The sequence below is a fragment of the Protofrankia sp. Cas3 genome (assembly GCF_963555955.1).
Taxonomy (GTDB): Bacteria; Actinomycetota; Actinomycetes; order Frankiales; family Frankiaceae; genus Protofrankia.
On record NZ_CAUVXP010000020.1, the window covers coordinates 1 to 53,388 of the forward strand.

Sequence of the window (53,388 nt, forward strand, 5' to 3'; positions counted from 1 at the left end):
GTTCAGTAGACGGAGGTAGTCGGCCGATAGACCGATGTTGCGTGCCGGGTCCGGTCGGAGTCGGGTGACGGCCAGTTCGGTGAGGGTGGTGGCGGCGGTGGCGAGGTCGACCGAGCGGTCCGGGAACGCGTCGATGACGGCAGTGAGATCGTCGATGGTCAGGGCAGTGGCAGCGACGCTGACATGGGGGTGGGTGGTGAGGAGGCCGGCGAGCAGCGCCGGCAGGTGGGGTTGGTGGATCGCGGCTCGGGCCAGCACGGTGAGGCCCTGGCGGAGCTGGCTGGCTGTCGCGTCTGCGAGCAGGGCGGCGGCGAGACGTGGCTGGCCGGCGGGCGGGGGACGTAGCGCCTGCCCGACGAGGTGTTCGGCGATCCGGTCCGGGGCGAGGGTCCCCCAGTAGCCGCCGGTCGGGGCGGGGTAGAGGTCACGCAGCCATTCCGCAACCGCCAGCTTCCGTGTCTCGTCGGTGTCGGTCAGGCGGGGTATCCGGCCGACGGTGACGACCGCCTGGTCTTCGTCGTCCGCTCCGCACAGCACCGCGGTCACGACGGCCCGGCGTAGCAGCGACCCCGGCATCTGGAGAGGTACGGCGGCGGCGGTGTCAGTCCAGTAGTGCTGCTCGTGGTCGAGCAGGACATCGGAGATGTCCCGGTCTGGGCCGGTGCCGGCGACGGGCCGGGGACCGGCCTGCAACAGGTCGGTCAGCGCCCGGGTGTGCAACGTCAACGCCAGCCCGTACCGGCGGTCGTGTAGATCGGGGGGCGGGGCCAGGACCGCCGCGAGCGCCGGCCAGTCGGTCTGTGGGTCGACCTGCGCCCAGCCGGCCGCGAGATCGGCCACCACCCGGTGGAAGGTGGCGGCCCGGTCGGCGTCGTCGGGTTCCAGGGCGGGCAGCGGTTCGGGGGTGACTCCGGCGCACAGGTCGGGGAACTCGACGCGCAGGGTTGACCACCAGCCGGCGTCGTCCGGCGCGGATCGGGCCAGCAGCAACAGCCGTACCGGCGCCGCGACCGGCCGCCGCAGCACCCGGCACACCGCCCGGAGGTGACCGAGCCGGGTTTCCGCGTAGTCGACGACCAGCAGCACCGGGGTCGCGGTCGCCGCCACCCGCTCGATCGACTCTGCCGGAGCGGCCGGGTCGAGGACCCCTGCGACCCAGCCGACCTGACGGCGGTCCGCGCACAGCCGTAGCGCCAGCCGGGTCTTGCCCTGCCCACCCGGACCGACGACCAGCCGCACCGGACCGGCGGCCGGCTGTGCACACCAGCTGTTCAACGCCTCCCGCTGTACCCGCCGGCCGTAGAACCCGACCACGGCCCGCGCGGGCCGCAGCAGCGACGCCGGCGACGGCCGTCCCCGCTCAACCCGCGGCGGCTCGAACAGCCCCCCCAACTCGACCGACGACAGAACCACCCGCTCGCCACCGCCGACCAGCCCGGTGAACCCCGGATCGTCGGCCACCGCCGTGATCGGGGTGACCGCCAGCCGCCCCCCGGCGAAATCCAGCAGGTCACTTTTCACCACCCCGACCAGCAGCCCGCCGGCGAACACCGCCGCCCCCGACAACCCCGCCCACGCCGACGACACCCCCCGATACCCATCCGGCCGCGTGTCGCCCAGGTGCACATCTATCCGCTCCGGCCCGCCGGCCAGCGGGTTCACATGCCCCGTCAGATGATCCGGCCGACGGACCCGGCTCTCCTCATCACGCAGCACCCGAGGGAAACCCACCAGCTCACACGGCACGCTGCCCGCGACACCGGTGAACCGCCCCCACCCCACCGGCACCAGCGGCGCGACGGCCACCGGACCCGACAGCCGCAGCAGCGCTAGATCGGGCATCTCCGGACGCGCGGCCTCCCGCCGTGCCGTGCCCTCCGGCCCACCTACCCCGTCGGGGTCGTCATCTGCTCCGGTCGGGGAGTCCGTGCCGTCCTCGCCCGCCCCCGCGGACATGGGTGACCACACCGCCGGCCACACCACCACCCCCGACGGTGACCAGCCCTCACCGGCGAGTCCCTGGACCTGCACCGCCGGCCACGGTGACCCATCCGGACGGAACACCACGTGCGCCGCCGTCACCACCAGACCGGGCGCCACCAGATAGCCCGAGCCGCGCCGCTTCCACCCGTCCCCCGCGCGAACCGCCACGATCCCGGCCGGGGAATACCCGCCCGTCACCCGCCGTGCCGCCGTTCCCCGCGCCGCCGACCGATCAGTCCTCGTCCTCGTCCTCGTCGGCCACGTCCAGCTCCCGGCGCACCGTGCCCCCCACGCCATCCGAGGCGATTTCCTTCGGGGTCATCGTCAGCTTCAGTCGATGCGTCGCCGTCGTCCCCACCGAACCCGACGCGCCCACCGACACCACCCAGAACTTCGCGCCCAGCTCGCCCTTCCCCTCCTTGCGCAGCTCCAGCCCGAACTCCATCTCCACCGGCCCCATCTCAAACCGGATCGACTCGCCCGCACCCGCCAGTCGCGTCGCGGCCAACTCCCGCCGCAACGACCCGATCGCGTCCGACACCCGCACCCACTCGTCCACCGAGACCCCCCGACGCACATCGACTTAGATCGCCGCACAACGTTACTACCCGACCCCCCACCCCCACGACTGACACCGCAGGAACCGAAGACGTGGAGGGCACGTGACGCACCCTGCGGGGCGTCTCCCCCCGGGGTTCGCGTCGAAGTCCCGACCCTCCCGGACGTCTGAGGCTGACAGCCAACGTGACAGCCAAGCCGGCGGACGTCGGTGGACGCTGGCGGACGTCCGTGGACGAGCGGCCCCAGGTCGCCAGGCTCGGCGCACGCGAGCGGACGTCCACGGAAGATCGCGAGCAAACTACGGATCAAGAGGTTGGGGGTTCGAGTCCCTCCGAGCGCACGCTGGTTGAGGCAGGTCAGAGCCCCGCAGCCGATCACACGGCGCGGGGCTCTGGGCTTTTGAAGATCTCCAGTACTGCAGTTTGTACTGCAATTGGAAACGATCAGCCCGCGGACGTCCCGCCGCCACCCGCATCATCGTCACGTTCCATAGCATCCGGCCGGGTCGGTGGAGCCAGCCGGCCGAGGATGCCATCCATGCTCGCCGCCGTGCCGCGCCGGACGTCTTCCAGGACATCGATGTAGATGTCAGCCGTGGTCGCGATCCGGGTGTGCCGGAGCAACGCCCGGATCTCGTTGAGATCCACCCCCGCACGGAACAACAGCGTGGCCGACGCGTGCCTCAGATCGTGAACACGGGTCCGGTGGTACGTGCCGGCCGGCATGCCCCTGCCGCACGCGGCCATCGTGTCAGGCGTAGCGCTGACGTGGATCGCTGCACACCACGGCTCCTGGCTGAGCGCACATCCACGCTGCCGGAGCGCAGGAATGAGCCGAGAATGCGCCGACCCGGCTGTCGAAGCCGCCTACGCCACCGGCTTGACCTGCATCCTCACGCCGTACGGTGCAGGCGCGAATGCGCCAGAATGGGCCGGGACCTCAGCCGCCGGGTCGGGAGAACCCCCGCGTCGCCAGGCTCCGGCCTCTACTGGTGGATGTCCAGCGTGCGCCGCGACCTCGCCCATGCAGCATGATCAAATCAGCATCTCGCAGACGTTGTAGCAGGTCTCGGACGTCCCGTTCAGACAAGCCAGCGCCTGGTTGCAGAGCAGCCACGATGTCGCGCAGGGCGACCGACTCACGTCGCGTGAAGATCATGACCAGTACGTCGAAGGCGGAGCGAGGCAGACCCAGATCGAAGATCCACTGTGGAGTTGCTCCCGGTCGCCAGAACTCGACCCGGACGCTCGTTCCCGTGTCCTCGATGCGCGGCGTGAGTTGCCCCGCTCCTTCAACAAGGCGAATCATGCGCTGGACACCGCTGCCCAGGCTGTCGACGACGCCGCGGCGGTACAGCGTGCCGGCGATCAGCGGGTTCCACGGTTGAGACTCGTGTGGCACATAAAGGTCCGCGACGGACAGTCCGAAATGCAGGGGACCGATGCTGGTCACCTCGATCCGGTCATCGTAGATGAACACGCTGATTGATCCGGCGGCATTGCTGCAATCACGGTGCGAGACCGCGTTGGCCAGCGCTTCGCGGAGCGCAAGCAACGGGATCTCGGGTTCGTCGAGGCGCACCATGCTGTCCGGGTCAAGTTGGGCCGCGATCGGCAGGTGCTGGCGGCAGAACTCCTCGGCACGACGCAGCAACGCAAAGGCGTTGCCGTGTTCCTGCCGCTCGTCGACCATCCGCTCGCCACGGACAACGCCACGGAACCTCGCCAGCTTGATCAGACACTGAGGATAGTCCGGCAGCAGCCGATCCGATCTTCCGAACAACGCGACCGCAGCGTTGATGATCCTCCCGTTCTTGACCAGACCGAACCCGCGCAGCACTTCGACCGGGTCACGGCTGAACGGATCGCCGATCCGGCCACGGGCTATGGCGTCTTCCAAGGTTCGGACGATCTCGCCAAAGTCGAGATCGTCAAGAGTGAGTTTCGCCGGCTCGATCTCCCACCGATCGCTGGCATGCACCTGTTCGAGGAACAGCCGCTGGTACTCCTCGCGGCCCATCTCAGTGGTGACAGCGCCGACTCGCTTGTACGCGGTTCCCCGGTAACGGTACGGCCGGTAACGACCTTGCCTGACAGTCACCACGATGACATGGCGACCCGGTTCGATCTCGACAGTCTCGATCGTCGGGGTGACCTCCGGATCGAATGCCCGTAGCGCCTCATACAGCTTCTCCAGCGTGCTCTCACGCACTTCCTGACCAGCCACGCGGCCATCGGGTGTGACGCCGAACAGCAGCCGACCGCCGTGCAGGTTGACCATCCCACACAGCGTCTTGGCGGCCTCCGTCCGCTGCCCGGTGGACTCCTTGAACTCCTGCCGATCGGACTCACCCTCGCCTGCCCAGCGGGCGATCTGGCTAACCTCAACGGGAACATACGTAGGGGTCACACCGCGACGGTAGCCCGCCACCATTGCACCGCCTTCAGCGGCAGCGGCTTCGCAACGCCCTGACCGTCTCTCGCTCATGGGATCGCCGCAGTGCACAATGCGAACCGTGCAGACCTGGACGATCACGAAATTCCCCACTCTGGTCATAATCTACCGATAGACCGCACGGTAATCCTTGTGGAGAACCCAAACCGCACTGACACGCGCCGCTGGGATTCCTGCTCTCATGTGAGGGCATCAGGCCGGCCTGCTACCGGCTCTACGACGGTCTCGAAACCGGCGAATGCCACGTCCTCGACCACGCGCGCCGGCCGGGTGGAGGTCTTCTACACGGTGAAACCGGCCTTTTCCAGCGCCTTGACCACCTCGGTGCCACGCAGCGCGGGGACCGGCGGCATCAGGCCACGCCGACCGTCACCGCCAGCTCGCCCGGCGCGCCGAACTCGGCAAACCAACCTTCCAACGCTGCACGCAGGTCTTCGATCACCTCGCCCCGAGTCCGGCCCTCCCCATTGGCCCCGCCGCCCGGGAGAGCAGCATGTGCGCAAAACCAGCCGGTCTCGTCCTGCTCGACGGTGTAAGGCACGTGAACCACCCGACTCATACGATCTACAGTACGCCGAATGCCCCCCGGATCAGCAACACAGCCCGTCGCCAGGCCGGGTTACCACCTACCTGCTGGACGCTCACCGCCCTGTCGGCTGTAGCAGACATGATTGGCATGCGCACGACGGCGAGCGCCACGCGCCACGCCGCCTCGATGGCGGATCGGACACTTCCTCACATTCCGTCGCTGCGGGCGAAAACGACGGTGTACTGCAGTTGTACTGCAACGGGGATGGACGTCCGTAGACGTCGGTGGACGACCCCGAGCCCGCGACCTACACCGGTGAACATCAATGGACATATCGTCGAGGACTACGGATCAAGAGGTTGGGGATTCGAGTCCCTCCGAGCGCACGCTGGTTGAGGCAGGCCAGAGCCCCGCAGCCGATCACACGGCGCGGGGCTCTGGGCTTGGTGCAGCAACGACTGCAGCAGCAACCTTCAGCTTGGGCAGTCATTGAGCGTGCTCCGCTGCACCATTTTCGGACTCCGACGCCGTCAGTCAGTCTGGCGGCGGATCCGGAGAAGGCCGCGCTGCGCCACTGTCACCGCGCCGACGAGGTCAGCGAGGTCATGATGCGTGACCAGATCATCGACGGCCGCCATCACGGCACGCGCCGACTGATCGTCAAGACGGAAGACCACGATCCCGCAGTGCGACCCGGGCGGGTAGGCACGGATGTTCCCGAAACCACGATCAAGAGTGAACACGATCCGGCTCTCGGCGACCGCGGCGGCAAGCACCTCCGGATCGGAACTGCCTGACAGGTGCTCGGCAAACACGGTGTCGGCATCGACGCCGTGCTTGCCGAGCCGCTCCGCCAGCGAGACGGGCAGACCCTCGTCCAGTTTGACCTTCACGGCGCCGTACGAAGGGGCACGAGATCCTCCCGGGCCAGACGCGCTCCATAAGCAGCGGCCGCACGGATTCCTGACACGGTCAGCGACGGGTACTCCGCGACGATCTCCTTGTCCGACATGCCGTCGGCGAGACAATCAAGCACGACGCTCACCGGCACCCGGGTCCCCCGAATGCATGCCTGCCCGTGCCCAACTGCCGGGTCGGCCACGACCAGGGCCAGAAGATCTTCCGCCATGTCTCCCAGTATGCGCCCGGATCTCAGCATCAGCCGACCGTCCCGTGTCCGCGACGTGGCATGACTGACAGCCAGAGTGACAGCCAAGCCGACCGACGAGCCTGGACATCCGCGGACGACGATGGACGGAAAGCACGAGGTCAGCGGACGGAGTGGACGTCCACAGACGCTAGCGGAAGGGCCAGAGCAAACTACGGATCAAGAGGTTGGGGGTTCGAGTCCCTCCGAGCGCACGCTGGTTGAGGCAGGTCAGAGCCCCGCAGCCGATCACACGGCGCGGGGCTCTGGGCTATCTGTAGCAACAGGCGCAGCTACAGCCCAGTACGCGATCAGATACGTTGCGGCGGCCAAGCAGCTCAGGCGATCGCGGCAATGTCCCCGTCATCGAAATAGATCGCCTGGTGCAGCCGGCCACCGAGAGCAGCGGCGTACCTGGCGACCACCTCCTGACCGGAGAGCGAACCCTGCTCGATCTGCGAGACCCGGCCCTTGGTCACCCCCATCCGCTCCGCCACCTGCTGCTGGGTAAGACCGCGCGCCCGACGCACCTCGGCGAGCCGGTGGCCCACCGCGACCGCAAGAAGCTCCTGCTTGCCGGCAGCGACCGCATCCTCCCCACCGGCCCGAGCGACCTGCTCGACACGGACATCAGCCCACCGCGTGTAACCACTCATCGCCGACCGCCCTCTTCCTGACCGCGTTCCACCAGGTAGGTCTTGTAGCGTTGCTCCGCCAACGGGATCGCTTCGGCGTACCAGGCGTTCCACTGCCCGGCTTTGTCCCCGGCGACGAGCAGGATGCTCGACCGCCGCGGGTCGAAACAGAACAAGATCCGCACCATGCCCGGTTCGAGTCCCTCCGAGCGCACGCTGGTTGAGGCAGGTCAGAACCGGATCGACGATCTTGGAAAGGCGCCTGACCACCTGGCGGTTACCGGCCGCCGACGACATCAAAAGATGTCGTGAGTGCCGACTTCCAGCCAGATGATGTGCGGCTCATCCGCCCTTTTGGACGGTCCGTAGGCGAACGTGGCGCGACCGTCGGGTGCCCATGTCATCTCATACACCCCCGGTCGGGTCCGCACACCCTTGACCCGCAGCCCCTTGCGGAATCCACCCCTGCACGGAGATCAGCGAGGAACATGTCCCGTGCACGCAGGAACCGCTCACGCTGGGCAGGGGTCAACCGGCGGTACATGTCCAGGAACCGTATGGTCCGCTCGAACGTGGGCACAACCGGCACAGTACCCGCCTGCTCACGGAGCGGAAGTAACGGTCAGGCCGTGCGAGGATACTCGATCAGGTCGCCAACGACGGCAGCCCGCAAGTCGGCGTCGAAGTCCTCGACGCTGTCGTACAACTCGGTATGACCGGCGTCGGCTTCCGCCAATGCATCGTCGAGTGCTGCCTGCGAAGCAGGCGAAAGATCGACAAGATCAACGCCAACCAGGGCGGCCGGCACCTCGTAGTTCATCCTGGCCTCCCCCTGCGTCCCGTCCCCCGGGCACGGGGGAGGATCTTCCGGCAACTTCCGGCGAGATGCACTATTGTCAACCACCTCGACAGGCGTGAAGAAGACCCCTCAGCCCACCGTAGCACGCAGCACAGCGTCTGGATCATCATGTGGCCTGGAGACGACGAGATCCCCGTCGACTGCGAAGGGCGTCACGATTACGGCCTACGGGATGTCATGCGGGCCACCCGGATGCCGGCCGGGACGATCCTTACCTTCCGTCGCTGGCACCCGGAGCGGTGCCGTACTGCAGTTGTACTGCAACGGGGACGGACGTCCACGGACATTGATGGACAATCCGCTCTTTCCTCTTAATCTGCGGGTTCGGGGTTCAAGTCCCTGGCGGCGCACCCACACTCCACATGCTTGCTGAGCAGCGGGCAGCTTCGTTGCGGTTTGTTACGGGCTGCCGCTTTGTTCGGTGACGGCTGTCGATGTCAGGCGACGATGTAGCTCGAGTCGTCGAACTCGGCCGTGACCTTCAACCGTCCGCCAAGTGCCTCGACGTAGGCGCGCAGGACTGACACCGACACCACGTCCAGCTTTCCGCGTTCCACGTCGGAGATGCGGGGGCCGGATACACCCATGGTTTCGGCGACCTCACGTTGAGTCAGAGCACGGCTGCGTCGGACCTCGGCCAGCCGGTAGGCGTGGATCTCGTCGTCGAGGCGGCGCTGCCCGGCCTCGCGGTCGGCATTGGTCCGTACCGGATAGCCGGCGGCGACACGTGTCTGCTCGGCCTGGCGTTTGACGTCGTCCCATCGCATCGTTGTCATCGGTAGTCCCTCCTCTCGATCTCGATCTCGGCAAGGTGAAGGTCATAGCGTTCATCCGCTCCTCTCGACCCGCCTCTCCCAACGCTCCCGGCTGCTCCGCAGCCAACCAGACACGGACGGACGGACGGGCGGGCGGTGACCTGTGCCGGCAGCGCCTCAGGCGATCTGGCGAAGGTCGTTACCGTAGTCGAAAATGATCCGCATGCGGGCACCCAGCGCCCGGGCGTACCGGCTCAGCGTCGCGACCTCGTTGACGTCGAGGTCACCGTTCTCGATCTGGCTTACCCGCCCCGGTGAGACGCCCATCAGCTCGGCTACCTGACGCTGGGTCAGCCCCAGCCGCTTGCGCTCCTCGCCAAGGTGGAAGGCGCTGATCCAGGACTCCGTGCGCGCCCGCTCGGCGACGAGCGCCTCATCGTCGCCGTCGTGCAGCTCGGCACGAATGTCATCCCAGTCATGGAACTCGGTCACGAGCCCTCCCGCCGCTTTCTCTCAAAGGCCAGCCACCTGTCGTATGCGACCTCTGCTATGGGGATCGCAGTCGTGTACCACCGTGACCAGTCACCGGCCTTGTTGCCGGCGACCAGCAACACCGCCTGTGACCAGGGATCGAAAACGAAGATCACCCGGATCGCGATGTCGCGGCCCGACCTCGGCCGCAGCTCCTTGAGATTCTTGATCGTCGATCCTTGCAGCGTGTCGACGAGCGGACGCCCGAGCCCAGGCCCGATCTCGGCGAGCATGTCGATCGCCGCATTGACCGACCGATAGGTGTCCAGGTCTGTCTGGCGCAGCGAGCGCAGCCACTCCCGCAGTTCGGGTGTGGCCTTGATTGTCCACCGATGAGGTGGCTCCACCGACACAGGTCGACTATAGCTCGACCTAAACATGCGGCGTCGTGCTCCCGGCAGGTTCCGCCGATGGTGGCATGACTGACAGCCACACGGACAGGCGAGCCCGCGGACAGCCACGGACTCCAGCGAACATGCACGGACATCCGAGCCCAGGTCACCGGACCCGGCGAACCCCGCGGACGTCCACGGATGATCCAGAGCAAACTACGGATCAAGAGGTTGGGGGTTCGAGTCCCTCCGAGCGCACGCTGGTTGAGGCACCTCAGAGCCCCACAGTCGATCACAGGACGCGGGGCTCTGGGCTTTTGAAGATCTCCAGTACTGCAATGAGTACTGCAATGAGTACTGCGGCCCGATACTTGTCACGAACTTGAGCATCTGCGTAACGGAGCGTCGCCAATCAGCTGTAGACGGTCCGGCAACCCGCCCGACTGCACGATCAGAACCTGATCCGCTCATGACAGACGGTTGAGTAGGTCGACACCAGCCATCGTTTTGGTCATACTTATGACCATGACGACGCTCCCGCTGGGAGAGGTCAAGGCCCATCTGTCCGAGCTTGTAGGTCGAGTTAATGATCACCATGAGCGGGTGACCGTCACCGTACACGGTCGCGCGTCCGCCGTGCTGCTCGCGGTGGAGGACCTGGAGCAGCTGGAGGAGACGCTCGCCATCCTCAGCGATCCGGCGACGATGCGCAGACTCGCGGACTCCGACGCCGAACTCGCCCGCGGGGATGTCGTCTCCGAGGAAGGGCTGGCCGAGACTATGCGGCGCCGACGTCGCACGGCGTGAGCGAAGAAGCACACCGGGTATCGCAACCCCACACATTACGCACCACTCCGACGGTGCGCCGTGCGCCTACCGAACGTCTCCCCGAGGTAGTCGCCGCAGCCGCGTACGAATTCATCACCGGCCCGCTACTTCAGGCACCCTATCGGGTGGGAAAGCGGCTGATGCCGCCGCTGGATGACCGATTCAGCGCCCGTCGCGGCACCTATCTGATCATCTACCGCATCGACGACATATCGCGAACCGTGACCGTCGTCGACATAGGCCACCGCCGCGACATCTACCACCGGTGAGCCATCCGGCCAGCGGAGAACAATGAAGCTGGTGCCAAAGCCCTTGATGCCGCTGTCCCCTGACGCTTCCGCAGACCAGGGCAACGCCGATAAGCCGAGTCGGCACACTCCCGTTCCAGCACATAGAAGACCTCGGCTATGACCGGGGCCGGAACCAGCGACGGCCGCCGTGACCGTGCTGCGTCGGTCATCAGTTCGACACAACGGCCGTGGTCCTTGTCGTCATAGTTCGCAACCGCGACGAGCGGGCCGGTATTGAACCGGCTTATGGTTCATACCTGCGAGAACACTCGGGTTCGCCCGGCCCGCGGGCCGACATCCTGCGCAGGCGCTTGCCGAGGAGGGGGTGCGGTCGATGTCGACGCGCTGATCGCTACCGACGACGATGAAGCGGGATCACTCCACGAGTACCTTGCCTGCCGTGGTATGATCAGCACCCTCAGTCGGCGGCCGAGGGTGCTGATGTCGAGACACGGTTGTGAGCACACGCCACGAACACCCGCTGGCGGGAGCGCGAAGCCACGGCCGTGGCCATGGCGCTACAGCGTCTCGGTGATGCCAACCTGCGGGTCCGACGTGCGCACGTTAGACCAGGCGCCCGGCTGCTGCTGGAACGTCGCGGTCGGCGATGTAAGCGCTCGGTCGCTGCGGCCATACCCGCAGTCGCGCAGCAACTCTCAATTCCCACGCAGCGGAGGCTCCCAGCGTGCGTCGTATCTCGAAATTACTCGTCACGATCGGGATGCTTCTCCTCGTGATCGCAGGCGCCTGGCGGTTTGTCGCCCCCGGCCAGCTTGTGAAGTACCCCGATGACCTGGACAAGACCGTGTACGCGACCGGCACGCTCACGCTCTACGCCGATCCGGCAACAGCGGCGCCGCAACCTAGCCCGACGCCATTCCCGCTCGACATCAAGCGTCGAGTCCATGTCGTCGAGTCGTCGACATCGAAGGTCGTGGTTCAGGAGGACGACGTCGAAAAAATCGGACCTCTGCCGGAGCAGAACTTCCTGCAGCGCTATGTCATCGACCGCAGCTCGCTGAAAAATCTGGCGGATGAGCGCGCCTACGCCTACACGGCACAGAACAAGATCGACCGCTCTCCGAACTACTCGATCAATCTGCCGTTCGATGCCGGCGATGGGCCGTACTCGATCTGGAAGAACGAAGTGGGGGCACCTTACCCGTTCCGGCAGGACGGGCCGAGCGTGGAGCGGGCCGGGTTGACGTTACGGCCGATGCACGGACGCCTGGAGAAAGCGCCGGTACAGGGCTACTACATCGATCAACTGAAGTCGCAGGGCATTCCCAGGCAACTCACGCTTCAGCAGCTCAGCCCCCAACTCAAGGCGCAGGGCCTGGACCCGCAGCAATTCGCGACGCAGGTACTCCCTCAACTGTCCGCAGCCGACCAGGCCGAGATCGTTTCGGTCATCAGCCAGCCGATCGCGCTGAACTACCTGCTCGACGTGGACACTCGGCTCCTTGTCGAACCACGGACCGGCGCGATCGTCTCGCTCGACCGCATCAACCAGACGATCTACGCGCAGCCCGACCTTGCCGGCATCGGCCGGATCCAGACCATCCTCGCGAAGCCTGAATATGCCAGCAATACGACCGTCACCGGGGCAGAGGCAACGCTCGCCCGCCTGGTCCGCACTCCACCGACGACGCGAATCTTCAACATCGACTACTCGCAGACCCCACCATCGGTCGCCGATCTCGCAAGCTACGCGACGGACCTGGGTAACCAGATCAACCTGGTCAAAAAAGTCGTTCCATTGTTTTTAATCATCTTTGGAGGGGGTCTCACCGCCATCGGGGTCGCACTCAGCGTGCTCCGACGGTCAGATGGTCGGGGCCGGAACACCACGACGAGCGAAGGCGTGGGGGGAGCTGGCGCCACGGTGCCGACCAGGACCGACTGAAGGATGTCGTCCATGCTCCGTGCCGTCCCTGTCGCGGCTCGTCAGTCCGCTGGCTTGTGCCAGTAGTCCTGCCAGGTGGGCCACGCCTGCGGAATGTCGCCGCGACCGGTGGCGCTCGCCGGCCAGCTCGCGGGTTCCTGCAGGAGCGGCCGCTCGTCGAGGTGCAGACCGTAGAAGAGCCGGTGGTCACGACGCGTGAAGTACCATTCGCCGTCCCGCCGCTCGTAGTCGTCCTCGTAGGCGATGGCCTGGCGTAGCCAGCTCCGTTCGTCCCCCAGTTCGGCGATGCAGTAGACCGTTCCCGCGGCGCGCTCCGGCTCAAGCAGGTTGATGACGTGCTGGCCGACCGTGAGGATGGCGACGGGCGCGGCCCTCAGATGCAGGTCGAAGGATGCCCGCAGCGCGTCCCGGCCCCGGACGCTCCTTCCTACCTTGACGTCCGGGACGAACAGCTCGACCAGCGCCTCGGTGTCGCAGGAGCCGACCGCGAGGGCGTAGCGGGCGGCAAGCTGCCCGATCTCCTGGTACGCCAGTAAGCGCTCGACGTCGGTCATGCCCGCTGGCGGCGGGATACGTCGCGGTCCGTGACGACGGGCGTCGGTCATACCCGGCCCTCCTGTGGGGTGTCTCATCCGGTGCAGTCCGGATTGTCGGACTGCCGTCGATGTCAGCGTGCCACCGACAGGGCTGTCTGTCGGTGGCGGCGGGCGGCGAGCAGGGGCGTTTCGAGCTCAGGTGATCGTCTGGCCGCCGTCAACCACGATGTGCTGACCAGTCACGAAACGGGAGGCGTCGGAGAGCAGGAACTGCACTGTTCCGAGCGCGTCCGCCGCACCTGCCGACCCCTTGATCGCCTGGCGGACGGTGAGCCAGTCCGGCGGCATCCCGTCGGCGTCCGTCATCAGTTCCGTCATCTCGGTGGCGAAGAAGCCGGGGGCGAAGGCGTTCACCCGGACGAGGTAGCGGCCCCACTGCACGGCCAGCTCGCGGGTCAGATGCGCGAGCCCGGCCTTGGCGGCGCAGTAGGCAGCCTGGGGGATACCCGTTCCGGTGGTCGTGACCGCCGCGGTGGACGTGACGTTGACAATCGAGCCACCGCCTCGCTCCCGCATCGACACCAGGCACCGTTTGGCCAGGTCGAACGGCGCGACGAGGTCGACCTCCAGCACCTCCCGAAACTCCTCGGTGCTCTGCCGGGTGGCAGGCAAGCCGCTCCCGCTGATGCCGGCGTTGTTGACCAGCCCGTCGATCCCACCGAATTCCCGGACGGCCTGGTCCACCAGCCGGGCGCGGCCGGCATCGTCGGAGATGTCGCAGGCGACCGGGACGGCTCTCCCGTCCTCGCCGATCTCCTTGGCAATCTCGGCGACGAGGTCGCGCAGCCGGTTCTCGCGGCGCGCGGCGAGCACCACCTTCGCGCCCACCGCCGTCAGGCCGTGCGCAAGCATCCGACCGATGCCGCTGCTGGCGCCGGTCACGACCACCACACGGTCACGGATGTCGAACAACGAGTCGAACGCCGGAGTCGTCATCGGGTACCTCCGCTGGATGGGTCACTGCTGAGAAGGTCACGAGGCGGACCGATCCGTGGAGGCGGTCCGATCCGTGGAGGCGGTCCGTCCGGTGGCGGGACGCCTGCTGAGCGCAGCTCAGCTCCCGCCCCGGTGCTCAGCCGCTGGTGGCTGTGCACAACACACGGGCCTGGTCGAGGATCGCCTGCTTGCATGCCGCCAGATCGAGGGTGATGTCGGTGAACCATTCCCACGTAATGCCTCGGATCATGGCCATCACCGCGATGCTCACCGATGCCGGGTCAAGGCCCGCCCGGATCGTTTCGAGCTCGATGCCCTCGCTGAGTGCGGACTCGATACGCCCCCGGAACGCGATGTTCTGCTGGTGGATCACCGGCAGGAGTTCCCGCAGGGAGGTGGCCGCCTCGTGGGCGATGACGATGTAGGCGCGGGCCGCCGACGGGTTGGCGGTCAGGCCGTCGAACAGCCCGATGATCTCAGCCTCGATGCGCTCGGCCCCGCGGACGTTGTCATCCAGCGCCGCTGGCGGACTCTCCCTGAGCACGTGGTCGATGATCGCCGCAAGCAGCTTCGGCTTGGAGCCGAAGTAGTGCGTGGCCAGACTCCGGCTGTAGCCGGCGCGCTCACCTAGATCGGCAAGCGTCATGTTCCCGTAGCCGCCGTCGGCGAGCAGGTGGATCGCGGTCTCGAGGATGGCGATGCGGGCGGCGTCGCGACGTTGTGCCTGCGTGCGTCGCGACCGTTGGGTGGTTGACGTCACCATGCCTCCATGTTACTTGTTAGACGTACAACTAGTCATCACGGACTGGGGGCATCGTGGGCGAAACGAGTGTCGCCGTCGTCACCGGCGCGGCGAGCGGTCTCGGGCTCGGACTGGCCGCCGGCCTCGTGGCCCGAGGGATGAGCGTCGTGATCGCCGACATCAACGGGGACGCGCTCGCGCAGGCGCAGCAGCGCCTGCAGGTCGACGGCGCGGAGGTGCTCGCCGTTCGCACCGACGTCACCAAGGACGACGAGGTCGCCGCCCTCGCCAGCCGGACCCTCGACCGGTTCGGCCGCGTCGACATCGTGTGCCTGAACGCCGGAGTAAATCTGCGGGGCCGTGCCTGGGAGCTCTCGGTCGACGACTGGCGCTGGATCTACGACGTCAACGTGTTCGGTGTCGTCCACGGAATCCGCAGCTTCGTACCGATTCTGCTGAAAGAAGGCGCGGGCCATGTCCTCATCACCGCGTCGAACAGCGCCGTCGCGACGCTTCCGGCATTAGCGCCCTACGTGTCCAGCAAGCACGCCGTGCTCGCGCTCGCCGAGACGGTGCAGCATGACCTCCTCGAAGTCGGCTCCGACGTACGCGTGTCGGTTGTGCTGCCGGGCGCCATCCGTTCGGGCATGGCGGACGCGGTCCGCAACCGCCCAGCCGACTACGGCAGCGCCCAGGTCTCCGCGGAGGTTCTGCACGCGAGCCGCGCCTTCCTCGAGCGTTACGGGTCGGACCCGCGGACGATGGCGGACGACATCCTGCGGCAAGCCCTCGACAAACATTGTTTTTGCGTCTTCACCGACCCGGCGGACACCGCGACGCTCCTCACCCACGCGCAAGCGCTTGGCGAAGGCCGGCTGCCGACCGTTACCGCGCCCGTCTTTCAGGAGAACCGATGAACGATGGACCTGTGACGTTAGCCGACGCCGACGCCGGCGCCGACGCCGAGGCGCGGGCCCGCGACGCCGGCGTGCCCGTCACGAACTTCGACCCGGAATGCGATCCGGCGTTCAAGGAGGACCCGCTCGGCACGATCCTGGCGGCGCAGCAACTCGGCGACGTCTTCTACAGCACCGCGGCGCGCGGCTTCTGGGTCATCACGCGCTACGACCTGTACAAGGAGATCAGCCAGGATCCGCAGCGCTACTCCAACTGCGAGACGTTCACCTTCTACCGGGACCCGCCTCCGGTGTTCCACATGCCGGCGAACCTGGATCCACCCGAGCACACCAAGGTCCGGAAGCTGATCACGCCGCTGCTGTCGCCCGCGGCCGTGAAAAGGCTCGAGCCACGAGCCCGGGCATCGGTCGCGACGATCGCGGACGAGGTCGCCGCACGAGGCGGCTGCGACTTCATGGCCGACGTCGCGTTGCGCATCCCGGCCGAGGTCTTCCTCGAGCACATGGGACTTCCGCTCGCGGGCGCCGACGAAATCGTTGCCACCCGGCTGCTGCCGGCGAAGCTCAACGCCAGCAACGACCCCGGTGGCGTGCAGCTCGCCGCGGCGGTCGCGAAGGTGCGTGGCATGTTCGAAGAGGTGCTCGCCGACCGGCGGCGCCGGCCCGCCGACGACGTCCCCACCTACCTGTTGTCCCAGCAGCTCGACGGCCGACCCCTCACCGACGAGGAAATCGTTCAGCTCTGTTACACCCTGCTCGGCACGTCCCTCGGTACGACCGCGTCCACCATGGCGTTTCTGTTCAAACTGCTCGCCGAGAACCAGGCCCTGCGCCGGCGCGTCAACGACACCCCGCAGGTGGTCGGCGGACTGGTCGAGGAGGCCCTGCGGTGCTTCCCGGCGATCCCGCTGGTCTCCCGGACCGTTCAAGGCGACGTCGATTTCCACGGGATCACGTGGAAGGACGGCGACCGACTCCTCCTGTTGTTGTCGGCGGCAAGCGCAGACCCCGACCTGTTCCCGTCTCCGGAGAAGATGGATCCGGATCGGCTGCCGAACCGTCACCTCGCCTTCGGCCTGGGACCGCACCGGTGCGCTGGTGCACACCTGGCCCGGATGGAACTGCGCGTGCTCGTCGAGGAATGGCACCGCCGCATCCCCGACTACCACCTCGGCGACCTGTGCGGCCTCACCCACGAGGTGTCGGTCGCAGTCCGCATGACGACCCTGCCCCTGGTAGTCGGCCAGGCCGCCGCGCCCTAGGCCGCCGCGCCCTCCGCCGCCTCGCGATCTACGCACCCCAGCGCCGCTCCGTGATCCACGCCCCTATTGCCGGGCGCTCTTACAAGGAGAAGACCAGCCGTGCCCCGTTTACGCCTGTCGTTCGACCTTCGGCGCCCGGATTTCGCCACCGCCAGTCCGGCCGATCTCGCCGCAACCATGCTCGACATCTGCGAGTGGGCCGACCGACTCGGCTTCGATCTGGTGTACTTCGGCGAGCACCACGGCGCCGAGGACGGCTACCTGCCGTCACCGCTGATCGCCTCGGCCGCCGCCGCCGGCCGCACCGCACGGATGCGGTTCCGCCCCATCCTGCTCGCTCCGCTCTACCACCCGCTCCGCCTCGCCGAAGACCTCGCGGTCGTCGACCTGCTCAGCAGCGGCCGGATGAGCCCGGTGTTCGCCGCGGGCTACCGAACGCCGGAGTTCGACATGTTCGACGTCGGTCTCCACGAACGGCGCAGCCGGGTCATCGAAGCCATCGAGGTCTGCAAACTGGCGTGGACGGGTCAGCCGTTCGAATTCCGCGGACGCACGGTGACGGTGACACCAACCCCCGCCCAGCGGCCGCATCCGCCGATCATCATGGGTGGGGGAGCCGAAGCGCCCGCACGGCGAGCCGCCCACCTCGCAGACGGCTTCGATCCCGCCGAACCCCGCGCCTGGGACTTCTACCGGGACGAATGCCTGAAGCTGGGACGCGACCCCGGCCCGTGGATTCCGCGCGGCCCGACGTTCCTCTACGTGTGCCCGGATCCCGACGCCGGCTGGGCCGACGTCGGCCCGAATCTCCTGCACGCCGCAAACAGCTACGCCCGGTGGATCGCCGAATCAGCAATGGGATCCAGCGAGTGGTATCCGCCGATCGGATCCGTAGACGAGCTACGCGCAGGCGGCGCCTACCAGATCGTCACGCCCGAACGCTGCATCGCCATCGCCCGAGAGCTCGGCCTGGATGGTCACCTGATCCTCCGTCCTCTCTTCGGCGGCACCGATCCGAAGAAGGCGTGGGCCAGTCTGCAGCTCTTCGAGACGGAGGTCCTGCCTTACCTCGACCTCGCCGAGCCAGTTGCATGATGAGACGCCCATCAGCTCGGCTACCTGACGCCGGATCAGCCCTAGGGCGTGTCTGATGGATCTTCGATCACGCGGATCGATGTTGACTGCCTACGAGCCGTCGATCAACCCGCGACGATCTCCAGACGTCCACCGAAGGCTTTAACCCACCCAGCGGCAACCACCCGGCGGCTCGACGAGGTACGAGCGCTACGGCTGCGCCGTCGCGACGCGACGGACCTCGCGCTGATGCGGGTGGACCAGCTGGAACAGGACTCCACCGTGGTCGACTTCGCCATCCGCATGCTCGCCGGCCTGGTCCGCACGGGGAACACCGCCGTCCTACGGCAGGCGTTGCCCGACGCCCTGCCCTGGACGACGTTCCTGCCAGCGGAGGACCTCGACGCCTTCTTCACCGAGTTGATCGAAACAGCCCGCGGCGCGATGACGCTGAACACACTGGCTCCCATCGCCGTCCTGCTCGCCCAGTGGCGACACAGCGCCGAGATCCACGCCGACCCCGCCCTGTACACGATGCTGACTCGGGAACCGGACGGCGATCTCGGGCCTGTCCCCCGGCCGGCCGCCGTCGAAGCGGAATGAGCCCGAAGCGAGGAGACCGCGCCGCTGTGCCGCCCACCGGCGGCGGACGCATCTGGTATCTGATCGACGAGTCGAACCGGACCGTGTAGGTGATCTACGCCGGTACCGGCCATCCCAAGGCCACCGACTGAGAGCCAGGGTGGCGGACGAACGTGGCCACCCACGGACGCCGGTGGATGAACCGCAGCATTTCGGTAGCGCCCCGGCGTCGCCCTCGCCGACACCGCCGCGACACCGCCACCGCGGGAAAGGTCTTCCATGCCGCCTACCAACGCCTACTCACCCCAACCGAGCGTGCCCACCTCTGGCCGGCTGGCCGCCCTGGCGACGGACCCGGCGCCCCTGTTCGTCTACGGAAGCCTGCTCTTCGATGACGTCGTCCGCATCCTCATCGACCGCGACCCCCACCGCACACCGGCCACCGTGCACGGATGGCGTGCCGCTGCCCTACCCGGACGCGTTTACCCCGCGCTCATCGCCGAACCCGAAGCGACCGCTTCCGGGCATCTACTCGACGACCTCACCGCCGAGGAATGGCAAACCGTCGACACCTTCGAAGCCGACTTCTACATCCTCGCCCGGATCACCTTTGCCAACGGCAAGAATGCGTGGACCTACGCCGCTGAGGACCCCGCCACGGTCGAGCCCGTCACATGGGACCCGGAGATCTTCGCCCGGCAGCAGCTATCCGCCTACCTCACCAACTGCACCGCCTGGCGTCAGCACTACGACGCCAGGCGATAAGTCGACGGAGGAGGATCTTCCGGTAACCACCGGCGAGATGAAACCACCTCGACAGGCGCCAAGAAGACCCGCCCGCTACCGTACCATCCAGTACAGCATCTAGATCATCACGATACAGAAAGTCCATACCCCCGCGGTACCGGCCGTGCCGTTCTCTCCCCCGGCGACGACCTACGGGGAATCACGCACAGAGACAGCACATCGATGGGAACGTCGCTGTATCGACCGGTGCGCGGCAGTGGAAACGGCCTCAGCCGGCAGCTGACCCGCCGCCTTGCCGACTGCTGTTCCGGATCTTATCGGTGAGATCTTCCACCTGATCTGCCGGTGGAGGAGTTATGTCACCGAGCGGCACCCCGTAGTCGAAGAATCCGACGGTGTTGCCCACCGTCATGGACGAGCCGGCGACGTTTCCGGTCATGTTTTTTATCGTTATCGAGTATGCCATTTGGATTATCCGACCCTCGGAGTCGATCCAGACGTCCGCCGGGAATGTTTTGGTGGCGATCGAAGCGGACAGCATCTTGGCCGCTGCGGACGGCCGCTCAGCGGCGGCTTTTTCCGGATCGACGACCAGTGCGTACCGGGTGGCGCGGACTCCGCGAATGTCTTCTTCACCTACTACACGGGGTTCCCCAACGACACCGTGGAGGAAGGAAAGGCCCTGGCGCGGGTCGCTCCCGGACGGTCCGGTGAAATCATTGACCCCCATGCCGAGCAGGGCGCTCAGGTCGAAACGAATCCAGGTCTTGCCGGGAGGGAGGGAGAGTTTTTCCTGATCCGCGTACCGAATGTACTCGATCCCGTCGAGAACCATGCCCTCATAGTCGCCGGCTTGGGTGACGTTTCCCTTAAGGCGCATCGTACGGCCGTCGAGGGTCGTCACCCCTTCGCCGGTCGCCTCGATGGTCTCGGTCCTGCCCTCGACGGGCACCGTCAGCCGCTGGCTGATCGAAAAGCGCATCGTCGTCGCTTCCAGGGTCTTGTCGTAGGCGGCCGCCACCACGGTGACCGGGTCCTTCGACGATCGCCCGTCCTCGGCGCCAACGGTTGACGATGCGCAGCCCGTGAAGGCCAGGACAGCCAGGATGATGCCGAGGGGTGCGCGAGGATATCGCCGCATGGACCTTCTCCGGGAGAGGGGGTGCCTCATCGTTCACCCAATCTTTGGATCAAAAGATCAATAAGAACATTAATATGTACTTATGGTAGCATTTTTCTCCAGCACCTCGGACGACTTCTCCCGAAACGCTGCGGTTGGGTCTGGCTGCCGAGGTTCTCCAGCCTGCCGGTAGTCGCGAATGATCCCGTCGAGACGATCACGATTGTTGATCGTTGATCGGCGTGCCGGGTTCGGACAGCAGGCCAGTGCTGGTGCTGGGCGGCACCTGCTGCTGCAGTGATCGGTGGGGCCGGCGGCTGTTGTAGTGATCGATTACCACATTTGGTGGCCGTCGCAGTCCGAAACAGGACAGTTGCTTCCAGGCAGGACCTTCCTCTATCGTCAGCCATGCGATGCACAACGTGGCACCGAGCCGACGACTTGGGGGGTCTGAGTGCCTGTTTTGAATCTTCTGTCGACCCTGCTGACTACTTACACAGCTACGACTTGATTGAATTGGCCTTAGAGCGACCGGCGACAGGGGGCGCGGCGTCGCGGGACTATTGCCGGGCGCTCTTTGGGAACGATGTAAATCTGGTGTTGTGGCAGGAGCATCAGATTCACATCGTTAAGAGCCTGGTTTGAATCCTCTGTCCGGGCGAGCCCAAGATTCAAAACAGACTCTTAACCGTGCTGACCGCAGGTGGAACGGCGGGTACAGAAACCTCGGGAACACCGGCGCCGCTGCCGCAAGCCGCAAGCCGCAAGCCGTAATCAGAACCGAGCTGGTACGCGTCCTCATTTCCCCGAACAGCACTCCTCGCGAGATCCCCGTAGATTGAACTGGCGCCTTTGATTGGGTTTCCCCAGCCGTCAGTAAAATGCCGGTCGATCAACTACTCGGCGTCGGCGTCGGCGTCGGCGTCGGCGTCGAAAGTGGCGACATAGCCTGTGTGGTCGAGCCGGCGATCGAGCATTTCGAGCAGGCCGAGAGCAGTTTCGCCTTTAAGGTATTCGTTCCGTTCTTCACCGTCCATGTTCGAAGGAACCGATCCTATGGCTGACGTGACAGAATCCATTGCGATCATTGGCATGGGTTGCCGCTTCGCGGGCGGCGCCGACACACCCCAGAAATTCTGGCGGCTGCTCGCACGGGGCGAGGATGCGATCTCCGAGGTCCCGCCACAGCGGTGGGCGTCCTACGCCGAAGCCAGCCAGGAGAACGCCGCGGCGCTGCGTAAGACCACGCGCTTCGGTGGCTTCCTCGACGACATCGAGGGATTCGACGCCGAATTTTTCGGAATCATGCCGCGCGAAGCCGAGCTGATGGACCCTCAGCAGCGCATCCTGCTGGAGGTCACCTGGGAGGCGCTCGAGCACGCGGGTATCCCGCCGGCGAGCCTCGCCGGTGGCGACGCCGGGGTGTTCGTCGGCGTCGGCTCGGACGACTACGGTCGCCGCCTGCTCGAGGACCTGCCCCGCATCGAGGCCTGGACCGGCATCGGGGCCTCCATGTGCGCCGTCGCCAACCGTATCTCCCACGCTCTCGATCTGCGCGGTCCCAGCCTCGCCGTGGACACGGCCTGCTCGGCGTCGCTGGTCGCCATCCACCTCGCCTGTCAGTCGCTGGCCCTCGGTGAGACTCCGGTCGCGCTGGTCGGCGGCGTGCACATCATGGCCGGTCCCGGCCTGACCATGGTCCTCGACGCGGCAGGCGCGATCTCGCCGGACGGCCGCTGCAAGTCCTTCGACGCCGCAGCGAACGGCTACGGCCGCGGGGAGGGCGCCGCGGTGATCGTCCTGAAACGGCTCGCCGACGCCCAACGTGACGGAGACCAGGTGCTCGCGGTGATCCGCGGCAGCGCGGTCAACCAGGACGGCCACACCAACGGCATCATGGCCCCCAGCGGGGAGGCACAGATCCATCTGCTGCGCCGTGCCTACCGCATGGCCGGCGTGGAGCCGGCGACGGTCGACTACGTGGAGGCGCATGGCACGGGTACCCGCGCCGGTGACCCGATCGAGGCCGCCGCGATGGCCGCCGTGCTCGGGCGAGGCCGGCCCGCCCGGCAGCCATGCCTCATCGGCTCGGTGAAATCGAACATCGGTCACCTGGAGGCCGGCTCCGGTGTCGCCGGAGTCATCAAGGCCGTGTTGGCGCTGGGGCATGCCGAAATACCGGCGAGCCTCAACATCAGCGAGCCCAACCCGGCCATCCCCTGGGACACCGCCGGGCTCGAGGTGGTCACGACGACCCGGCCGTGGCCCGTCACCGAGCACCCACGCCGTGCCGGGGTCTCCGGCTACGGCTACGGCGGCACGATCGCGCACGTGGTGCTTGAACAAGCGCCCCCGAACGTGACCGAACCCCTGGTGGACACCGCGCAGCCGTCCCTGTTCCTCGTGTCCGGCGCCACCGAAGCCGGCCTGACCGCGGCCGCCGGGAATCTCGCAGACTGGCTCGAGACCGACGGCGCGGGCACCCCACTGGCCGCGGTCGCCCACACCCTGCGGGAACGGCGCAGCCACCTCACCCACCGTGCCGGAGTCGTCGCGGCCGACCGCGCCGAGCTGGTCGCCGCTCTGCGTGCGGCGGCGGCCGGTAACGAGGCGGCGGGCGTCCGGCTGGGGACGGCGAAACGGCGGGCGATGGGCCCGGTGTGGGTTTTCTCCGGACACGGGTCGCAGTGGGTGGGCATGGGGCGCGATCTGCTGGCCACGGAACCGGCGTTCGGGCGGACGATCGACAGGGTCGGCGAGATATTCGCGGCGGAGATCGGGTTCACTCCGCGTGCAGTGCTCGTCGGCGACGAACTCTCCGCGGTCGACGTCATCCAACCGATGATCTTCGCGATGCAGGTAGCGCTCGCCGACGTGTGGCGTGAGCACGGCTTCGAACCCGCCGCAGTGATCGGCCACTCGGTCGGTGAGATCGCCGCAGCCGTGGTCGCCGGTGCGCTGACCCTCAGCGACGGCTCGCGGCTGATCTGCCGTAGGTCGATTCTGCTCCGTGAGGTGGCCGGCAAGGGCGCGATGGCCATGGTCAACCTGCCCTTCGACGAGGTGCGCGCACGGCTCGGTGAACGCAACGACGTCGTCGCCGCGATCGCGGCTTCGCCGTCGTCGACCGTGATCGCAGGCGACGTCGATCCCGTCGAGGCAACAGCCCGCGCCTGGGAAGCCGAGAAGCTGGTCGTCCGCCGGGTTGCCGCCGATGTCGCCTTCCACTCGCGGCACATGGATCCCCTGTTGGACAGGCTGGTCGCGGCGGCGAACGGGCTCTGCCCGGACATCGCCTCGATCCCGGTCTACACCACCGCGCTGGCCGACCCGCGCGCGGAACCGCTGCGTGACGGCGCCTACTGGGCGGCCAACCTGCGCAACCCCGTCCGGTTCGCGGCGGCTGTACAGGCGGCGGCCGAAGACGGCTACACCGCCTTTGTCGAGATCTCCGCGCACCCCATCGTCGCGCATTCGGTAGCCGAGACCCTGGACGCGCTGGGAATCGCGGACGGCTACGTCGGCGGCTCGCTCCGGCGCGGCACCCCCGACCAGCGCACGCTGCTCGCCAACGTTGCTGCACTGCACTGCGCGGGCGTCGAAGCACGCCGCGCGTCCGGCGGGCAGCCGCTGGCCGAGTTGCCCACGACGCCGTGGCGACACCGGCGCTACTGGCGCGACTCCGCCGTGAGCCGGCCCGTGCGCTCTCACGACGTCGAGCGCCACACCCTGCTCGGCGGCCACACCGTCGTGGTCGGTTCGGGTCGGCTTGAGCTCTGGCAGACCTACCTCGACCTGACCTGCCGGCCCTACCCCGGCGACCATCCGGTACACACCGTAGAGATCATTCCTGCGGCCGTGTTGCTGCACACCTTCGCCACCGCCGCCTCGAACGGCGGCTCGTTGGCCGCGCTCGCCGACATCGTGCTGCGCACTCCGGTCGTGGTCAGCGCACCGCGCGAGATCCAGATCTCCTGCCAGGATTCGACGCTGCGGCTGAGCTCCCGGCGCGTCGGCGGCACGGGCGACGGCGGCACGGGCGTCGGCGGCACCGGCGAGGGCGGCACGGGCGAGGGCGACGGTGTCTGGCTCACCCACACCACGGCCGCCGTTGATCCGCTTGGTGCGGTCGCCGAGCGGACGCTTGAGCTCGCCGCGTTGCGTGCGAGCTGCCCGGACGTCCTACCGAACGACTTCGTCGTCGACCGTCTCGCCGGCATCGGCGTCGCGGCGATGGGCTTCCCCTGGCACATAACCGAGCTGCGCGTGCTCGACGGCCAACGGCTGTTCGCCGCGGTGGACTCCGGCTACGGGGCCGCCCCGACGTGGGCGTCGGTGTTGGACGCTGCGCTGTCCATCGCATCGGTGGTCTTCGGCGGGCCGCCGACTCTCCGGATGCCCGCCGGGATCAGGCAGGTGGCGTTCAGCGGTGACTCACCGTCACAGGCCCTCATATACATCCGCACCAGCGTGGAGCGCCCCACAGACACGGCGGACGTCGACATCGCCACTGTCGACGGCCGTGTGGTCGCGACCCTGACCGGCTTGCGCTACGCGGTGCTCGACGGCGACCCGGGCGCCGCTGCCAGTCCGAGCAGGCTCGTCCACGAGATCGTCTGGCGGCCCCTGACGGTGGCAGAGGACACCTGCGCCCTCGACGCGGTCGTCATCGTCGGCACGCCACTCGAGGCGATCGCGGACGCGGCGCGGGACGCGGGGATTGCGATCTGGCAGATTGCGGACGCCGACGCCCTGGACGGGTTGCGTGACCGAGCAGGCGCGAACACAGCGGTGCTGGTCGGCCCGACACCGCAGGGCGACAACGAGGCTGACAGCGCGCAGCGCTCCGCATGGCTGCTCGCCTGCGTCGCCCAGCGTGTGTCGGGCTGGATGGGCGGGCGACCGAGAATCTGGGCGGTGACCAGCGGTGTGCCCGACGGCTCGCTCACCGGCGCCTCCATGTGGGGCGTCGGCCGCGTCATCGCCGGGGAACAGCCCGAGCTGTGGGGCGGGATCGTCGACAGCGACCACCTGGCCGCATCGGCCGAGCGGCTGCTCGCGGTCCTGCGCGCGCGACCCGACGAGGACGCGGTGCGGATCATCGAGGGTCGGACGACAACGTCGCGCCTCATGCCTGTGCCCGGCCACATCGTTCGCCCCGCGCCCACGTTCCGCCCGGACGGCACATATCTGGTCACCGGTGGGATGGGAGCGCTCGGCCTCGAGGTAGCGCGCTTCCTGGCCGGACGCGGCGCACATCGGCTCGTCCTCGCAAGCCGGCGCCCCTTCCCGGAAAGGGCGGAGTGGGACCGTTGTTCGGACGAGCGGATCCTCGCCCAGATCGAGGCGGTGCGGGCGCTGGAATCCCTCGGCGTCACGGTCAAGGTCCTCTCCCTCGACATCACCGACGCCGAGGCGATTCGGACGGCGCTCGACCCGGCGGCGCTCGGCCTGCCGCCCATCGTCGGGATCGTGCACGCCGCCGGGATATCGGACGACCGGATGCTCGGCGAGCTGGACGAGGACTCGCTGGCCGCGGTGATGGCGCCCACAGCGCACGGCGCGCTCGTCCTGCACGAACTCTTCCCGCCAGGCAGCGTGGACTTCTTCGCGATGTTCTCCTTCTGCGGGTACCTGCTGGGCCTGCCGGGTCAGGCGAGCTCCGGCGCGGCGAACGCCTTTCTGGACGCACTGGCCGCCCACCGGGGTGACGATACGATCAGCTTCGGCTGGACCTCGTGGCGAGGGCTGGGCATGTCGACATCCTCGACCATGATCGACCTTGAACTCAACGCCCGTGGCACTGCGGACATCTCGCCCCTCGAGGCATTGCGCGCCTGGGATTTCGCCGAGCGGCGTGTCGGCACGCACTGCGCGGTCCTACCCATGATCACAGTGGATTCCGGCATGCCGAGACCACCGCTGCTGCGGGAGATCACCGTCGAGGAGACGGTCGCGGGCAGATCCGGCCCCGCCGACGACTGGTCGGCACTCGAACCCGCCGAACTGCTTGACCAGCTCATGGACATGGTCCGCACACAGGTCGCCGAGGAGATCAAACTGGCTCCCCAGGAGCTGGACACCGGCAAACCGCTGCTGGAGATGGGCCTGGACTCAGTGATGACCCTGGTTATCCGGCGACGCCTGGAGAAGCTGTTCCGCGTCCCGCTGCCGGCGACGCTGCTGTGGAACCGGCCAACCGTGGCGGCGCTGGCCGAGTACCTCGCCGAGGTGCTGAGCGGCGGGGAAAGGTCGGCCGCACCTGACGAGGGCGAAGTTATCCCGGCGGGCGCCGTATGAGCGCCGACGTGGCGCCCTGGGTCGATCGGTGCGTGTGCGGCGGACTGTCCCGCTCCACTTTCCGCGATCTCGAAGGCCATCCACCTGTCGTATGCGATCTCTGTTGTGGGGATCGCGGCGGGCGGGAAGGCCGACGTGGACCCCGCTAGGATAGGCAATGATATAATCGCTTACGCGATCCAAGGGGGGGCCATTCGGGCACCGTGGATCCCATCGCATTGTTGGAGACCGCCAAGCACTCCCGTGCCGCTCGACCATGACCCCGCCCACTCACCATGGTCATCAACGTCCTCCCCCAGCTCGTAATCCGGGTCAAGATAACGAGCTCAGCCAAGATTCTGGGGAACGATGTGAATCCGGTGTCATCATGACGGCCCGAAAATCACATCGTTCCCGACTCCGAGGTGCCAGCTGAGGGTGGAAGCCGAGGGGGAAGCCGAGGGCGGAAGCTGGTCAGCTGGTCAGACGCGCACCCAGAGCCGGTTGCGCTAAGCGCCCGATCCGCAACAGTGGAGGCGATCTGCTACAGCGTGTGGGTCAGGGTGCCAAAGCCCAACTGGTCGAACCCTCCGCTGTTGGGACCGTAATCACCGCCACCGCCCTCGGCCCGGACCCTCGCGGCATAGGCAGTGACATTCGGTGCCGCCAGCCCCCGGCGTTTGACGTAGTGGTTGTAGACGAGCTCCCAGGAGGGTCGGTCGAGTCCGCGACCGGCTTCGGCGACGACGGTCTGCGACTGCTGTTGACAGTTCTGGCCGGTACCCCAGGTGTAGGTGGTGAAGGGGACGGACTCGCCCAGGTTGTACTTCGCGACGTATTCGCAGCCTCGCAGGAAGCGACTGTCGCTGTATCCGTACATGTCCTGACCCTGATTCCAGGCCATTTCGCAGAATGCGCCCATCAGGGCGGGGCCAAGCGTGGCATGGCCCTGGTCACGGCCGCTTTCCTGCCACTGACCGAGCCCGCCCGGGTGCAGGAACGGAACGGCCTTCATGATGGCCCCGTTCCCCGCGCCGTTCTTGAAGTATTCGATGGCCCGGTCGAACTTGGCGCGGTCGTCGCAGAGGATGCCGATGGCCAGGATGGAGGCCATGTTGCACAGGTCCCAGTTGGCCCAGTAGTTGGTGATACAGGCGTCATTGTGCTCGCGGAGGAACCGGTCGTTCAAGGGGTAGAAGACGTTCAGCATCATCGCCTTGAACCGGTTGAGATCGAATCCGTCGTAACCCCGCATGATCTCGGCGGCGTTGGCGAACTGGTAGCCGTATATCCCGGCGGCGAGGTACCGGTCGGCGTTGCCGGTGACCATCGTCAGCGTCGCGGACCAGGCGTTGAGAATATCGCGCGCCGCGTCGGCGTGGGCGACGTCCCCGCTGATCTTCCAACGCAGCGCGTTCTGGTAGGCAGCGTGGATGTCGTTGTACAGCTGGGAGTAGTTCTGCCCGTCCCCACCCCGTATCACCGTCGCGATCGGACGTGCCTTCCACGTGCTCTGGGAATGGCCGTTGGCTACCAGTCTGTCCCAGCCCGCTTTCCACGGTGTGGTACCGGCGCGCACCTTGACGGTCATGCGGTCGAAATCGGCCTGGGTGTGCAGCATGCCGGGATGGACGAAAGCGCCGTTCGCCGGCCGGCCGGCAGCTGCTGCCGCACTCGGTGCCGGCACGGCCGTGGTTGGACCTGGTGTGGCCGTGGTTGGAGTTGGTGTGGCCGACATGGCCGCTCCTGGCTCACAAGCGGTCAGTGGCACGGTTGCGGCTGCAGCCGCGGCGAAGCCGAGAAGATGGCGCCGGCTGATCTGGTTGGTCGGTCCCGTGGTCGTGGACACGGAGCTCCTCATCGGGTCGGATCCCCCCCAACCTGACAAATCACTTTATACCGCATGGCAGTCACGGCCCGCTCAAAGGGTGTGTCCTTCCATCCCGTCGCGCGTAGGCAGACCCGACCCGCAGGCGAACACGCTCTCCCGACGGTGGGTGGAGCGGTCCGCTTCCGTGGACAGAAGGTTTGGACGAGTTTCAGCGGCGGACCGCCAGGTGATCTGGCTAGTGCGGCAGGTTGAGGTCCGAGCAGACCGACAGCGCCGCCCGCGCGTCCGTGGGCAGGCCCGCGTAGTTCCCCTTCTCGGTGTCCTGCAAGATCGCACTCATTTGCAGGTGAAGCTTGCCGTACTTCTTGTCATCCTCATGCGCCGCGACCGTGCCCAGCCACGCCGCAGCGCGCAGCCGCTCGATGTCGTCAAGCTTGTCGGGACCCAGCTCGACCAGCCCGGGCTTGGTCCGGACCAGGGCCGCGCAGGCCGCCGCGGCATCGTCGGGCGCGGCGCTGGGGCTGGGGGTGTCACCGCCGCAGCCGGCCAGCGTCAACTCCAAGGCGAAGGCCATCATGAGCAAGACCGTCTGAACCTGCCGGGCGCGGATGAGCATGTCATCATTATTGACAATGCGGGACACGTTCGGAAACTCGGGTCGAACCTGCCCCGTCCGGCCCTGATCGCACACGCGGATGCCGGCTTACCCGGAAACCGTGCCGGTGATCGTGAACAGCAGCCACAGTCAAACCGCATCACGTCACCGCCGGCTACGCGGCAGGCGTAGCCACCTCCGATGATCTACCAGGTGCCGGCCTGGCCGCACGTGAGTATGTGTGGGGGGTACCCGTCTGCTGTCGGGAGTCCGCACTGCTGTTCAATAGATCAGAATCACCGAAAACCAGGCGAACCCAGGTGAATGGATCTTAAATGGCAGGTGGGGGCGGGCCAGGGCCAGGCAACAGTCCGGTACGATTAGTATTTGAAATTCTTGGAATTCTGACTACCATCTGCACCCTGCTCGCATTTGCCAGGGATCAGATATCAATACTGGTCGCTGGTTTTGTTATTCTAGCGGTATTTTTTCTGGGATATCAGATATCTTTACATCATCGCGGAAACCCCCGCCCTCCACTGCCCAGAATTTTCGCTCTGATCTTGATCGCCATATGTTTGATCCTGACGTCGGTCTTCGTTTTCAAAGGTTACCCGGGGAATCCTGGCACAAATCCGCCCGAGGGCACCAGCCCCCCTCAGCCATCGGTTACGGTCTCCAGAACTCCTAAAGACGCCTACCTGGCTGACAGCATGGTCGATACCAAAAGTTGCCAACCCTCATGTCTCCGCTTGACAACCCCTCCAGACGCCGCGCTTATTGACGGCATCGCGTACCCTCACAGCCTGTATTTCGATCTTTCCTGCACGAACAGAAGCTCACGGCAAACCGCATCTGCGAATATTTATCTAAACCGAAGCTACCGCAGCTTTCATGCCATCGTCGGCCTCGGCGGGGCACCCGACGGAATTCCAGTTCAATTCAAAGTGAGCGACGACGACGGAGAACGAGACCTCGGCATTAAGAACATAATTTACGGACAGCACGAATATTTCAGTGTCGCGGTTGACGGTATTGCCCGAATAAAGCTGGAGATCGAGTTGTCAGCTCTCGATTCATCCTCGCCTCAATGCCTGTCGAACCGATTTCAGGCGGTTTGGGGTGATATATTGGTAAGTCCTTGATTCGTTCCCGGAACCGGGCACCGGTCGACAACCGAGGGAGCACAGGCCAGGAATGTCGTTCCGGGACGCGACGAGCCCGAATGCATGCGCCTGCCCTGTAGACACACCGCAGGACCAGCCACCTGCAGGGCAGCGCCGCTCAGAGCTGTTCTAGACCTTCTGTCTGGGCGATCCAAGATTCAAAACAGACTCAAAGAGCGACCGGTGCTTCCTACTCAACCGGCGATACCGCCCCAATTGATGACATTCTGGGGGGGACGGCCCGCCTCGATGTATCACCAGATTCCCTGTTCACCCGTTCCGCAGCGGTGGATGGGACCGGCCGTTGTCGACAACGGCTGGCCGCTACCCCGCCGGCGATTCTGGATGATCTCAGCGGCGATCGACACGGCGGTCTCCTCCGGGGTCCGCGCCCCCAGGTCAAGGCCGATCGGCGCCCGGATGCGAGCGAGCTCCACCTCGGTCAGACCGGCGTCCCGCAGCCGGGTCAGTCGATCGGCATGAGCGCGCCGGCTCCCCATCGCCCCGACATACCCGGCCCTCGTCCGCAACGCGACCTCCAACAACGGCACGTCGAACTTCGGATCGTGGGTGAGTACACAAATCACCGTCGATGGGTCCACCGCAGTGCGTTTCAGATAGCGGTGCGGCCACTCGACCACGACCTCATGTGCCTCGGGAAACCGCCTGCGGGTAGCAAACACACCCCGAGCATCGCAGACAGTGACATGATAACCGAGGAAAACACCCACCCTGGTGACTGCACGGGCAAAATCGATCGCGCCGAAAACGAGCATCCGCGCGGGCGGCACAAAGGACTGGACGAACACCGTGACGGTGTCACAGCGCCACTCGTCCCGGCGCCGCGTGTCACAGCGCCGCTCCCCCGCCGGCCCGTAATGGCGCTGACCGGAGCGCCCCTGCACGAGCATGGCCCGCGCGTCCTCGGTGACCGCCGCATCGAGGCTTTCGGTGCCAAACGTGCCGGCCACCCGGTCCAGCCATACCCCACGTCGCACCCCCACCCGTGCCGGTCCGGCGATGACGGTCGCCACCGCGACCGGCTCCGCCGCCGCCACCGCCACCGCGACGGCCGGAAAGTCCGGCGCAGTCACGGGATCGATCCGCTGCACGAAGACGCTGATCGTGCCGCCGCAGGTCAGGCCGACCGCGAACGCATCGTCGGCACTGAAACCGAAGGTCTCCAGGGCCGGCTCGCCCGTGGTGAGTACCCGTCGCGCCGTGTCATAAACCGCCCCTTCGACGCAACCACCCGAGACGTTTCCAAGCACCTCGCCGGCGGTATTCACGGCCATCACCGCACCGGGACGCCGGGGCACGGACGCACTGGTCGCCACGACGGTCGCCAGGGCGAACGGCGTTTCCACCTCCCACCATCCGAGCAGATCCGTCAGCAACTCACGCACGAAACCTCACCACCCGACACCCGACACCCGAGCACGACAGACAGCCGAGCACGACAGACAGCCCGACACACCGGATGGGCGCCTGCCCATGGCAGACCGCCGGCTCCGTCACGATCAGAGCCAGCTGGTCAACCGCCATCCCGCGCCCGCAGGACGGGACGCAGGGCGTCCAGCACGGCGGCATCCTCGATGGTGGACGGCACGCCGGGCGCCCGACCGTCGGCGATCTCGCGCATGGTCCGGCGGAGGATCTTTCCGGATCGGGTCTTCGGCAACGCCGCGACGACGTCAACCTGCTTGAACGCGGCGACCGGGCCGATCTCCGACCGGACCAGGGCCACCAGTTCGGCGGCGAGCACCGCCGGGGTGATCTCCGCTCCGCTCTTCACCACGACGAGACCGCGCGGCACCTGCCCCTTGAAGGAGTCGGCAACCCCGACGACCGCGCATTCGGCGACCGCCGGGTGGGCGGCGAGCACCGCCTCCATCGCGCCGGTGGACAGCCGGTGCCCGGCCACGTTGATGACGTCGTCGGTGCGGCCCAGCACGTACAGATAGCCGTCGGCATCGACGTACCCACCGTCCCCGGTCAGGTAGTAGCCGTCGAACGCGGACAGGTAGGAGGCCACGTACCGTTCGTCGTCGTCCGGCCAGAGGGTCGGCAACGTTCCCGGCGGCAGCGGCAGTCGGATGCAGATCGCGCCCTCCGTGCCGGCCGGCACCTCCACCCCGGCGGGGTCGAGGACCCGCACGTCGTATCCGGGCATCGGCACCGACGGCGAGCCGGCCTTCACCGGCAACCGCTCCAGGCCGATCGGGTTCGCGCAGATCGGCCAGCCGGTCTCGGTCTGCCACCAGTTGTCGATGACCGGCACGCCGAGGGCGTCGGATGCCCAGCTGAAGGTGGCCGGGTCCAGCCGCTCGCCGGCGAGGAACAACGCCCGCAGACCGGACGTGTCGTGCATGGCCAGCAGCTCGCAGCCCGGATCCTCTTTCTTGATCGCCCGGATCGCGGTGGGCGCGGTGAACAGCACGTCCACCCCGTGCTCGGCGACGACCCGCCAGAACGCGCCGGCGTCCGGGGTGCCGACCGGCTTGCCCTCGTACAGGACCGTCGCGGCGCCGGCCAGCAACGGCGCGTAGACGGTGTAGGAATGGCCGACGGCCCAGCCGATGTCGGACGCCGCCCACATCACGTCGCCCGGGCCGATGTCGAAGATGTGGCGCATCGACCAGGTCATCGCCACCGCGTGTCCACCGTTGTCGCGGACGATTCCCTTCGGTCGACCGGTGGTGCCCGAGGTGTAGAGGATGTAGAGCGGGTCGGTCGCGGCGACCGGCACCGCAGCGGTCGGCCGCGCCGCGGCGACCAGCGGCGCCCACTCGAGGTCACGCCCGACAACCAGCTCGCAGCGCTGCTGTTCCCGTTGCACGATCACACAGTGCGCCGGGGCGTGGGTCGCCAGTTCCAGCGCCGCATCGAGCATCGGCTTGTACGGGACGAGCCGGGTGGGCTCGATCCCGCAGGACGCGCTGACGATGACCGTCGGGCGGGCGTCGTCGACGCGGGTGGCGAGCTCCGCGGGCGCGAACCCGCCGAACACCACCGAGTGGACGGCCCCGAGCCGGGCGCAGGCGAGCATCGTCACCACCGCCTCCGGGATCATCGGCAGGTAGACGATGACCCGGTCGCCGCGGCCGACGCCGAGGCCGGCCAGCGCCCCGGCGGCCCGCGCCACCTCGTCGAGGAGCTCGGCGTAGGTGAACCGGCGCACCACCCCGGTGACCGGCGAGTCGTAGATCAACGCGATGGCGCCGCCCCGGCCCGCCGCCACATGCCGGTCGAGTGCGTTCGCGCAGGTGTTGAGTTCGGCGTCCGGGAACCACCGGTACATCGGCGCCGCGTCGTCGGCCAGGATGCGCCGCGGCGCCCGCACCCAGTCGACTGCCTCGGCGGCCGCGCCCCAGATCCCCGCCGGGTCGACCAGACTCCGCCGGTACACATCGTCGTATGCGCCCATGCGACCATCCTCACACCACGAGTGCCTTCTCGTGAGAGACGTTCGGAGCGCACCACCGAGCGCGTGCTGGTCGAGGCAGGCCAGAGCCCCGCAGTCGCTCGCAGGAGAGATCGACGTCTGTGGAGGCCGCTCCGGTCCCGTTTCTCCTGGACTACCGAAGGCGGTGCACGGAGGAATCCGGCCACACCCGGCAGCTGGTGGTTGCGGCTACCTTCTCGGCCGTCACCCTGAGATCGACCAGTTCAGGTCGCCGTGCCCTGGTCTGAAGCATCGCGATACACACGCCGGCCGGCGGAAGGTCGACCGCCTGGGCGTAGACAACTCCGGGATGAGGGAAAAGCGCAGCCGAACTCGCCGGAAGTATCCCGATGCCCCTGCCATCGGCTACCTCGCGCAGAAAATCAGTCGGCGTCTCGCAGCGAGCAATCACCTTTGGCTCCGAACCGTCCGGGCGTGGCGAGACGGTCCAGAACGCGGCGACCGACGGTGGGGCGTAGGCGCTGTAGACCAGCGGTTCGGCCACCACATCGTTCAGCGACAAGTAGCGCCGGTGGGCCTCCTTGTGGGTGGTTGGAAGGCAGAACACCCTTGGCTGAGCCTGCAGCGGCACGTAGCTGAGATCGGCGGCGTCGGAAAGGATGTTGGGGAAGAGCGCGAAGGTCGCGTCGACGGCCCCCTTGCGCAGGGAACTGCTCTCGCCCCACCAGGGGATGGCGCGCAGTGTGAGCTCGATGTCAGGAAAGTGGTCGCTGAACAGTTGTAGTAGGTGGCGCGCCGCCGGGCAGTAGTAGTTGGGACTCGCTCCGACCACAAGCTGGCGGCGGCTGCCGGTGCTGCTACGGCCGGTGCTGCTACGGCCGGTGCTGCGGACCCGATCCAGTGAAGCAGTCACGTGGTCCACAAGCGCGGGTAGCTCCGCACGCAGAGCCTGGCCCGCCGGTGTCAGGGTGACCTGCCGAGTGTTGCGGACGAACAGGCTGCATCCCAGCGAGTCCTCCAATGCCCGCACGGACCGGCTGAGCGCCGACTGGCTGAGGTGGAGCCTTGCCGCCGCGCGGGTGAAGCTGAGCTCTTCGGCGACAGCCGCGAAGTGCTCGAGCAGCTTCAGATCCACACGCAGACTCTAGCGGCGCACCGGCAACCGTCGCCGTTGACACCAGGCGAGCCGGGTCGGCCACGGACTGTGCAGACGCCCGGTCGCGGTGGCGAGCCGGATCAAACGACAAGGGCGATCCCCGACTGATGCGTGCGACGCATAGGTAATTGACCGCTCCCGCCCCGGCCAATACTTTCATCGTCAACAGCAACGAACCGGAACCCGCCGGGGGTTGGCGAAATAATCTCCCGGGATGACAGACGGAGACTGATGCGCGCGTATAACGTAAACGTGGACGTGACCGGGCGGACGGACCTGCCTGGAGAACTGTGGACGGCCACCACCGTGTACTTACCTGATCAGCCGTGCGGTCCGATGACCGTATTGTTCGGGTTCCCGGGAGGCGGATTCGGCCGTAAATATTACGACGTCCGCGCGATTCCCGGCTACAGTCAGGCTGAATATCACACCGCCGCCGGTTTCGTCTTCGTGGCCTGTGACCACCTGTTTGTCGGCGACAGCAGCAGACCCGACGATCCCCTGGCGCTGACCTGTGAGAACCTCGCGATGGCCAACCATGCCACCGTCGAGCACGTCGTCGCGAGGCTTGGCGCCGGCTCGCTCGCGTCGGAGGTCTCGCCGATCGACGTCACGAAGATCGTGGGAATGGGTCAATCGATGGGCGGCTGCCTGCTCACCATTCAGCAGGCCAACCACCGCACCTTTGACGGCGTGGCCTTTCTCGGCTGGAGCGGGATCTACACCAATTTCCCCGCGCCCGGCGGCAGTCGAATCACCTATCCCCTGCCGCGCCGCGGCAGCGACCTACATCCGATCGCCGACCAGGTTCTCGGCGTCGTGGGCCCGGACGAGGACCAGTTCCGGTTCTGCTTCCATTGGCCGGACGAGCAGCCGGAGCTGATGGAAGCCGACCTCGCCACCTATCGCCCCTTCTCAGGTGTCGTTCGCGGCGACGACCGGACGCCGTGGGGAAGCGCGACCGTGCCGCCCTGTGCGATAACCATGATGACCGATGGTGCGGTCAGCGCCGAGGCGGCAGCCATTGACGTACCCGTGCTCATTGCGAGCGGAGAGCGAGACGTCATCCCCGATCCCTGGGTGGAACCGTCCGCCTACCGGTCATCGTCGAACATCTCAGTCGTGGTCGTTCCGCGTATGGCTCACATGCACAACTTCGCCCGGACACGCGAACAGCTGTGGGAGTACATCGCGAACTTTTCCCGCGCGGCACCGAAGGCGAAAGTAACGTAACACGAAGTGTCCGGAGTCACGGTCGTTTCACGATCAGTTGATCAGTCCGAGGACTTCGAAGGGCCTGTGGGGTCGGCGGCCTGCCCAGCGGGTTGCTTCGCTGGTGTCGTTGCGGCCGGCGAGGCGGAGGGCGCCGGCCGATTTCGCTGAGTTAAAGAGCGAGCCCCGGGTCGAAGTAGTCACGCATCAGGGTCAGCTGGTGGCCCGCGTTCATCTCGATAATGCCCATCACGGGGATCTCGTGCCACTCGCCGTCGACGCGGTGCCTGTCGATGCGCTCCGCCCAGACCGTCGACCCGTCCTCGCAGAGGCGCTTGATTTCGATGTGATCGGCCTCCGTCATCTCCTGCATGTTCGTGAACCATGCGACGACGGCTTCTTTCCCCTCGATTTTCCGCCCCAGCGTGACGTGATCGACGACGACGTCGTCGGCGAGGATCCGGGCGAATGTATCAACATTCCTGGTCGTGAACGCCGCAATGAGATCGTGGACCGCATCGGCGACGTCACTCATTTCGAGAGCTCCTCGTGAACCTCTGCGGCGGCGCGTTGTCCGGAACGCACGGCGCCCTCCATGTACTGGACCCATTGTGTGGATGTTTCCGTCCCGGCCCAGTGAATACGGCCGACGGGCCTACGCAGAGCATCTCGGTAGTTCGTCCAGGTTCCCGGGGTCGGGACACCGCTGTAGCAGCCCCGCGACCAGGGTTCGCGGCCCCAGTTGGCGTAGTAGAAATGCTGCGGCGTGCGGGCCCGCTCGCCGAAGTGCACGACAAAGTAGTCGAGCATCTTCTGCCGCACATCCTCCTCGGACCGGTCCAGCCAGCGGCGGGCGACCTCGCCCTCGATAAAGCCGACCAGAATGCCGGGGACACCGTCGGGCGGCGAGTTGTCGAAGATCGAATTGATGTCGTCCTCACTCACGACCTGACCGTTGAGGTTGTCATCCCGCCAGAACGCGTACGGGTACACGGCGTGACACTTGATCACCGAGCCCAACGGCATCCGTTGTGTGTACTGGTCGCGAGAGGCGGGCATCGGAGGGTCGTACCGGATCCGTGCGGCCAGAGCGGGCGAAGCTGCTACGATGACGTACCTGCCTTCATAACGGCCGTTGTCCGTTTCGACGATCATCGAATCGCTCGTCTGGTTGATCGTCCTCGCCGGTGACTCGTATTTGATCTTTCCTCCGAGTCGTTCAGCCAGGCGGACGGGAATCTCCTGCGCTCCGCCCAGGAAACGCCAGACCAGCGAGCTCGCCTCGAGTTCCTCAACCCCACCCGCCGCCGCGACGTAAAAGAGGAGGTGCAAGAACGACAGGTCACACGGTTCCACCGAGAAGTACCCGACGATCACGGAGTGAAGGGCGAATTTCGCACCGGCCGTCTTCAGGTTCTGCTCCATCCAGGTGGCGACGGTCTGGGTGTCCCACTCCGTCGCCCGCGACGCTTCCCACGGTGCTTCGGACGGAACTTCCCTGGAGAGCGCGTCAATCACGGCCACGGCATTCATGAAATCCGCGAGATCTTCCGTGGGAACCGGGATCTCCAGCGAGCCGGAGCTCTCAGCCGCGTAGACGGTCCGCACGCCGTCGTAGACGAGGATATGCCGCCCGTCCTGGAACGTGGGAAACGTCGTCACGCCCATCTCCTCGGCGAGCGCGAGGATCCGGGTCTGACCCGGCCCGATCCACTGGCCGCCGTTGTCCACCCAACCGCCCCCAGGTATCTGCTGGGTCCATGCGCGGCCACCAACCCTGTCCCGCGCCTCGAGCACTGTCACCGAGTGACCCTGGCCGTTCAAGGCCCAGGCGGCAGAAAGTCCAGAATAACCCCCACCGACGACAATCACGTCGACAACGTCCTGCGAACTCACCATTTATCACTCCCTACTTCGTCGGGATGCGCCCGTGTTGATCCGACCTGGATTCCAGCCCGACCGCGGACCGCAACAGGCGGTGTCAACCGGTGAAAGCAGGTTCGCTGGCATCTCGGCGAAAACTTCGGGTGGCGTCCGGCAATCAAGCATACGCCTCTGCCGTATGTCGGGTGCGTACGACACGGCATTCAGAAAGATCGGACGAAAGGGAATCGTCACCACTTTCCGAATGTATTCAAGAATGATCCCGTCCGTGTTCTTCATTCGTCCCGCGTTCACAGACCGGCTGACTGGGGTGAACAAAACAGACATCGATGCTCGCATCCAAGGAGCAGCCGAGTTTTCCAGACTCGATCCCCACGGTGCTCACACGGGATTCGTATGTTTGCGCTGTCTCTAGATCCCCGCCGGGTCGGCCAGACTCCGCCGGTACACATCGTCGTATGCACCCATGCGACCATGCTCACACCACGAGTGCCCTCCCGGCGCCCGCGCCAAGCTCGTCCGCGTCGCCAAGGAGCCGCCACCGGGTGGGGGTGTCCGCGGGCGGCCCCACGACCCTGGTCGGTCCCCGACCAGCCGGCTCCACCGGAGGAAAAGTGCCATCAGAGGCCCAGTCCGCGATCGCCGCTGTCCGCCGCTCACACGAGCGGTTGCAAGCCGTCGTCGAGCCCCTCACCGCCGACCAGCTCCGCGGTCGCTCCTATGCCGCCGACTGGACGATCGCCCAGGTGCTGTCCCACCTCGGCTCAGGCGCGCAGATCAGCGCACTCGTGCTGGACGCCGCGCTCGCCGGCCGTCCCGCCCCGGACCCGACCATCTTCGCCGACATCTGGGACACCTGGAACGCCAAGACACCCGACCGGCAGGCCAGCGACGCCCTACCCGCCGACCGGGTGCTGGTCGAGGCGTACGAGGCGCTGGACACCGACCAGCTGCAGCAGCTGCGCGTTACGTTCGGCCCGATGGAGCTCGATGCCGCCGGCATGGCGCGGCTGCGCCTCGGCGAGCATGCCGTGCACACCTGGGATGTCGCGGTCGCGCTCGATCCGGCAGCGACCGTGGACGGGGTGGCCGTTGGTGAGCTCATCGACGGGCTCGGCGTGCTCGTGGGCTTCGTCGCGAAACCGACCGGTCCGTCCATCCGCCTGCGGGTCACCACCCACGATCCCGAGCGGGAGATCGTCCTCGACGTCGACGACTCCGTGCAGCTGGCTGGATGGGACGGCCACGAGCAACTGCCGCGACTTGCGCTGCCCGCCGAGGCGTTCCTGCGCCTGGTGTACGGCCGCCTTGACCCTGACCACACCCCACCGACGCAGGTCGACGGCGTGGATCTCGACCAGCTGCGCATGGTTTTTCCCGGCTTCTAAGAGCGCCGTCGCCGGCGCAGCAGACGGCTGCTCCGGCGAACTCGGCGGCGAGCTCTTCAGTGTGGTGAACACCCTGAACAGCACCCGGGGTGAACCGGCGCTGCCGGTCTACACGGGCGTGATAATCGGATATCTGATCATTATCATTCCCGCCGGCCTGCTGATGCTGGGCAGACTCTCAGGATACAGATTGCCCGCCAGAAACCGCCCCCAGGGGTCGCACTTCCCGTCATTAAGCGGACTTCCGGTTTTTGATGTTGATTGTGCCATTGTCGGGTCCAGGTCTACTGGTGGGCGAGGGTGGGGTGCGCAGAGGCGCGTCACCCCCTGCCGACGTGGTCAGCGAGCGGCGTTCGTACGCCCGGCACGGCCTGTCATCAGCCGCGGCGGCCGGTGCCGACCAACAATGCAGTGTCGACAAGACGATTGGAGAAGCCCGACTCGTTGTCGTACCAGCCTGCAATCTTCACATGTCGACCGCCAACGACCTTCGTGAGGCCCGCGTCGAAGATGCAGGACGCCGGATTACCGACGATGTCGCTGGAGACGATCGGCTCTTCGGCGTAGGCCAGGATCCCGGCCAGGGAGCCGTTCGCGGCCGACGCGAATGCCGCGTTAACCTCCTCCACCGTGGTTTCTCTGGATATATCCACGGTGAAGTCGGTGATCGAGCCGACGGGCACGGGCACGCGCAGCGAGTAGCCGTCCAGCTTGCCTTTGAGCCGCGGCAGCACCAGGCCGATCGCCTTCGCCGCACCGGTCGTGGTTGGCACGAGGTTGATCCCGGCGGCACGGGCCCGGCGCAGGTCGCGGTGGGGTCCGTCCTGGATGTTCTGGTCCTGTGTGTAGGCGTGGACGGTGGTCATCGACCCGCGCTCGATACCGAACGAATCGTCGAGCACCTTTGCCAGCGGCGCCAGACAGTTCGTGGTGCAGGACGCGTTGGAGACGACGCTGTGCGCGGCTGGGTCATACTGGTCGTCGTTGATGCCGTACGCAAGGGTAATGTCCTCGTTCTTGGCGGGAGCCGAGATGACGACCTTTTTTGCGCCGGCCTCGATATGCGCCCGCGCCTTGACAGCGTCCGTGAACACACCGGTCGATTCGATGACAACGTCCACGCCGAGCTCAGCCCAGGGAAGACTTGCGGGGTTGCGTTCGGCGAGTACGGCAATCTTGCGGCCGTCGACAACAATTGTGTCGTCATCCACTGACACCTCTGCGCGCAGTAGACCCAGGGTGCTGTCATACTTGAGCAGGTGGGCCAGAGTCCGCGCGTCGGTCAGGTCGTTGACGGCTATGACCTCGACGTCGACACGACGGTCGAGCACGGCACGCAGGAAGCAACGACCGATTCGGCCAAAACCGTTGATACCTACCTTGACTGCCATCTCAGGACTCCCGTCATCCTCTAACCATCATCAACACAGCCGGACGCGACAAACCCGGACAGGCGTCAACACCGGACCGCCCGGCCCCGCGATCGGTGCGGTGACCCATATCCAAGTAACCATCCAGTACGGTTAGCAACCTAGCAGACTCTCGCGGAACCTGTCGATGTGGTTAGCCTGATAAAATGACATTCGCCTTCGTCAGCGGGAACGTGGCCTTGGATCTGGCAGGTACTGTGCAGCACCGGCGAACCGACGCACGGGACCTTCTCACCGCGCCGGATGACCTGGCCTGCTGGATCGTCGAGGCCGGGCTCGTCGACGAGCGGCCGCCGGTCGACGCCGACGGACTCGTGTGCGCCGTGCGCCTACGCGAAGCGATCTATCGGTTGGCCTGCGCGGCCCGCGATCGCGCCCCCTACGACGCCGCCGACCGCGCCCTACTCAACGCCGCCGCAGCGGCGATGCCGGTGCAAGTGCACCTGGCCGCGGACGGATCGGCGTCGCGCGACGGCGACCTGGACGCCGTGCTGTCCACTGTGTCCCGCGCGGCAGCCGAGCTGCTGACCGGCCCGCTCGCACATGCCGTCAAGGAGTGCGCCGCCGACGAGTGCACCCGGCTCTATACGGACACCTCGCGCCGCGGTTCCCGACGCTGGTGTGACATGCGCTGGTGCGGCAATCGCGCCAAGGCCGCGACATTCCGCTCCCGGCGCTCCTGAAGACACCAACGGCTTGAGCCCGGTGGCTGGTGGCGCGGCACCACGATGTCCGGTGATGCACTGTCGTCACGCTGGACGGACCGGTTGCTCCCACACGACCAGCCCGACACAGCCGCGTGGGCTACGCGGCGCGTGCACGCTCCCTGGCGGCATGACGAGCAGGCTGTTCGCCGGGTACGTGCCGTCATCGGTCTCCAACTCGCCACTCAGTACGTAGATCAGCTCATAGCCGGAATGCCGGTGGGGCATCGCGGTCGCGCCCGGCCGGTATCGCATGATGGCGGCAGCCGGGGTCAACGAAACAGACATTGATGCTTGCGAACAGGAGACAGCGGTGTGATCTGCCGGCTCCGTCCCCTGGTCCCAGGTGACCGACTTCACCCGCTGGTTCGGCAGGCCGTTCGCCGACTCGATCAGCGCGCTCCGCATCGGGGCGGCGGAGTTTTCCAGGCTCGATTCCCAAGGCGCTCACACGGGATTCGTATGTTTGCGCTGTCTCCTTGTCCCATGGCGGCGTACCCGGTGGAGCTGCACGCGCCGGCGGCCCCGTCGCTCGATCACCGGAGGAGGTTTCGATGACCGTCACACCCACGTTCGCGCACGCGCCGAACGCGGCACCGAAAGGTGCCGACCAGGTGCCCGGGCCGGGAGGCGGACCGCTCGCATCGGTACGGATGCTGCGCTCCGACCCCCTGGCAGGTCTCACCCGGCTGCGTCGCACCTACGGACCGGTCGTCCGCATCGCCTCCCGGCCGATGTCGGCGTTCCTCGTCGCCGACCCGGCCGCGATCGCCGACGGACTGGTCGGGTCGAACCGGACGCACGCCAAGGGCGCCGTCCGGCGCGGCCTCGGTTCCAGGGAGACGGTCATCCAGCCACTCACGCTGCTGCTCGGCCGGGGGTTGTTGACCAGCACGGGTGACGTCCACCGCCGGCAGCGCCGACTCATGCAGCCGTTGTTCCACCACCAGCGCATCGCCGGCTACAGCGAGACGTTCGCCGCGATCGCCGACGCCACCGCTGACACCTGGGGCCACGGCCAGCACCTCGACGTCCACGCCGAGATGACCGAGATGACGCTCGCGATCGTAGCCCGCACCCTGTTCGACGTCGACCTCGACAGCGAGGTCATCGAGGTCGTCCGCACGGCGTTGACCGAGAACATGGCTGCCGCCGGACGGGCCCGGTTGCCCGGGTTCGAGATGCTCGAGCGGCTTCCCCTGCCCGCAGCTCGACGCCGGCGCGATGCCCGCGCAGCACTCGACCGGGTCGTCTATGCGCTGATCGAGCGCCGCCGCGCCGCCGGCGCAGACGGCGACGACCTGCTGTCGCTGCTGCTGTCCACCCGGGACACCGACACCGGCGTGGGCATGGCCGACGAGGAGGTGCGCGATGAGGCCCTCACCATTCTTCTCGCCGGGCACGAGACGACCGCTAATGCCCTGAGCTGGACCTTCCACCTGCTCGGACGCGACCGGGCGGTCTCGGCCCGGATGCACGCCGAACTCGACGAGGTACTGGGCGACCGCCGGCCGACGATGGCGGACATCGCGCGCCTGCCCTACACCGACGCCGTGCTGCGCGAGTCGATGCGGCTCTATCCGCCGGTCTGGACGATGGGCCGTCACCTCACCGTGGACCGCGAGGTCGGCGGCTACCTACTGCCCGCGGGCTCGACGTTGCTGTTCAGCCAATGGGTCGTGCACCGCGACGAAACCTGGTGGCCCGACCCGGAGCGTTTCGACCCGACCCGCTGGCTCGTCGGCGCAACCATCGGCGTCGGCGCAGCCCCGCCCGGCCAGCCGCGCTACTCCTACTTCCCGTTCGGCGGTGGTCCCCGCCAGTGCATCGGCAACACCTTCGCCCACTTCGAGGGAGTGCTCGCATTGGCCGCGATCGCCCGCCGATGGTCGTTCGAGCCGGACCCGGATGTCGAGATCGTCCCCCTGCCGCAGGTGACCCTGCGTCCCCGCGACGGCCTGCCGATGACCGCACACCGCCGACGCTGACCGAGCCCTGCCCGCCACCACAGACCCTGACCGGCCCGGAAGTGCCAGCCATCGAAGATCGTAATCCGGTCGGATTCCGTCAGATTCCGCGGGCGACGAAGTCGAGGACGACCAGAAGAGCCTGATCATGTTCAGTGGCGGGGATGTCGCGCAACGGTCCGTCGCTGAGCAGCGTCGACAGGCCGTGCACGGCCGACCAGGCGGCGTACTCGGCCCTGGGACGGCGTTCGGGCGGGATCGCGCCGACCTCGACCAGCTCGTCGAGCCGGGCGCTGAGCAGTTCGTACGGGCCGACTCCGCTGGCACCCACTCCTTCGCCGGGCCCGAAGGAGTGCATGGTGCGCGGCACGGCGAACGCCGTCCGGAACCAGCCGGGTTCAGTGGTGGCGAACTCCACGTAGGCCCGCCCGAGCGCATCGAACCGAGCCCAGGCGGCCGCCACCGGGTCGGGGTCCGCGGGCAGGGCCGCAACGCGCTGCTCCATGAGCAGCGCCAGACTGCTCATGGAGCGTTCGCAGACGGCGCGCAGCAACTCGTCCCGGTCAGCGAAGTGCCGGTACGCCGCGTTGTTCGAGACGCCGGCGGCGCGACTGGCCGCCCGCAGGACCACCGCCTCGGGGCCTCCGGCCCGGGCCAGCGCGACACCGGCATCGACGAGCGCCTCCCGCAATCGGCCGTGGTGGTACGGGCGCGAGGAATCGGCAGCCAGCATGTTGACAGTGTCTACTTCCCGTGGCACGCTCGTCAATGTTGTCACCGTCAACTTCAGGAGACGTGGTCCCGATGCCTCCCATGAGCTCCCGCCGCCGGCTCGCGGTCCTCGCGACCGTCTGCCTGGCCGTGTTCGCCATCAACCTCGACACCACGATCGTCAACGTCGCCCTGCCCGACATGGCCCGTCAGCTCGGCGCGACCACCCGCGACCTGCAGTGGATCGTCGACGGGTACAACCTGGCCTTCGCCGCGCTCGTGCTCACCGGCGGGTCGATCGGCGACCGGTTCGGCCGTCGCCCGGTGCTGCTCGGCGGGCTCGCCGGTTTCGCGGTCGCCAGCGGGATCGGGGCGCTGTGCACCGGAGCCGGCGCGCTGGTCGCGGTGCGCTTCGTCATGGGCGCGTTCGCCGCACTCATCTACCCGACAACACTGTCGATCATCACCAATGCCTACCCCGACCGGGCCGAGCGCGCCAAGGCGATCGGCGTGTGGGGCGCGGTCACCGGCCTCGGGGTCGCCGTCGGCCCGGTCACCGGCGGACTCATCCTCGCCCACGTCTGGTGGGGCGGGGTGTTCCTCGCGCTCGTCCCGGTCGCGCTGGTCGCGGCAGCCCTCGCCGTCGTGCTCGTGCCCGAATCCCGCGACCCGCGCTCGGCCCGGCTGGACCTGCCCGGTCTGGCCACCTCGTCGGCCGGCATCGGACTGCTCGTCTACACGATCATCGAGGCGCCGGAGCGCGGCTGGACGTCGCCATGGTCGATCGTCGGCTTCACCGCCACCGCGATCATCGCCGCCGCGTTCGTCACCGTCGAGCGGCGCCGCGCCGACCCCATGCTCGACGTGAGCCTGTTCCGTACGCCGGCCTTCTCCGCCGCGAGCGGTGCGGTGACCGTCGCCTTCTTCGCGCTCTTCGGCTTCATCTTCCTGATCACCCAGTACTTCCAGTTCATCCGCGGCTACAGCACCATCTCGACCGGCGTACGGATCCTGCCGGTGGCCATCACCATCGCGATCGGGTCGGTGCTCGGCGCGGCGCTGACCGGCCGGCTCGGCACCCGCGTCATCGTCGTCACCGGGTTGCTGATGTTCGGCACGGCGTTCGCCTGGATCGCGGTTTCCGCGACCTACGAGTCCTACCTGCAGATCGCCGCGCAGATGGTCATCATGGGCACCGGCCTCGGCCTGACCACCGCCCCGGCCACCGAGTCGATCCTCAGCGTGCTTCCGCCGGCGAAAGCCGGTGTCGGGTCCGCGGTCAACGACGCCACCCGGGAGGCCGGTGGCACGCTCGGCGTCGCCGTCATCGGCAGCGTGTTCACCTCGATCTACGTCCACCACCTGGCCGGCACGACCGTCGCCGCGCTGCCCCGCGACGTGGCGATCGCCGCCCGCGACTACGTCGGCGCAGCGATCACGACAGCCGCCAACGCCGCACCGTCGCTGAGCCACCAGCTCGTCACCGACGTCAACGCGTCGTTCATGAGCGGCCTGCACATCGCCTGCCTGGTCGCCGCCGGCGTGTGCTGGCTCGGCGCCGTCGGCGCTCTCGCCCTGCCCGGCCGCCGCGACATGCGGACGGCGCAGCCCGAACCAACCGTGGTCACGGCCGCCCCCGAGCCGGCGCCCGCCAGCTGAGGCGCGCGGTCCCGCAGAATTTCGGGACAGGAGCGACCCGGGTGCGACGGGTGTGCAGTCGCGCGGTCTCTCCGCATCAACGGGGCGCTTAAGACCTTTGGCCAGGCCCCGCTCGCCGAGGACTACGGGCCATGGGCTTGCCGGACGTGTCGGCTCGGAGGGGAGCCGGAACATCCCCGCGCCTGGCTCTGTTGTGACCTTCCGTCGGGTGACCTGCGCGGTTTGGAGGGGACGGCTGATGTCGAAGATCGAGCTGGGACCGGTCGGTGCGGTCCTGAGCCCCGCAGCGGACGGTTTCCTCGACGCAGCGGTCGAGCTGGAGGACTTGGGCTATTCGACGATCTGGCTGACGGGCGGCCCACTCAGCAGCCTCGGGCAGATCGCTGATCTTGTGCGCGCCACCCGCACTGTTCGGGTCGCCAGCGGGATCATCTCCGTCGACCGGTTCGAACCGGAGGCGGTGGCGGCCCTGTACGCCGACCTGGAGGCCACCCACCCGGGTCGGTTCGTCGTCGGCCTCGGCGGCGCACACGGGGCGAAACCGGTGCAGACGCTGACCACATACCTCGATGCGCTGGGCTCCGTCCCGGTGACCGCACGCGTGATGGCGGCGCTGGGGCCACGCATGCTCGACCTGGCCCGCCGCCGCGCCGCCGGCGCCTTCCCCGTCCTGGTCACCCCCGACTACACCGCCCACGCCCGGTCGCTGCTGGGCGAGGACACCACGCTCGCCATCGAACAGCTCGTCGTCCTCGACACAGATCCCGGCCACGCGCGAGGGATCGCCCGTGGACCTCTCGGCTTTCTGAGCACGGTCCCCGCCTACCCTGCGAACTTCCGCCGGATGGGCTTCACCGAGGACGAGATCGCCCACCTTGATGATCGACTCGTTGACGCCCTTGTCGCCTGGGGCGACGTCCACGCGGTCGAGGCCCGAGTCGCTGAACATGCGCGGGCAGGGGCCGACCACGTCGCGGTAAGCGTGACCACAGCCGCCCCGGAGACCATTCCGATCAACCAATGGCGTGAACTCGCCAAGACGCTGATCCCGTAGCCGGCGAGGCGCTGCAAGGAGTGGGGCCAGGGCTGCGTGCTCCGGCCCGCACCCTGGCCGCCGTCGGTACCGTTCGCATCGGACCCGCCTGCCGGTGGCGGTGGCGGTGAATGTCGCGGTGGCGGTGGCGGTGAATGTGGGAGCATCCGTGACGTGGTCAACGGAGACGACGCACGGCTGCCCACGGTCTTTGTCAGCTACACACAGGCCGATCGAACGTGGGCGGAGTGGATCGCCTGGGAACTCGACGGCGCCAGGTATGACGTACGGATTCAGGCATGGCATTCAGCGCCGAGCACGAACTGGGCGGCATGGATGCAGCGGACCGTCAACGAGGCCGACCACACGCTGGTCGTGTTGTCACCGGACGCGCTTCGTTCGGATTATGTCGAGGCGGAGTGGCAGGCCGCTTCCCGGGATGACCCGCTGGGACGTCGGCGGCGCCTGATCCCGGTCCGCGTGGCACCGCTTGAACGTCCCGGACTGCTCGGCGGCTACACATGGATCGATCTTGTCGGCATGTCGGAGGACCCGGCCCGAGCCGCATTGTTGAGCGGGGTCCGGGCTGCGCACACCGATGGTGTCCGCCCTGCGCAGCAGCCGGCCTATCCGGGTGGCTCACACCCGGGAGGATCGCACCCGGGAGGATCGCACCCGGGAGGATCGCACCCGGGAGGAGTCGGGAGACGTTCCTGTTACGGGAGCTTGCCCGTCGGCTCCCGAGAATCCTGCCGAATCTGGTACCGGTATTCATCGAACTGCGGGCACTGGAGAAGAACCACAGCCTGGACGCGCTGTTGGCCCAGCATCTGGCGGTAGCCGGCGAGGAGTCCATCGACATCCGCGCGGTGCGCCGGATGCTGGCACGCGGGCAGCTGGTGTTGCTGTTCGACGGCTTCGACGAGCTGGCGATACAGGTCACCTACGATCGGGCCGCCGAACACCTGCGGACGATTCTCACCGCGGTGACCGGGCGAGCCAAGGTCGTGCTGAGCAGCCGGACCCAGCATTTCGCCTCGGACACCCAGTGGCGCACCACCCTCGGCGACGAAGTCCACCTGGTCGCGGGCAGCAGACTGGTCGAGCTCGGTGATTTCGCGGACAGCCAGATCCGCGACTTCCTCAGCCGTCTCTACGGCGGGGATACCAGCGCCGCCGACCGTCGCCTCGAGCTGATCCGTGACATCAAAGATCTCCTCGGGCTTTCCCGCAACCCCCGCATGCTGTCCTTCATCGCGGACCTGGACGAGGACGAACTGCGCGCGGTGCGGGCCGCCGGCGGTGGAATCAGCTCCGCGTACCTGTACGAGAATCTGATCGCGCGGTGGCTGCGTTTCGAGGTGAACCGGCGGCGTCCGACGCTGGGGGCCATACCCGGGCTGGGCGTCGACCAGATCCGCCGGGCGGTGACCGCGCTCACCCTGCAGCTGTGGCGTGGCGCCGAGCGGGACATGGACCTCAGCCGGTTGGAGGAGACCGCCCGGCCGGACCGAAGCCGAGGGCTGGGCCCGGACGGTCTACGAGGACCAGGCCGCGACCGACACCGCCAGGGCCAACGCGCTGGCGGTCACCCGGCGGCTGCAGATCCGCAGCATCCGGGTCCGCCTGGCCGGGCAGGACCTGCGCGGCAAGGACGACGAGCTCTCCGGCCTCGACCTGCGGTTCGCGGACCTCTCCGGTGCCGACCTGACCGGCGTGCGGCTCCACGACGCCGATCTGACCGGCGCGAGCCTGACCGGTGCCCGGCTGGTCGGCGCAGTGCTGCATTCCGTCGTCCTGAACCGGGCTGATCTGTCCGGTGCCGATCTCACCGGCGCGCGCCTGATCAAGGTCGTCATGCACGGCGCCGCGGTCGAGCGGAGCAGGTGGCACCGGGCCGCTCTACTGGGTACCGAGATCGACGCGTCGACACTGGCCAGACCCGAGCTCGCCGAGGTCGCCGTCGCCGGCCGCGACCCGGTACGGGTGGTGGTCAGGCCACCCGGGGCACAGATCCGGGCGGTCGTGTTCAGCCCGTCCGCAACGCTGCTCGCCGCCGCGTGGGGCCCGGTCATCGCAATGATCGAACCCTGGGCCGGCCGGGTGGTGCGCACCCGACCGGGCACGTGAGCGAGGTGCGTTCGGTGGCGTTCAGCCCGGACGGCACGCTGCTGGCGTCCGGTGGTACGGACGGGACGATCCGGCTGCACGAACCGGCCACGGGTCTGTCCGTGTCCCGTCTCGGCGGCCATGTCGGCGCGGTCCACACAGTTGCCTTCACCCCGAATGGCGCGCTGCTCGTCTCCGCAGGCGCGGACGGGACGGTTCGGCTGTGGGATGTCCGGTCCGCCCGCCCCCTCTCGACCATGCTCGGCCTGGGTGAAGGCGGCTGGTGTCTTGTGCTGCCCGACGGCGGGTACCAGCTGGCCGGCGACCTCGCGGACGCATTCTGGTGGGTACTGCGTGACTGCGCGTTCGGTCCGGGCGAGCTGGACGGTGTTCATACCGGCGTCCGACGCCTTGGTGACCGCGAGCAGCCTCCCGGGCTCACCGCCTACCCGAGAGTTTCCGGGACGGTTCTCGGAATCCCGATCGGTGGCGTCGGCGCCGACCGGAATTCCGACTCCAGCGCCGGACCCGCCGAGCCGCCGAGTGCGGGCCGGCGCCCATGGCGACGCCGGCCCAGGTAGCGGTAGATGATTCCGAGCTATGCTCGCTACTTCAGGGAGATCGACTTATCGAGGAACTGGTTGGTCACCAGGTCCGCCGGGGCCAGCCCCGCCTTCGGCTCGGTGCCTTTAGCCTTGAAGACCGGTGTAAGCCGGCCGATCAGCCCCTGGACGCGCGCGGTGTCGAAGCTGCCCAGCACCCCGTCACTACCATTGGCGATCAGCTTGAGCTCCTTCTGCTTAGCGCTGGCGTCCGCGACCAGACCGGCCGAAAGGCTGAACCCGCTCGTGTTCATCTTGCTGACGATGTCGAGTAGGAGCTGGTTTGTCGGGCCGGGAGCTGCGACGTAGTCACTCTGCGCCTGCTGGAACAACGGCACGAGCTTGGCCAGGCAAGCGCTGTTGGCCGCCAGCTTGTCCTGTCGGATGGACAGTGCGGACTGATATACCGGGTACTCGTCGACAAGCAGGTATTTAACCGGCTTATTCCAGGCTTTCACATCATGTTCAAGGTGATAGGGCTCGTTTGTGACGAAACCATGTTGCACGATCTTCCCGTCGGCTGCGACGAAACGGTCCGGGCTGCCCTGGTAGGACGGATCGACCTGCGACTTGTTCAGCAACCCCTCCCGTTCGAGGACGTCCACGGAGCTCGCGGCCGCGTAGGCCAGCACCGGCGCTCCCGACCGGCCGATATCGGCGATGCTCGTGAAGTTCCAGCTGGGGTCTCCCCAGAGAAAGACCTCCGGGTTCCTGTCGTAGGACGAGAAGACCGCCACCGTCGGCGCCTTTCCCGAGTTCTGGATCGCCTCGTCCGTGCCGACATAACCGAGCAGGATGTTGTCGTCCTGGGCCAGGAGCGCGGAGGGCTGCTGGTAGCCGGCTGCCGGACCACCAGACCTGATCTCGAGGTTAACCCCGGTACCGCCGAGCTGGCCGATCACCCGATTCTTGTTCTTGTCGATCGTCGGGTTCGGGCCGAGAAGCTGGTAGGTGAACCCCTGGTCCGCCTCCGGCCACCAGCTCGTCTGGACGACGACCGTGCTCGGGCAGAGCCCCTTCAGCGGCGTGGTGTAGCGGGACGTGGTCGCGGTGCCGCTGCCGGTACCCGTGCCGGTCGACGCGCCGGCCGGGCTGGTTCCGTCTGATCCATTCCCTGAGCCGCACCCCGCCAATGCCAATGCCAGCAGGGCGACGCACGCAGCCGCTGCCCCGGTACCACGGTCAAGTCTTGATAGTCGCATTGCTCTCCTCGACTGGGGAACGGGAGTGATGGTGGGACGAGCGCGCACCGCCGTCTGGTCCGTCCACTGCGTCGTCACCAGTATCAGACCAATGCCGGACCAATATCGGACCAATACCTGACCAATACCGGAGCGGGCCGATAACCAGGCCCTGCCCCCCAGCGGACAATCGGACCCAGCGACAGTAACGCGGGGTTGTTGCAGGTCAACAGAAACAGATTCGCGGATGCGATGGTGGCTAAGGACGTGGCAGCCGGTGCCCGCCTCGTCTACCACGTAAGGTCCTTTCGACCGAAAGCGGGGGTGATGACCGACTGCATCAGAGTGGTCCTCATTGTAGCGTTATCAGGCGCACGTCCCGCGATCCACACCTGGTCGGTGGCAGGCTGGCGAGGCAGCGATCGCCGTGCACTGATCGCCGTGCGCCGAAGCTGGCCAGGCCAACAGGGCATCGTGGCGAGCGACTGGTTGCCGTCGGGCGCTGAGGGCTACATTTGTAGTCAATCAGACTCAGATTTGTAAGGAGAAACATCGTCGTGGAAGAGGGCTCACCGACCGCCGGCAGTTCCGACCGGCAACAGCATTTCGAAACCCCCGCCGACTCGGCCGCTGCACCCCGGTCCTGGGACTTCAAAACCGCCGCGGTGTCGGAGGGCTCACCTCCGGGTGACGACTCCGACCAGGACGAGGCGCCCGCCATCAGCACGACCGTTGCGCACAATGCCAGAGTCTGGAACTACTGGCTGGGTGGCAAGGACCATTACCCCGTCGACCGCGAGGTGGGCAACCAGGTTCTCGAAATCTTCCCGGGCATCGGCCACGTGGCCCGCGCAGACCGGGCGTTCCTCGGCCGCGCGGTCCGGTACCTTGCCGGCGAGGTCGGGATGCGCCAGTTCCTGGACATCGGCACCGGGCTACCCACCGCCGACAACACCCACGAAGTTGCCCAGCGGGTAGCTCCGGATTCACGGATCGTCTACATCGACAATGATCCCCTGGTCCTGGTGCACGCCCGTGCCCTGCTCATCGGCACCGTTGAGGGCGCCACCGACTACATCAACGCCGACGCCCGCAACCCCGATAAGATCTTGCTTGCCGCGGCGAAAACACTGGACTTCAGCCAGCCGATCGCGATCATGATGCTGGGAGTCCTGAACTTTGTCCTGGACACCGACGAGGCGGTCGCGATTGTGGATCGGCTGGTGGGCGCCGTACCTGCCGGCAGCTACCTGGTGCTCGCGCACCCCACCGGTGAACTGGGCGGCGAAGAGAACGCCGAATCCATGAAGTTCTGGAACGAGAACGCCACGCCCCCGATCACCGCACGCAGCCGGCAGGAGGTCACTCGTTTCTTCCGTCACCTGGAATTGCTGGAACCCGGTATCGTGTCCTGTTCGCACTGGCGGCCCGAACCGCCCGACGTGGATGGCGTTCCGGCGGAAGTGCCTCAGTTCGGCGCCGTCGCGCGAAAGCCCTGACGCGCCGGGAACCCGCTGTCCCCCGTCGATCGACTACGTCAATCGACGACGTCAGTCGACGGGGGACCGTGCGCCTCGGCTCGCTGATCGAACGGAAGATGCAAAACAGGCTCTGCAGACAGGCGCTAACGCCGTCCGGACTCGTGCCACGGCCCGACGATCATGTGAGCGGCCAGGCCGAACAACCAGAACACGGCGAGGCCGAAAACGGACGAGACGATGACCGCCACGAACATCGGCCCGGAGTCCAGGCTCCGGGTGTAGTCGTCTATGAGCCGACCGATGCCCGGTTCCCCCTGGCGGAAGAAGAAGTCGCCCACGATGGCACCAATCACCGACAGGCCCGCGGAGATGCGGAGCCCGGTGAAGACCGCGGGAAGGGCGCCGGGGAATTCCAGCCGGCTCAGCCGTCGCCACCGGCTGGCTCGTCGCAGCGTAAACAGGTCGTGATGACCGGGATCCACGGATCGGAGGCCGAAAAGCGTATTCGTAATGATCGGGAAGAGCGCGATCAGGACGCACACCATGGTCTTGGACCAGAATCCGTAGCCGAACCAGAAGCCGACCAGCGGGCCGATCGCCAAAATCGGGATGGTCTGCAGCACCACAGCCCAGGGGTAGAACGCACGCTCGATCCAAGGCGCCTGACTCATCAGGATCGCGAACACCATTCCGAGCGCCGACGCTATCGCCAGACCGACAAGAGCGACCGTCGCGCTTACGACCAGCGCCGAGAGGATTTCGTGGAACCTGGCCCAGTCCAGAAAACCTTCCGCCACCACCTGATGCC

The 53,388-nt window shown here is 67.1% G+C and carries 49 protein-coding genes and 2 pseudogenes; 21 read left to right on the plus strand and 30 right to left on the minus strand.

Going from position 1 to position 53,388, the window contains the following annotated elements; translation table 11 throughout:
* From U9983_RS06050 to U9983_RS06110, 13 genes and pseudogenes are all read right to left on the minus strand, one after another.
* A pseudogene (locus tag U9983_RS06050) lies at positions 1-2,181 on the minus strand (hypothetical protein); the annotation flags it as partial.
* 34 nt (positions 2,182-2,215) lie between these two features.
* Positions 2,216-2,542, minus strand: coding sequence for a trypco2 family protein (locus U9983_RS06055; RefSeq protein WP_322753073.1), 327 nt, complete (start codon positions 2,540-2,542; stop codon positions 2,216-2,218).
* A gap of 445 nt (positions 2,543-2,987) precedes the next feature.
* Positions 2,988-3,269 carry a tyrosine-type recombinase/integrase gene (locus U9983_RS06060; RefSeq protein WP_322753074.1) on the minus strand — a complete coding sequence of 94 codons (282 nt, stop codon included), beginning with the start codon at positions 3,267-3,269 and terminating at the stop codon, positions 2,988-2,990.
* 214 nt (positions 3,270-3,483) lie between these two features.
* A complete protein-coding gene (locus U9983_RS06065) occupies positions 3,484-4,953 on the minus strand; it encodes an RNA-binding domain-containing protein (protein WP_322753075.1) in 1,470 nt (489 codons plus the stop codon).
* Positions 4,954-5,350: 397 nt separating this feature from the next.
* Entirely contained in the window at positions 5,351-5,539 is a 189-nt protein-coding gene (locus tag U9983_RS06070; RefSeq protein ID WP_322753076.1) for a hypothetical protein, read from the minus strand.
* Between the two features lie 518 nt (positions 5,540-6,057).
* The gene (locus tag U9983_RS06075; protein ID WP_322753077.1) at positions 6,058-6,420 is read right to left on the minus strand and encodes a DUF5615 family PIN-like protein; all 363 of its coding nucleotides are present in this window, start codon (positions 6,418-6,420) and stop codon (positions 6,058-6,060) included.
* Positions 6,417-6,686 carry a DUF433 domain-containing protein gene (locus U9983_RS06080; RefSeq protein WP_322753078.1) on the minus strand — a complete coding sequence of 90 codons (270 nt, stop codon included), beginning with the start codon at positions 6,684-6,686 and terminating at the stop codon, positions 6,417-6,419. The genes U9983_RS06075 and U9983_RS06080 overlap by 4 nt, the downstream gene beginning before the upstream one ends.
* Before the next feature lie 326 nt (positions 6,687-7,012).
* The gene (locus U9983_RS06085; RefSeq protein WP_322753079.1) at positions 7,013-7,330 is read right to left on the minus strand and encodes a helix-turn-helix transcriptional regulator; all 318 of its coding nucleotides are present in this window, start codon (positions 7,328-7,330) and stop codon (positions 7,013-7,015) included.
* Positions 7,327-7,509 (minus strand): annotated as a pseudogene (locus U9983_RS06090) (type II toxin-antitoxin system RelE/ParE family toxin); the annotation flags it as partial. The gene U9983_RS06085 and the pseudogene U9983_RS06090, both read right to left, overlap by 4 nt.
* Before the next feature lie 422 nt (positions 7,510-7,931).
* Positions 7,932-8,129, minus strand: coding sequence for a hypothetical protein (locus U9983_RS06095; RefSeq protein ID WP_322753081.1), 198 nt, complete (start codon positions 8,127-8,129; stop codon positions 7,932-7,934).
* 476 nt (positions 8,130-8,605) lie between these two features.
* Positions 8,606-8,944, minus strand: coding sequence for an XRE family transcriptional regulator (locus U9983_RS06100; protein WP_322753082.1), 339 nt, complete (start codon positions 8,942-8,944; stop codon positions 8,606-8,608).
* A gap of 156 nt (positions 8,945-9,100) precedes the next feature.
* Positions 9,101-9,415, minus strand: a complete 315-nt coding sequence (locus U9983_RS06105) for a helix-turn-helix transcriptional regulator (protein ID WP_322753083.1) — start codon at positions 9,413-9,415, stop codon at positions 9,101-9,103.
* The gene (locus U9983_RS06110; protein ID WP_322753084.1) at positions 9,412-9,807 is read right to left on the minus strand and encodes a type II toxin-antitoxin system RelE/ParE family toxin; all 396 of its coding nucleotides are present in this window, start codon (positions 9,805-9,807) and stop codon (positions 9,412-9,414) included. The genes U9983_RS06105 and U9983_RS06110 overlap by 4 nt, the downstream gene beginning before the upstream one ends.
* Before the next feature lie 498 nt (positions 9,808-10,305).
* On the opposite strand from U9983_RS06110, the gene U9983_RS06115 reads away from it, so the two are divergent.
* From U9983_RS06115 to U9983_RS06125, 3 genes are all read left to right on the plus strand, one after another.
* The gene (locus U9983_RS06115) at positions 10,306-10,593 is read left to right on the plus strand and encodes a type II toxin-antitoxin system Phd/YefM family antitoxin (protein WP_322753085.1); all 288 of its coding nucleotides are present in this window, start codon (positions 10,306-10,308) and stop codon (positions 10,591-10,593) included.
* Positions 10,590-10,883 carry a type II toxin-antitoxin system RelE/ParE family toxin gene (locus U9983_RS06120; RefSeq protein WP_322753086.1) on the plus strand — a complete coding sequence of 98 codons (294 nt, stop codon included), beginning with the start codon at positions 10,590-10,592 and terminating at the stop codon, positions 10,881-10,883. Before U9983_RS06115 ends, U9983_RS06120 begins: the two co-directional genes overlap by 4 nt.
* A 706-nt stretch (positions 10,884-11,589) precedes the next feature.
* The gene (locus U9983_RS06125; RefSeq protein WP_322753087.1) at positions 11,590-12,810 is read left to right on the plus strand and encodes a porin PorA family protein; all 1,221 of its coding nucleotides are present in this window, start codon (positions 11,590-11,592) and stop codon (positions 12,808-12,810) included.
* Positions 12,811-12,851: 41 nt separating this feature from the next.
* Here the strand turns inward: U9983_RS06125 and U9983_RS06130 are convergent, their stop codons facing one another.
* The 3 genes from U9983_RS06130 to U9983_RS06140 all read right to left on the minus strand — a co-directional run bounded on the left by U9983_RS06130 (position 12,852) and on the right by U9983_RS06140 (position 15,105).
* Positions 12,852-13,415, minus strand: a complete 564-nt coding sequence (locus tag U9983_RS06130) for a nuclear transport factor 2 family protein (RefSeq protein WP_322753088.1) — start codon at positions 13,413-13,415, stop codon at positions 12,852-12,854.
* A 126-nt stretch (positions 13,416-13,541) separates the two neighbouring features.
* The gene (locus U9983_RS06135) at positions 13,542-14,342 is read right to left on the minus strand and encodes an SDR family oxidoreductase (protein ID WP_322753089.1); all 801 of its coding nucleotides are present in this window, start codon (positions 14,340-14,342) and stop codon (positions 13,542-13,544) included.
* Positions 14,343-14,478: 136 nt separating this feature from the next.
* Positions 14,479-15,105, minus strand: coding sequence for a TetR/AcrR family transcriptional regulator (locus U9983_RS06140; RefSeq protein ID WP_322753090.1), 627 nt, complete (start codon positions 15,103-15,105; stop codon positions 14,479-14,481).
* 53 nt (positions 15,106-15,158) lie between these two features.
* Here U9983_RS06140 and U9983_RS06145 point away from each other — a divergent pair, with 53 nt between their 5' ends.
* The 5 genes from U9983_RS06145 to U9983_RS06165 all read left to right on the plus strand — a co-directional run bounded on the left by U9983_RS06145 (position 15,159) and on the right by U9983_RS06165 (position 19,684).
* On the plus strand, positions 15,159-16,001 hold the full coding sequence (locus tag U9983_RS06145; RefSeq protein ID WP_322753091.1) for an SDR family NAD(P)-dependent oxidoreductase: 843 nt from the start codon (positions 15,159-15,161) through the stop codon (positions 15,999-16,001).
* The gene (locus U9983_RS06150) at positions 15,998-17,263 is read left to right on the plus strand and encodes a cytochrome P450 (protein WP_322753092.1); all 1,266 of its coding nucleotides are present in this window, start codon (positions 15,998-16,000) and stop codon (positions 17,261-17,263) included. The genes U9983_RS06145 and U9983_RS06150 overlap by 4 nt, the downstream gene beginning before the upstream one ends.
* Before the next feature lie 99 nt (positions 17,264-17,362).
* Positions 17,363-18,358 (plus strand): LLM class flavin-dependent oxidoreductase, encoded by a 996-nt coding sequence (locus U9983_RS06155; protein ID WP_322753093.1) that lies wholly within the window; start codon positions 17,363-17,365, stop codon positions 18,356-18,358.
* 48 nt (positions 18,359-18,406) lie between these two features.
* Entirely contained in the window at positions 18,407-18,940 is a 534-nt protein-coding gene (locus U9983_RS06160) for a hypothetical protein (protein ID WP_322753094.1), read from the plus strand.
* Positions 18,941-19,198: 258 nt separating this feature from the next.
* The gene (locus tag U9983_RS06165) at positions 19,199-19,684 is read left to right on the plus strand and encodes a gamma-glutamylcyclotransferase family protein (RefSeq protein WP_322753095.1); all 486 of its coding nucleotides are present in this window, start codon (positions 19,199-19,201) and stop codon (positions 19,682-19,684) included.
* A 250-nt stretch (positions 19,685-19,934) separates the two neighbouring features.
* Here the strand turns inward: U9983_RS06165 and U9983_RS06170 are convergent, their stop codons facing one another.
* Positions 19,935-20,690 (minus strand): hypothetical protein, encoded by a 756-nt coding sequence (locus tag U9983_RS06170; RefSeq protein ID WP_322753096.1) that lies wholly within the window; start codon positions 20,688-20,690, stop codon positions 19,935-19,937.
* Positions 20,691-21,682: 992 nt separating this feature from the next.
* Complete coding sequence (locus U9983_RS06175; protein WP_322753097.1) at positions 21,683-21,823, minus strand: hypothetical protein; 141 nt, start codon at positions 21,821-21,823, stop codon at positions 21,683-21,685.
* Positions 21,824-21,842: 19 nt separating this feature from the next.
* Between U9983_RS06175 and U9983_RS06180 the strand changes: the two genes are divergently transcribed.
* Complete coding sequence (locus tag U9983_RS06180; RefSeq protein WP_322753098.1) at positions 21,843-27,086, plus strand: SDR family NAD(P)-dependent oxidoreductase; 5,244 nt, start codon at positions 21,843-21,845, stop codon at positions 27,084-27,086.
* Positions 27,087-27,609: 523 nt separating this feature from the next.
* Here the strand turns inward: U9983_RS06180 and U9983_RS06185 are convergent.
* Entirely contained in the window at positions 27,610-28,803 is a 1,194-nt protein-coding gene (locus U9983_RS06185; protein WP_416211291.1) for an alginate lyase family protein, read from the minus strand.
* Between the two features lie 328 nt (positions 28,804-29,131).
* Positions 29,132-29,539 carry a hypothetical protein gene (locus tag U9983_RS06190; protein WP_322749889.1) on the minus strand — a complete coding sequence of 136 codons (408 nt, stop codon included), beginning with the start codon at positions 29,537-29,539 and terminating at the stop codon, positions 29,132-29,134.
* Between the two features lie 287 nt (positions 29,540-29,826).
* Between U9983_RS06190 and U9983_RS06195 the strand changes: the two genes are divergently transcribed.
* On the plus strand, positions 29,827-30,636 hold the full coding sequence (locus tag U9983_RS06195) for a hypothetical protein (protein ID WP_322753100.1): 810 nt from the start codon (positions 29,827-29,829) through the stop codon (positions 30,634-30,636).
* Between the two features lie 275 nt (positions 30,637-30,911).
* Here U9983_RS06195 and U9983_RS06200 read toward each other — a convergent pair whose 3' ends face one another.
* From U9983_RS06200 to U9983_RS06210, 3 genes are all read right to left on the minus strand, one after another.
* Positions 30,912-32,063, minus strand: coding sequence for an XdhC/CoxI family protein (locus U9983_RS06200; protein WP_322753101.1), 1,152 nt, complete (start codon positions 32,061-32,063; stop codon positions 30,912-30,914).
* A gap of 128 nt (positions 32,064-32,191) precedes the next feature.
* On the minus strand, positions 32,192-34,084 hold the full coding sequence (locus U9983_RS06205) for an AMP-binding protein (RefSeq protein WP_322753102.1): 1,893 nt from the start codon (positions 34,082-34,084) through the stop codon (positions 32,192-32,194).
* A gap of 151 nt (positions 34,085-34,235) precedes the next feature.
* Positions 34,236-35,198, minus strand: a complete 963-nt coding sequence (locus U9983_RS06210; RefSeq protein WP_322753103.1) for a LysR family transcriptional regulator — start codon at positions 35,196-35,198, stop codon at positions 34,236-34,238.
* Between the two features lie 357 nt (positions 35,199-35,555).
* Here U9983_RS06210 and U9983_RS06215 point away from each other — a divergent pair, with 357 nt between their 5' ends.
* A complete protein-coding gene (locus U9983_RS06215) occupies positions 35,556-36,452 on the plus strand; it encodes an alpha/beta hydrolase (RefSeq protein ID WP_322753104.1) in 897 nt (298 codons plus the stop codon).
* Between the two features lie 151 nt (positions 36,453-36,603).
* Here the strand turns inward: U9983_RS06215 and U9983_RS06220 are convergent, their stop codons facing one another.
* Both U9983_RS06220 and U9983_RS06225 read right to left on the minus strand, forming a co-directional pair.
* Entirely contained in the window at positions 36,604-36,966 is a 363-nt protein-coding gene (locus tag U9983_RS06220; RefSeq protein WP_322753105.1) for a limonene-1,2-epoxide hydrolase family protein, read from the minus strand.
* Entirely contained in the window at positions 36,963-38,330 is a 1,368-nt protein-coding gene (locus U9983_RS06225; protein WP_322753106.1) for a flavin monoamine oxidase family protein, read from the minus strand. The genes U9983_RS06220 and U9983_RS06225 overlap by 4 nt, the downstream gene beginning before the upstream one ends.
* A 599-nt stretch (positions 38,331-38,929) precedes the next feature.
* Between U9983_RS06225 and U9983_RS06230 the strand changes: the two genes are divergently transcribed.
* The gene (locus tag U9983_RS06230) at positions 38,930-39,703 is read left to right on the plus strand and encodes a maleylpyruvate isomerase family mycothiol-dependent enzyme (RefSeq protein WP_322753107.1); all 774 of its coding nucleotides are present in this window, start codon (positions 38,930-38,932) and stop codon (positions 39,701-39,703) included.
* Positions 39,704-40,080: 377 nt separating this feature from the next.
* Here the strand turns inward: U9983_RS06230 and gap are convergent, their stop codons facing one another.
* Positions 40,081-41,094, minus strand: coding sequence for a type I glyceraldehyde-3-phosphate dehydrogenase (gene gap / locus U9983_RS06235; RefSeq protein ID WP_322753108.1), 1,014 nt, complete (start codon positions 41,092-41,094; stop codon positions 40,081-40,083).
* 185 nt (positions 41,095-41,279) lie between these two features.
* Here gap and U9983_RS06240 point away from each other — a divergent pair, with 185 nt between their 5' ends.
* Positions 41,280-41,816 carry a CGNR zinc finger domain-containing protein gene (locus tag U9983_RS06240; protein ID WP_322753109.1) on the plus strand — a complete coding sequence of 179 codons (537 nt, stop codon included), beginning with the start codon at positions 41,280-41,282 and terminating at the stop codon, positions 41,814-41,816.
* A 66-nt stretch (positions 41,817-41,882) separates the two neighbouring features.
* Here U9983_RS06240 and U9983_RS06245 read toward each other — a convergent pair whose 3' ends face one another.
* Positions 41,883-42,125: a cupin domain-containing protein gene (locus U9983_RS06245; RefSeq protein WP_322753110.1), complete on the minus strand. Its 243-nt coding sequence runs from the start codon at positions 42,123-42,125 to the stop codon at positions 41,883-41,885.
* 266 nt (positions 42,126-42,391) lie between these two features.
* Between U9983_RS06245 and U9983_RS06250 the strand changes: the two genes are divergently transcribed.
* Complete coding sequence (locus U9983_RS06250) at positions 42,392-43,825, plus strand: cytochrome P450 (protein ID WP_322753111.1); 1,434 nt, start codon at positions 42,392-42,394, stop codon at positions 43,823-43,825.
* A 79-nt stretch (positions 43,826-43,904) separates the two neighbouring features.
* Here U9983_RS06250 and U9983_RS06255 read toward each other — a convergent pair whose 3' ends face one another.
* Entirely contained in the window at positions 43,905-44,582 is a 678-nt protein-coding gene (locus U9983_RS06255) for a TetR/AcrR family transcriptional regulator (protein WP_322753112.1), read from the minus strand.
* A 26-nt stretch (positions 44,583-44,608) separates the two neighbouring features.
* On the opposite strand from U9983_RS06255, the gene U9983_RS06260 reads away from it, so the two are divergent.
* From U9983_RS06260 to U9983_RS06280, 6 genes are all read left to right on the plus strand, one after another.
* Entirely contained in the window at positions 44,609-46,174 is a 1,566-nt protein-coding gene (locus U9983_RS06260) for an MFS transporter (RefSeq protein WP_322753113.1), read from the plus strand.
* 238 nt (positions 46,175-46,412) lie between these two features.
* Positions 46,413-47,228, plus strand: a complete 816-nt coding sequence (locus U9983_RS06265) for a TIGR03620 family F420-dependent LLM class oxidoreductase (protein ID WP_322753114.1) — start codon at positions 46,413-46,415, stop codon at positions 47,226-47,228.
* 153 nt (positions 47,229-47,381) lie between these two features.
* A complete protein-coding gene (locus tag U9983_RS27740; protein WP_416211290.1) occupies positions 47,382-48,047 on the plus strand; it encodes a toll/interleukin-1 receptor domain-containing protein in 666 nt (221 codons plus the stop codon).
* A complete protein-coding gene (locus U9983_RS06270) occupies positions 48,026-49,018 on the plus strand; it encodes a hypothetical protein (RefSeq protein ID WP_322753115.1) in 993 nt (330 codons plus the stop codon). Before U9983_RS27740 ends, U9983_RS06270 begins: the two co-directional genes overlap by 22 nt.
* The gene (locus U9983_RS06275) at positions 48,924-49,337 is read left to right on the plus strand and encodes a pentapeptide repeat-containing protein (protein WP_322753116.1); all 414 of its coding nucleotides are present in this window, start codon (positions 48,924-48,926) and stop codon (positions 49,335-49,337) included. The genes U9983_RS06270 and U9983_RS06275 overlap by 95 nt, the downstream gene beginning before the upstream one ends.
* 14 nt (positions 49,338-49,351) lie before the next feature.
* A complete protein-coding gene (locus U9983_RS06280; RefSeq protein WP_322753117.1) occupies positions 49,352-49,897 on the plus strand; it encodes a hypothetical protein in 546 nt (181 codons plus the stop codon).
* 26 nt (positions 49,898-49,923) lie between these two features.
* Here U9983_RS06280 and U9983_RS06285 read toward each other — a convergent pair whose 3' ends face one another.
* Positions 49,924-51,120, minus strand: a complete 1,197-nt coding sequence (locus U9983_RS06285) for a hypothetical protein (protein WP_322753118.1) — start codon at positions 51,118-51,120, stop codon at positions 49,924-49,926.
* A gap of 644 nt (positions 51,121-51,764) precedes the next feature.
* Between U9983_RS06285 and U9983_RS06290 the strand changes: the two genes are divergently transcribed.
* Positions 51,765-52,598, plus strand: a complete 834-nt coding sequence (locus tag U9983_RS06290; RefSeq protein WP_416211292.1) for an SAM-dependent methyltransferase — start codon at positions 51,765-51,767, stop codon at positions 52,596-52,598.
* 125 nt (positions 52,599-52,723) lie between these two features.
* Here U9983_RS06290 and U9983_RS06295 read toward each other — a convergent pair.
* Positions 52,724-53,388, minus strand: a 665-nt coding sequence (locus U9983_RS06295; RefSeq protein ID WP_322753120.1) for an ABC transporter permease, incomplete at its 5' end; no start/stop codon positions are given.

Excerpts from the sequence above, each read along its gene's own strand:
- U9983_RS06060 (WP_322753074.1), bottom strand. The coding sequence starts at position 3,269 with ATGCCGGCCGGCACGTACCACCGGACCCGTGTTCACGATCTGAGGCAC.
- U9983_RS06080 (WP_322753078.1), bottom strand. The coding sequence starts at position 6,686 with ATGCTGAGATCCGGGCGCATACTGGGAGACATGGCGGAAGATCTTCTG.
- U9983_RS06085 (WP_322753079.1), bottom strand. The coding sequence starts at position 7,330 with ATGAGTGGTTACACGCGGTGGGCTGATGTCCGTGTCGAGCAGGTCGCT.
- U9983_RS06095 (WP_322753081.1), bottom strand. The coding sequence starts at position 8,129 with ATGAACTACGAGGTGCCGGCCGCCCTGGTTGGCGTTGATCTTGTCGAT.
- U9983_RS06100 (WP_322753082.1), bottom strand. The coding sequence starts at position 8,944 with ATGACAACGATGCGATGGGACGACGTCAAACGCCAGGCCGAGCAGACA.
- U9983_RS06115 (WP_322753085.1), top strand. The coding sequence starts at position 10,306 with ATGACCATGACGACGCTCCCGCTGGGAGAGGTCAAGGCCCATCTGTCC.
- U9983_RS06130 (WP_322753088.1), bottom strand. The coding sequence starts at position 13,415 with ATGACCGACGCCCGTCGTCACGGACCGCGACGTATCCCGCCGCCAGCG.
- U9983_RS06135 (WP_322753089.1), bottom strand. The coding sequence starts at position 14,342 with ATGACGACTCCGGCGTTCGACTCGTTGTTCGACATCCGTGACCGTGTG.
- U9983_RS06140 (WP_322753090.1), bottom strand. The coding sequence starts at position 15,105 with ATGGTGACGTCAACCACCCAACGGTCGCGACGCACGCAGGCACAACGT.
- U9983_RS06150 (WP_322753092.1), top strand. The coding sequence starts at position 15,998 with ATGAACGATGGACCTGTGACGTTAGCCGACGCCGACGCCGGCGCCGAC.
- U9983_RS06165 (WP_322753095.1), top strand. The coding sequence starts at position 19,199 with ATGCCGCCTACCAACGCCTACTCACCCCAACCGAGCGTGCCCACCTCT.
- U9983_RS06175 (WP_322753097.1), bottom strand. The coding sequence starts at position 21,823 with ATGGACGGTGAAGAACGGAACGAATACCTTAAAGGCGAAACTGCTCTC.
- U9983_RS06180 (WP_322753098.1), top strand. The coding sequence starts at position 21,843 with ATGGCTGACGTGACAGAATCCATTGCGATCATTGGCATGGGTTGCCGC.
- U9983_RS06185 (WP_416211291.1), bottom strand. The coding sequence starts at position 28,803 with ATGTCGGCCACACCAACTCCAACCACGGCCACACCAGGTCCAACCACG.
- U9983_RS06195 (WP_322753100.1), top strand. The coding sequence starts at position 29,827 with ATGGCAGGTGGGGGCGGGCCAGGGCCAGGCAACAGTCCGGTACGATTA.
- U9983_RS06205 (WP_322753102.1), bottom strand. The coding sequence starts at position 34,084 with ATGGGCGCATACGACGATGTGTACCGGCGGAGTCTGGTCGACCCGGCG.
- U9983_RS06215 (WP_322753104.1), top strand. The coding sequence starts at position 35,556 with ATGACCGTATTGTTCGGGTTCCCGGGAGGCGGATTCGGCCGTAAATAT.
- U9983_RS06220 (WP_322753105.1), bottom strand. The coding sequence starts at position 36,966 with ATGAGTGACGTCGCCGATGCGGTCCACGATCTCATTGCGGCGTTCACG.
- U9983_RS06225 (WP_322753106.1), bottom strand. The coding sequence starts at position 38,330 with ATGGTGAGTTCGCAGGACGTTGTCGACGTGATTGTCGTCGGTGGGGGT.
- gap (WP_322753108.1), bottom strand. The coding sequence starts at position 41,094 with ATGGCAGTCAAGGTAGGTATCAACGGTTTTGGCCGAATCGGTCGTTGC.
- U9983_RS06240 (WP_322753109.1), top strand. The coding sequence starts at position 41,280 with ATGACATTCGCCTTCGTCAGCGGGAACGTGGCCTTGGATCTGGCAGGT.
- U9983_RS06245 (WP_322753110.1), bottom strand. The coding sequence starts at position 42,125 with ATGTCTGTTTCGTTGACCCCGGCTGCCGCCATCATGCGATACCGGCCG.
- U9983_RS06250 (WP_322753111.1), top strand. The coding sequence starts at position 42,392 with ATGACCGTCACACCCACGTTCGCGCACGCGCCGAACGCGGCACCGAAA.
- U9983_RS06260 (WP_322753113.1), top strand. The coding sequence starts at position 44,609 with ATGCCTCCCATGAGCTCCCGCCGCCGGCTCGCGGTCCTCGCGACCGTC.
- U9983_RS06265 (WP_322753114.1), top strand. The coding sequence starts at position 46,413 with ATGTCGAAGATCGAGCTGGGACCGGTCGGTGCGGTCCTGAGCCCCGCA.
- U9983_RS06285 (WP_322753118.1), bottom strand. The coding sequence starts at position 51,120 with ATGCGACTATCAAGACTTGACCGTGGTACCGGGGCAGCGGCTGCGTGC.